Genomic DNA, 54179 nt, shown 5'->3' on the forward strand with positions numbered 1-54179 from the left:
TGTTCGGCGGCGGCGGTCGAGGCGGCCAGCAGCGCGGCGGCAACGGCGGTGGCGGCGGCGCGGCGTCCGGCGCGATGCGCCAGCGCATGGCCGAGCGCTTCAACCAGCAGTTTGCCGCGTTCCGCGACAGCCTCGACGAGGCCCAGCGCGCGCGCTGGGACAGCGAGCTGACGGCGCTGCTGTCGGCGCGTCGCGCACCGCTGTACCGGCTCGTCGACGGCCGGCCGCAGCCGACCACGGTCCGCGTCGGCGCGAGCGACGGCAGCTGGACCGAGGTCACCGGCGGCATTGCCGAGGGCGACGAGGTGGTCACCGGCGGCGGGCGCGCGGCGCCATGACGCGGCCGTCCGTCATCGAGACCCGGCGCCTGCGCAAGGTGTACTCGCCGGGCACCGAGGCCGAGGTCATCGCGCTCGACGACGTCGACATGCGCATCGCCCACGGCGAGTTCGTCGCGATCATGGGGCCGTCCGGTTCCGGTAAGTCGACGTTGATGAACCTGCTCGGCTGCCTCGACGGGCCCAGCGCGGGGACCTACCTGTGCGACGGCGTCGACGTCGCCACGCTCGACGCCGAGGCGCGCGCGGTGCTGCGCCGGGACAAGATCGGCTTCGTGTTCCAGGGCTTCAACCTGCTGTCGCGCATGACCGCGCTGGAGAACGTCGCGATGCCGATGGGCTACGCCAACGTGCCGCGCGACGAGCGCGAGCGGCGCGCGCACGAGGCGCTGGCGGCGGTCGGTCTGGCCGCGCGCGAAGGCCACCGGCCCAGCGAGCTGTCCGGCGGGCAGCAGCAGCGCGTGGCAATTGCCCGCGCGCTGATCAACCGCCCGCCGATCCTGCTGGCCGACGAGCCCACCGGCGCGCTCGACAGCAAGACCGGCGAGGAGATCCTCGCGCTGTTCAAGCGGCTGCAGGCCGACGGCCACACGGTCGTGCTGATCACCCATGACCCGGAAGTAGCCCAGCACTGCGACCGCACGTTCGTGATGCGCGACGGCCGGCTGCACGAGCAGGGCCAGCCTGACCTGGAGCCGGCGGCATGAACGCGATGGAAGTCCTGCGCACGGCGATCTTCGCGCTGCGCGGCAACTGGATGCGCAGCGCGCTGACCTCGCTCGGCGTGATCATCGGCATCGCCGCGGTGATCGTGATGGTGTCGGTCGGGCAGGGCACCCAGGCCGAGATCGACAAGCTCGTGTCGGGCCTGGGCTCGAACCGGCTCGACATCAGCGCCGGCGGCGGCGGGCGCGGCTTCGGCGGCGTGCGCGTCAGCGCCAGCTCGCTGTACACGCTGACCCAGGACGATGCCGAGGCGATCCGCGAGGAAGTCCCCGAGGTGCAGTTCGTCGCGGCGTCGATCCGCGGCGGCACCCAGATCGTGTTCGCCGAGAACAACTGGTCGACCTCGTGGCAGGGCGTGCAGCCGGACTTCTTCGAGATCAACGGCTGGACGGTCGCGGCCGGCACCGGCTTCGAGCCGGGCGACTACAGCGGCGGCGGCAAGTCGGTGATCCTCGGCGAGACCGTCAGGCGCGAACTGTTCGGCGACGAGGAGGCCGTCGGCCAGACGGTGCGGCTGGGCCGGGTGCCGTTCACCGTGGTCGGCACGCTCAAGCCGAAGGGGCAGGGCGGCTGGGGCCAGGACCAGGACGACGTGATCCTGGTGCCGCTGGAAACCGGCCGGCGTCGCCTGATGGGCGCGATGGGGCTGCCGGCCGGCGCGGTGATGCAGGTCGCCGTCGGTGTCGCGCGCGCCGAGGACGTGACCTACGCGCAGGGCGAGATCGAAGCGCTGCTGCGCCAGCGCCACCGGATCCAGCCGGGCGAGGACGACGACTTCACCGTGCGCAACATCGCCGAGATCGTCGCCACGCGCACCCAGACCACGCGGCTGATGTCGCTGCTGCTCGGCGCGGTCGCGACGATCTCGCTGGTGGTCGGCGGCATCGGCATCATGAACATCATGCTGGTGTCGGTGACCGAGCGGATCCGCGAGATCGGGCTGCGCATGGCGGTCGGTGCGGGGCCGCGCGACATCCAGCGGCAGTTCCTCGCCGAGGCGATGCTGATCTCGCTGATCGGCGGCGCGCTCGGCATCGCGATCGGCGTCGCCGGCGCACTGCTGGTGTCGAAGTTCGGATCGCTGCCGGTCGCGGTCAACGGACAGGTGGTCGGGCTGGCGGCAGGCTTCTCGATCGCCACCGGCCTGTTCTTCGGCTTCTACCCGGCGCGCAAGGCTTCGCAGCTGGACCCGATCGAGGCGCTGCGCCAGCAGTAGCCCCTGAAACGACGGCGGGCGGCCCGAGGGCCGCCCGCCGTTGGTCGCCGCGCCCGACTCAGCGCGTGTAGAGCAGCCGGTTCGGCGAACCGGTGCCGATGCTGGTCAGCCGGTTGAGCGTGGCGTTGTTGATCAGCCAGCTGGTCACCGTGGTGCGCGATGCGGTCGGGAAGCGCTGCAGGTACAGCGCCGCCGCGCCGGCGACGTGCGGAGACGCCATCGACGTGCCGCTGATCGTGTTGGTCGCCGTGGTGCTGGTGTACCAGGCCGAACGGATCGAACTGCCGGGAGCGAAGATGTCGACGCAGCTGCCGTAGTTCGAGAACGACGAGCGCACGTCGGTCGACGTCGTCGAGCCGACGGTGAACGCGCCCGACGCGCGCGCCGGCGAGTAGTTGCAGGCGTTGGCGTTCGAGTTGCCCGCCGCGACGACGACCACCACGCCGCTGTTGGCGAGGTTGTTGGTCGCCGTGTCGGTCGCCGACGACGCGCCGCCGCCGAGGCTCATGTTCGCCACGGCCGGCAGCACGCGGTTGGCGCGCACCCAGTCGATGCCGGCGATGATCGTCGAGTTGGCGCTGCCGCCGGTGCAGCCGAACACGCGCACCGGCACCAGCCGCACGGACTTCGCCACGCCCCAGGTCGCGCCGCCGATCGTGCCGGCGACGTGCGTGCCGTGGCCGTTGCAGTCGCTGGTGCCGCGGCCGTCGTTGATCGCGCTGTAGCCGCCGCTGACGCGCCCGCCGAAGTCGCTGTGGCTGGCGAGGATGCCGCTGTCGATCACGTACGCGCGCACGTTGGAGCCGGTGTAGTCGTAGACGTAGGTACCGTTGAGCGGGCGGTCGCGCTGGTCGCTGCGGTCCAGGCCCCAGGTCGCGCCGGACTGGGTGGCATCGAGGGTGACTTCGCCGTCCTCCTCGATGAACGCCACGCGCGGGTCCTTCAGCATGCGCGCCATCGCGCGCTCGTCTCCGCGTGCGACGAAGCCCTGCAGCGCGTGGCGGTACACGCCGGCCACGCCGACGTCGAACCGTGCGGCGAGGTCGACCGCCGCGTTTTCCGCGGCGACGGCCAGGCCGGGCGCGCGTTCCAGCCCGGGCGGCGTCTGCAGGCGTTCGGGGTCGAGCACGACGATGTACTGGCCCTCGATGGGCTTTTCCGCGCGGAGCAGTTCGCCGGCGTAGGCCGACGTGCCGAGGGCGAGCATTACGCTTGCAGCGAGAAGTCGCTTGATCATCTTGATGTTCCTGGCAGTGGTTGGGTGTGGGCCTGCGCGTCCCCTGCGGGCCCGGACGCCACATCCCCTGCGCGAACATCCGCCGGATCCGTGGCCCGGCGAGCAATCGCACCGGCGACGCCGGCTGTCAACGGCGTGCCGACGCGCGTCGATGTTTCGATCTGAACGATCGATCGGCGCGCCTGCCGGGCCATGCAAGAAATCCGTGAAACGCAGCGCTGGCCGGCCTTTCCGCACGATGCGCTAACGCACGGAGCGCGCGTGGGTGGTCAGCGAGGTGAAGGCGCGTCCGCGCGTATTGTTGCGTTGCACCGACGCGCTGCGACGGCGCGCGCGTGCTGCAACCGCTTACATACCCACGCCAGTCCGGCGTCGGGCCGCGCGCGTGGCGGGACCCGCGCGCGGCCGCGTATGCTCGGCGCGATGACTTCCGGACTTCGCCATGCGCCGACTGCTCGTATGCCTGCTTGCCCTGTTCCCCGTCATGGCGGTTGACGCCGCCGGCACGGCGCCGCCCGCCGCTCCGAGGACCGCGCTGGTGATCCACGGCGGCGCGGGCTTCGTGCCGAAGGACAGCATCAGCGAGGCGCAGCGCGTCGCGTACCACGCCGCGCTCAACCGCGCGCTCGACGCCGGCCACGCGGTCCTGGCCAAGGGCGGCACCGCGCTCGATGCGGTGACCGCCGCGGTCGTGGTGCTCGAGGAAGCGCCGGAATTCAACGCTGGCAAGGGCGCCGTGTTCAACGCCGCGGGCAAGCACGAACTCGACGCGGCGATCATGGAAGGCCACACCCGCCGCGCCGGGGCGGTGGCGGGCGTCACCACGGTGCGCAATCCGATCCGGCTGGCGCGCGCGGTGATGGAGCACAGCCCGCACGTGATGCTCGCCGGCGACGGCGCCGAGGCGTTCGCCGACACGCGCCCCGAGCTCGAGCGCGTGCCGAACACGTGGTTCGACACCGAGCGCCGCCGCGAGCAGCTCGAGAAGGCGCAGCGCGCCGAACGCGACAAGCGCGCGGCCGTGCGCGACAGCGACAGCGACGCCGCGCCGTACTTCGGCACCGTCGGCGCGGTGGCGCTCGACGCCCGCGGCCACATCGCCGCGGCCACCAGCACCGGCGGCATGACCAACAAGCGCTACGGCCGCGTCGGCGACGCGCCGATCATCGGCGCCGGCACGTGGGCCGACGACCGCTGTGGCGTCTCCGGCACCGGCTGGGGCGAGTTCTACATCCGCGCCGCGGCCGCGCACGACATCTGCGCGCGCGTGGCGTACCGCGGCGACAGCCTGCAGACTGCAGCGGACGAGGTCATCAACCGGTTGATCCCCGCCGCCGGCGGCGACGGCGGCGCCATCGCGCTCGACCGCGACGGCAACATCGCGATGCCGTTCAACAGCGGCAGCATGTTCCGCGGGTGGGTGCACCCCGACGGCCGCCGCGGCACCGCCATCCACGAGGCCGAGCCCGAGCGCTGACCCGCGGCAGGCGCGGCGCCGGGGACGGCCGGCCACGGCAGGGCGCCGGTCGCCGGCCAACGCCGCTTCAGGGGCGGCCGCCGGGCTTGTGGCAAAATCGCGGGTCCGCCGCGGCCCCGGCCGCGCTGTCCACCGTCTCCGGAGCCCGTTCCCGATGCCGGCTACCGCCGCTTTGCGCCGCGTTGCGCATTTCGCCGCCGTGCCCGCCGTTGTCCGGCGCGGGCGGGGCTGAGGCATGGCCGACGAGTTCGGGCACCTGCCGCGCGGTCCGGCGCGGATCCTGAAGGCGACCCGCTGGTCGTTCCAGGGCCTGCGCGCGGCGTGGCTGCACGAGTCGTCGTTCCGGCTCGAGGTCTATCTGTTCGCGCTGCTCGGTCCGCTGGGCTGGGTGCTCGGCCAGACCCCGGTCGAGCGCGTGCTGCTGATCGGCAGCTGCCTGCTGGTGCTGAGCATCGAGCTGCTCAATTCGGCGGTCGAGGCGGTGATCGAGCGCTACGGCGCGGAGTTCCACGAGCTCGCCGGTCGCGCCAAGGACATGGGCTCGGCCGCGGTGTTCGTGCTGATGTTGAACGTGCTGTTGACCTGGGGCGCGATCGTCGGCCCCCGGCTGCTGTAACCCGCCCGCGCCTGCGCTGCGCCGTCGCGCGCGCACCGCACCATTTTCCGCCATTGCCGTAGACAGGAATGCCCCGTGCTTGAACAGCTGCTCGATCCGCAGGTCTGGATCACCCTCATCACCCTCAGCGCGATCGAGATCGTGCTGGGCATCGACAACCTGGTGTTCATCTCGATCGCGGTCAGCAAGCTGCCGTACGGGCAGCGCGAGAAGGCGCGCAAGTTCGGCATCGCGGTCGCGTGCATCACCCGCATCCTGCTGCTGCTGACGCTGGCCTGGCTGGCCGGGCTGACGTCCGACCTGTTCCACCTGTTCGGCCAGGGCCTGTCGGTGCGCGACCTGGTGCTGATCCTCGGCGGCGCGTTCCTGCTGGTGAAGGGCACGATGGAGATCCGCGACCTGGTCGTCGGCGAGTCCGAGTCGGAGGACGTCCACACCCGGCCGGCCGCGTCGTTCATGGCGGTCATCGCGCAGATCGCGGTCATCGACATCGTGTTCTCGCTCGACTCGGTGATCGCCGCGGTCGGCATGGCCAACCAGACCTGGATCATGGTGTGCGCGATCCTGCTGGCGGTGGCGGTGATGCTGCTGGCCTCGCGCCCGCTGGGGCAGTTCATCGACCGCAACCCGTCGATCAAGATGCTGGCGCTGGCCTTCATCGTGCTGATCGGCGTGTACCTGGTCGCCGACGGCTTCGAGGCGCACATCCCGAAGGGCTACATCTACGGCGCGATGGGCTTCTCCGCGCTGGTCGAGTGCCTGAACCTGTGGGTGCGGCGCAACCAGGGACGCCGGCTGGAGGCCGAATAACGCGTCGCGACGCCGCGGCCGGACGCCCCTCCGCCCCGGCGTCCTGCCGTCACGCCGCGTCCATTGCGTGTCGACGGGGCCGGTGTTGGAATGCCGGCCACGTTCCCCCGCTGGAGTTGCGTCATGCGTAGGCTTGCGATGTCGTGGGTCCTGGTCGTACTCGTCGCGCTGCTCAGCGGCTGCGGCTACAACACGATCCAGTCGAAGGACGAGGCCGTGACCGCCGCCTGGTCGCAGGTGCTGAACGTCTACAAGCGCCGCGCGGACCTGGTGCCCAACCTGGTCGCGACGGTGCGCGGCTACGCCAGCCACGAGCAGCAGGTGCTGACCCAGGTCACCGAAGCGCGCTCAAAGGTCGGCAGCATCAACGTCAACGCCGACGACCCGGCATCGCTGCAGCAGTTCCAGCAGGCGCAGGGCGAGCTGCAGAGCGCGATCGGCCGGCTGCTGGTGGTCAGCGAGGCCTACCCGCAGCTCAAGGCCGACCAGAACTTCCTGCAGCTGCAGGCGCAGCTGGAAGGCACCGAGAACCGGATCACCGTCGAGCGCCAGCGCTACATCCAGACGGTGCAGGACTACAACACCTACATCCGCCAGTTCCCGACCAACCTCACCGCGATGATGTTCGGCTACAAGCCCAAGCCGAACTTCACCGTCGACAATGTCGAGCAGATCCAGGAAGCGCCGCAGGTCGACTTCGGCACCCCGTCGCAGCAGAGCCAGCCGCAGCCCGCGCAACCGCCGGCGCCGGTGGGCGGCTGATCGACGCGGCCCCGGCGACGGCCTCGGGTTGAACCGCATGCCTGCCCGCCGCACCGGCGGCTACCGCGCTGCGCTGGTGCGCGCCTGCGCGATCGTGGTCCTGCTGGGCGCCAGCCTCGCCGCGTTCGCGCAGGCGCTGGCGCCGATCCCGCCGCTCGATGCGCCGGTGGTCGACACCACCGGCACGCTCGACGCGGCGACGCGGCAGCGGCTGGAGGCGCAGGCGCTCGCGCTGCAGCAGCGCAAGGGCAGCCAGCTGCAGGTGCTGGTGGTGCCGACGACTCAGCCGGAGGACATCGCCCAGTACGCGGTGCGCGCGTTCGAGCAGTGGAAGCTCGGGCGCGCGGGCGTCGACGACGGCGTGCTGCTGCTGGTCGCCAAGGACGACCGCCGCGTGCGAATCGAAGTCGGCTACGGGCTGGAAGGCCCGATTCCCGACGCGACGTCCGCGCGGGTGATCCAGGAATACCTGGTGCCGAAGTTCCGCGCAGGCGACTACGCCGGCGGGATCGAGGATGCGACCGCCGCGCTGGTCAAGCTCATCGACGGCGAGCCGCTGCCGGCGCCGATGGCCGATCACCGCAGCAGTGGAGGCGGTGGCGGGAGCGGCTGGCTGTTCGCGCTGTTCGTCGCGTTCATCGTCGCCCAGGTCGCGCGCGGGGTGCTGGCGCGGACTCCGCGGATCGTGCGCGGCACCGTCGCGGCGGCCGCGGCCGGCGGGATCGCCTGGCTGCTGTCGTCGCTGCTGCTGGTCGGCGGCCTCGGCGCGCTGATCGGGTTCTTCCTCGGCCTGGCCAGCGCGCCGCGCGGCCGCTTCGCCCGCGATGCGGGGTGGGGCGGGTTCGGCGGCGGGGGCTGGGGCGGTGGGGGCGGCGGCTGGGGCGGCGGCGGTGGCGGTGGCTGGTCCGGCGGCGGCGGCATGAGCGGGGGCGGTGGCGCCTCCGGTAGCTGGTGAGGAGCCGTCGATGCGCCTGCTGAAGCACCTGTTCGCACCGTCGTCCGGAACGCTGTTCCCCGAACAGACGCTGCATGCGATCACCGACGCGATCGCGGCCGGCGAGCGCGCGCACACCGGCGAGCTGTGCTTCGCGGTTGAGCCGGCGCTGCACTGGCGCGCGGTCGTCGCCGGGGTCGATGCGCGCACCCGCGCCCACGAAGTCTTCGCCCAGCTGCGCGTGTGGGACACGGCGGCCAACAACGGCGTGCTGATCTACCTGCTGCTGGCCGACCACCGCATCGAGATCGTCGCCGACCGCGGCTTCGCCGGTCGCGTCAGCGACGCGCAATGGCGCGGCGTGTGCCAGCTGATCGAGGAAGGCCTGCGCGGCGGCCGGCCGGACGCCGCGGTGCTGCGCGGCGTCGAAGCCGCCTCGGCGCTGCTCGCCGAGCACTTCCCGCGCGACGGCGCGATCGACGACGCCAACGAGCTGCCCGACCGGCCGCACCTGCTGTAGCCCGCACGACCCTGGGGCGGCGCGCAGGACGGCCTCGCGCGCTGGCCGTGGCCGCCAAGGCCGCGCGGCCGACTCCGCTCGGCGGCGGCACGCGGCACAATAGGGCCAGACCGCTGTCCGGAACCGCTTACGCATGACGACCCTGCACCAGATCGATCCGATCGCCTTCGGCCTCGGACCGCTGCAAGTCCACTGGTACGGGATCATGTACCTGCTCGGGTTCGGCGTGGCCTGGTGGCTCGGCACGCGGCGGGTGCGCCAGGGGCGGCTGCCAGGCGTCAACGAGCAGGCGTTCGGCGACCTGCTGTTCTACGGCATGCTCGGCGTCGTGCTCGGCGGGCGGCTCGGCTACGTGCTGTTCTACAGCTTCGACGCGCTGCGCCAGGACCCGCTGATGCTGGTGCGGATCTGGGAAGGCGGCATGAGCTTCCACGGCGGGCTGATCGGCGTCGTCGTCGCCGCCTGGTGGTGGTCGCGCAGGCACGGGCTGCACCTGTTCGACACGATCGACTTCGTCGCCCCGATCGTGCCGCCGGGCCTCGGCTTCGGCCGCATCGGCAACTACATCGGCGCCGAGTTGTGGGGCAAGCCGACCGGCGGCGGCTGGGGCGTGGTGTTCCCCAACAGCGACCTCGGCCCGTACACCGGCGCGCCGATCGAGCAGCTGCGCGCGCTGCATGCGTCGGGCGCGCTCGACGCCTACGCGCGCCATCCGTCGCAGCTGTACCAGGCGACGCTCGAGGGCCTGGTCCTGTTCATCGCGCTGTGGTGGTTCTCGCGCCGGCCGCGTCCGCGCTACGCGGTGGCCGGCCTGTTCGCGCTGCTGTACGGCGTGTTCCGGTTCGCGATCGAGTTCGTGCGCGTGCCCGATGCGGACATCGGCTACCTGGCGTTCGGCTGGTTCACGATGGGCCAGCTGCTGAGCCTGCCGCTGATCGTGCTCGGCCTGTTCTGGCTGTGGTATTCGCGCCGCCAGCCGACGCTGGCGCCGGCCAAGGCGGGCTGAGCCATGCACGCCTACCTCGACCTGCTGCGCCACGTGCTCGAGCACGGCACCGAGAAGTCCGACCGCACCGGCACCGGCACCCGCAGCGTGTTCGGCTGGCAAATGCGCTTCGACCTCGGCGCCGGCTTCCCGCTGGTGACCACCAAGAAGCTGCACCTGCGCTCGATCGTGCACGAGCTGCTGTGGTTCCTGCAGGGCGAGACCAACATCGCGTACCTGAAGGCCAACAAGGTCAGCATCTGGGACGAGTGGGCCGACGCGGACGGCGAGCTCGGCCCGGTGTACGGCAAGCAGTGGCGGCGGTGGGCCGGCGCGGACGGCATCGAGATCGACCAGATCCGCTGGGTCGTCGACGAGATCAGGCGCAATCCCGATTCGCGCCGGCTGATCGTGTCGGCGTGGAACGTCGCCGACCTCCCGCGCATGGCGCTGATGCCGTGCCACACGATGTTCCAGTTCTACGTCGCCGACGGAAAGCTCAGCTGCCAGCTGTACCAGCGCAGCGGCGACATCTTCCTCGGCGTGCCGTTCAACATCGCCAGCTACGCGCTGCTGACCCACATGGTTGCGCAGGTGTGCGGGCTCGGCGTCGGCGACTTCGTGCACACGCTCGGCGATGCGCACCTGTACTCGAACCATTTCGAGCAGGCGCGCGAGCAGCTGTCCCGCACGCCGCGCGCGCTGCCGACGCTGCGGCTCAATCCCGGCGTCACCGACCTGTTCGCGTTCGGCTACGACGACATAGCGATCGAAGGCTACGACCCGCTGCCGGCGATCAAGGCGCCGGTCGCGGTCTGACTGGCGCATGGTCGACCTGGTCCTCGTCGCGGCGCTCGATCGCCGACGCGCCATCGGCCGCGACAATGCGATGCCGTGGCACCTGCCGGACGACCTGAAGCGCTTCAAGGCGCTCACGCTGGGCCAACCGGTGCTGATGGGGCGCAAGACCGCGCAGTCGCTCGGGCGCGCGCTTCCGGGGCGGCTCAACCTCGTGCTGACGCGCTCGGGCCGCGTGCCGTTCGACGGCATGCAGGCGGTTGGCACGGTGGCCGATGCCGAGCGCATCGCCGGCGAGCACGGCGCCAGTGCGCTGTTCGTGATCGGCGGCGGCGAGGTCTACGCGCTGTGCCTGCCGCGCGCCGCGCGCCTGTACCTGACCCACGTCGACACCGCGATCGACGGGGCCGACGCGCACTTCCCGGCGTTCGACCCCGCGGACTGGCGCGTCACGGCGCGCGAAGCGCACGCGGCCGATGCGCGCCACGCGCACGCGTTCGAGTTCGCCGATTACGAGCGCGCCGCCAACCGCTAGCGCGGCGGATCAATCCGGATCTTGTTCGTACTCGACCGGCGCCGGCCGCGACGGCGGCTGATCGCCGCTTCGCGCCGGCTGGGGACCCCGTCCGTTGCGTTCGTGCCGCTGTGGCGAGCGATCCCCGCGCGGCGGGTTCGGCGCGCCGTTGCGCGGGCGCGGCCCCCGCGCGTCGCCCGGGTGGTGCGGCGGACGCGGGCGCGGCGGCTGCGCGGGCACGTCGCGGCCCGGCACCTGCACCAGCCGCAGCTCGTCGGTGTCGAGCTGCAGCGCGGTGAGCTTGCCGCCCCACACCGCCCCGGTGTCGATCGCGTGCACGCCGTGGCCGATGAACAGCCCCAGCGTCGACCAGTGGCCGCAGACGATCTTGAGGTCGCGTTCGGCCTGGCCGGGCACGGCATACCACGGGTACAGGCCGACCGGCTGCGTGCCGGGGCTGCCCTTGTCCTCGAACGAAATCCGCCCGCGCGGCGTGCAATAACGAAGCCGGGTGAACACGTTGATGATCGCGCGCTGGCGGTCGAGGCCGGCGAGCTTGGGGTGCCATGCCGGCTTGTCGCCGTACATGTTCTTCAGCAGCCGGCGGTACTGGTCGCCGTGCAGCTTCTCCTCGATCTCGCGCGCGTAGCGCTCGGCCAGCCGCGTGGTCCACGCCGGTGCGAGGCCGGCATGCACCATCATCCAGCCCAGCTCGCGGTCGGCGTGCACAAGCTTCTGCATGCGCAGCCAGTCGAGCAGGACGTCGCGGTCCTCGGCCAGCACGATCCGCTGCAGGTCGGCGTTGACCTTGCGCTGGTCCTCGAGCGAGCGCTCGCCGATGGCGAGCAGCGACAGGTCGTGGTTGCCGAGCACGACCACGCTGTGCTCGCGCAGCGAATGCACGAGGCGCAGCGTTTCCAGCGACTGGCCGCCGCGGTTGACCAGGTCGCCGCAGAACCACAGGCGGTCGCGCGCCGGGTCGAACGCGATGCACTCGAGCAGGCGCTGGGTGGCGTCGTAGCAGCCCTGCAGGTCGCCGATGGCCCAGGTCGTCATCCGCGCCTCAGTGCAGCGTGCGCGGCACGGACAGGGTGAACGCGGGGATCGGCGCGTCGAAGTGCGTGCCGTCGTCGGCGACCATGCCGTAGCGGCCCTGCATCGTGCCGAGCGCGGTTTCGAGCACCGCGCCCGACGTGTACTCGAAGTCCTCGCCGGGCTCCAGCCGCGGCTGTTCGCCGACCACGCCGTCGCCGTCGACTTCCTGGACCTGGCCGTTGGCGTCGGTAATCCGCCAGTGGCGCGTCATCAGGCGCGCGGGCACGTCGCCGCGGTTGCGGATGCGGATCGTGTAGGCGAAGACGAATCGGTCCTGCTCGGGTTCGGACTGGTCGTCCAGGTAGCGGGTGGCGACTTCGACGTCGACGGCGTAGGCACGGCGTTCCATGCCCGACAGTGTAAGCAATGCGGCGTCAGCGCGGGCTCACGTCGCGCCGATGCGATTGCTCAGGCGCACGAAGTCGGCCACCGGCAGCTGCTCGGCGCGCGCATCCGGGCGGACGCCCGCCGCTTCGATCATCGCCGCGTCGCAGACCTGCGACAGCGCGTTGCGCAGCGTCTTGCGCCGCTGGCCGAACGCATCGCGGACGACGCGTGCGAACAGGTCGCGGTCGTCGATGCCGATCGTCGCCGGATCGCGCGGCACCAGCCGGACGACGGCCGAGTCGACCTTCGGCGGCGGGCGGAACGCGGCGGGCGGCACGTCGAACTGCGGGATCACGTCGCAGTACGCCTGCAGCATCACGCTCAGGCGGCCGTAGACCTTGCTGCCGGGCTCGGCCGCCATGCGGTCGACGACCTCCTTCTGCAGCATGAAGGTCATGTCGGTGATGGCGGGCGCGTGGTCGAGCGCGTGGAACAGGATCGGCGACGACAGGTTGTACGGCAGGTTGCCGACCAGCCGGATCACGCCCTCGTTGGCGAGCGCGGTGAAGTCCACGTCGAGCACGTCGCGGTGCAGGATCTCCAGCGTGCCGTGCGCGCGCGCGGCCTCGGTCAGCGGGAAGATCAGGTCGCGGTCGAACTCGATGACGGTGAGTTCGTGGTGGACGTCGAGCAGCGGGAACGTGATCGCGCCCTGGCCCGGGCCGATCTCGACCAGCCGGTCGCCCGGCTTCGGGTCGACCGCGCGGACGATCGACGCGATGATCCCGCGATCGACCAGGAAGTGCTGGCCCAGGCTCTTCTTGGCCGGCTCGGTGAAAGCGGTCTTGCGCGTGCTCATGCGCGCATTGTCCCGCGAACGCGCGCGATGCGCGCGCAGGTGCGCGCGGCGGCGATCAGGCTCGCCGGGTCGGCGACGCCGCGTCCGGCCAGCTCGAGCGCGGTGCCATGGTCGACCGCGACCCGCGGGTACGGCAGGCCCAGGGTCAGGTTCACTGCGTGCTCGAAGCCGCTGTACTTCAGCACCGGCAGGCCCTGGTCGTGGTACATCGCGACGATCGCGTCGAACCCGCGCAACTTCGCCGGCAGGAACGCCGTGTCGGCCGGCAGCGGTCCGACCAGTTGGAGCCCTTCGCCGCGCAGGCGGGCGAGCACCGGCTCGATGACGTCGATCTCCTCGCGCCCCAGGTGGCCGGCCTCGCCGGCGTGCGGGTTGAGCCCGAGCACGGCGATCGTCGGGCGTTCGATACCGAAGTCGCCGCGCAGCGCCGCGGCGGTGATCCGCAGCGTCCGCTCGAGCGAGTGCGGAGTGATCGCGTCGGCGACCGCGCGCAGCGGCAGATGGGTCGTCGCCAGCGCGACGCGGACCACGTCGTTGGCCAGCATCATCACGACCTCGCAGCCCGCGTGCGCGGCGAGCAGCTCGGTCGTCCCGGTGTAGGCGATGCCGCCGTCGTTGATCGTGGCCTTGTGCACCGGCCCGGTGACCAGTCCGTCGAAGCGGCCGGCGATGCAGCCGTCGGCGGCGGCGTGGAGCGCCGCGATGACCGCAGGCGCGTTGCGCGGGTCCGGCTGGCCGAATGGTGGCGGGTCACCCGCGCCGGGCATGTCCACCAGCTCCAGCGCACCGGGTCGCGCGCCGGGCGCGTCGGCCAGCGTCAGCGGCAGTCCGATGGCGCGTGCCGCGGCCTGCAGCACGCGGGCGTCGGCGAAGGCGACGAGGTCGAAGTCACGGGGCGCGTGCGCGAGGCGAACGCACAGCTCGGGCCCGATGCCGGCGGGCTCGCCCGGAACGAGCGCGAGCCGCGGGCGGTGCACGTCAGCCGCCGTTGGCGGGGGCGGGCGTCGCGGCCTGCGTGTCGGCCTGGCCGCGGACGTCGACGAACGCCTCGCCGCGCATCTCGCGCAGGAAGCGGTTCCACTCGTCCTCGAGCTTGCGCCGGCCGATCGTCTCGCTGATCTGTGCGCGGCGGGTCTGGTCGGTGGCGTTGACCTGTCGCGTGCCGATCCGCTGCACGATGTGCCAGCCGGCTTCGGTGCGGAACGGCGCCGAGACCTGGCCGTCCTGCAGGCCGGCGACCTGGCCGCCGAACTGCGGGCCGAACGCGTCCGCGGCGAACCAGCCGAGGTCGCCGCCGTTGGCCTGGGTGTTCAGGTCCTGCGACTCTTCGCGCGCGAGCTGGGCGAAGTCCGCGCCGCCGGCGATCCGCGCCGCCAGCGTGTCGGCCTTGGCCTTCGCCGCGGCGTCCTGCGAGGCATCGGCCGCGCGCACGAGGATGTGGCGGGCCTGGAACTGGGTGACCATGTTCGCCGCGCCGTCGGCAGCCGCGTCGCGCACTTCGACCAGCTTCAGCAGCTGGAAGCCGCTGGGGCCACGCAGCGGCGCGCTGACGTCGCCGGGCGACATGCGCCGGACCATCTCAGCGAACGCGTTGGGAATCTCGTCATTCGAGCGCCAGCCCAGGTCGCCGCCTTCCAGTGCGTTCGGGCTGTCGGAATAGCGCACGGCCGCGGCGGCGAAGTCCATCTCGCCGCGGTCCAGCAGCGACTTCACGCCGTCGATCTTCTTCTGCGCGGTGGCGATCTGCTCGGCGGTGGCGCCCTCGGGCAGCGCGACGAGGATGTGCGCCAGACGGTACTGGCTCCCGGTCGCTGCCTGCACGGCCATCGCGGCGTCGATCTCGGCCTCGGTGACCTGGATGCGGCCCTGCGCAAAGCGCTGGCGAAGGCGCTGGATCAGCAGCTCGTCGCGGATCGAATTGCGGAATTCGCCGAACGTGGTGCCGTCGCTGGTGACCTGCGCGCGCAGCTGGTCCAGGGTCAGCCGGTTCTGCTGGGCGACCGCGCCGATGGCCTGGTCGATTTCCTGGTCGGTGACCCGCACGCCGGTTTCCTGGGCGCGGCTGACCTGCAGCTTGATCAGCACGAGGCGCTCGAGCACCTGGCGCTCGAGCACGTCGCGCGGCGGCAGCTGGCCTTCGCGCCCGCGGTACTGCTGGGTGATGTTCGCCACCGCGCGGTCGAGCTCGCTGCGCAGGATGACGTCTTCATTGACCACCGCGGCAATGCGGTCGATCGGCTGCAGCTCCTGCGCGACGGCAAGGCTGCCGGCGCCGGTGAGGGGAGCGCCGGCCAGCAGGGCGGCCGCGAGGGCACACGCGAGTACGTTCTTCATGGATTCGAGTCGAGAGTGGGGTCGACGGTGTCGCGCCTCAGCGGGGAGGGCGGCACGAGGTAGAGGTCGTCGCGGTCGTATCCGAGGATAGCACGGCGCAAAACGCGCTCCGTCTTCTGGCCGGCCGAGCCCAGGCCCTTCAGTTCGACCTCGAGCTGGATGGAATTGTTCAGGTCGCCGGTGCGGTTGCGCAGGTACCGGCGGCCGACCAGTCGCACCGCGATGCAGCAGCTTTCCCACTGCACGCCGGCGATGGTTTCCAGCTCTTTCTTGTCCAGCAGCGAGTAGTAGTAGCGGCCGACCACGCTCCAGTTCGGGTTGATCGGGTAAAGGAAGGAGAAGTCCGCCTGCTCGAGCAGGTCGCGGCGGTAGCGGTAGCCGACGTTGACCACGCCTGCGTCGCCGATCAGGTAGCGGGCACGCAGCGCGGCCAGGTCCTCGCGGCGGAACTTCGGGTCCCACTGGTACGACGCGTTGATCTGCCAGCGGTCGCTCGGGGCCACGGACACGTCGGCGATCCACGCGGACTTGCCGCGTTCGACCGGCGTCTCGCCCGGCACGATCACCCGCGTGTCGTCGAAATAGCGGATCTGTCCGATGCTCGCCGCCAGCCGCTCGCGGCCGTCGTCCTCGTTGATGAGGCGCGTGGTCAGCGCCGTCGTCAGCTGGTTCGCGTCGCTCTGGCGATCCGGGCCGGTGTAGCGGTTGTCGCGGAACAGCTGGCCCCAGCTGAACGTCATCGGCGCCGTGTCGAACAGCGGCAGGCCGTCCTGGTTCTCGTACGGCACGCGCAGGTAGAACAGTCGCGGTTCGAGCGTCTGAAGGTAGTTGTCGCCGCGGATCTGCGTGTGCCGGTCGAAGAACAGTCCGGCGTCGATCGAGCTGATCGGCAGGCTGCGGGTTGGCCCTGCGTTTGTCAGCTGCGCGATGAGTTCGGGAGTCGGCGTCGTCCCACTGGTAGCCGCGTACCTTTGAGCGAGCGAGTTTCCAATTGAAGTGGCAAGACCATCTTCCAGCTTGTAAGCGGTGTACCGATACGCCAGACGCGGGCGCAGGAACCAACTGCCTCCCTCGAGCGGCATCTCGACGAATGGCTTGACGTCAAGACGGCTGCCAGCGTCGAAGACGTCGTGCCGGAATCTCACCGCCTCCGCGTCGATTCCGGCGTGCAACCAATCGTTCAGCGGTCGGTTCCACTGTGCGAAAAGACGTGGGAGTCGGTCGAACGGCAGGCTCGCTTCGGTCAGGGTGTAGTCGGTGAGCTGATACCGATCGGCGGTAAAGCTCGCCGACCAGTGGCGTCCTTGTCCATATACGCCGAGCGTGCTGCCGATGCTATACGTCGACACGCCATAGAGGCTGTTGCTGAAGTCCTCCAGATAGTGGGTGTCGCTCACCCAGCCCAGACTGGCGCGAGCACGCCAGAACTTGTTGAAGTAGTGAGTGGCTCCAAGCGAAAACTGCCCGCGGTTATCCGTCGGCAGCGTCGCCCCGGGAATTGGCAGACCGGTGATCGGGTTGTTGAGGTACCGGAAGGGCTCGTTCTCCGGCAGCTTGTCCTTGGGCATCCATGTCCCCGAAACCGTGCCCTCTCCCTTGGGGTACAGCCAGCGGAATTCGCCGCCGATACTGGCGCCGCGCTCGGTCATGATCCGCGGCGTGACCGTGGCGTCGTAGTTCGGCGCGAGGTTGAGGTAGATCGGCTGCTTCCAGTCGAAGCCGTTGCGGCCGGACAGCGACACGGCCGGGTACAGCAGGCCCGTGCGGCGGCGGTCGTCGATCGGGAACATGAACCACGGCACGTACAGCACCGGCACCTTGCCGATCCGCAGCGTCGCGTTGCGCGCCACGCCCATGCCCTTCTCGGTGTCGATGTCGATGCGATTCGCGCGCAGCTCCCACGCGCGCTCGGACGGCGCGCAGGTGGAATACGTGGAGCCGACCAGCGCGCCCTGCTCGCCCTTGAGTTCGATCCGTTCGGCGCCGCCGTTGCCGCGCCGCTCGGTCAGCTGGTAGCGCAGGTCGGTGATCGTGTGGCTGTCGTCCTGCTGGTTGCCTTCGGCGCGTTCGGCGACGATGCGCATGCCCGAGTCCGAGTAGCGCACGCTGCCTTCGGCGACATACTGGCCGGTCTCGCTGTTGAACGTCAGTCGGTCGGTGCCGAGGAACTGGTCGCCGCGGCTCAGCGCGACGTTGCCCTGCACGATGGTGTTTTCGTCCTGCTGGCCCTCGAGCTGGTCGCCTTCGATGTCGGTCGGCTGCTCGATGCGCTGCTGCGGGGTGCCGGTGGGCGCGGGTGCATCGGCGAACGCGGGGACCGCATCGCCGACCGGGCACAGCGCCCAGTCGTCGTCGCCGTAGCCGTCATCCTGGCCGTACGCGGGAAGGGCGAGCGCGATGCACAGCGAGAGCGGAAGCAGGCGGAAACTCGTGCGCACGCGGCCATCCGGGACACGGAAAACGGCCGCTAGCTTGCCCCATCCCCTGCAGGGCGGCAACGCGGGTGCGGCGCGGGGGAAGGTTGGGTTCATCTTGCTGGGCCCGGCGGATGGCACGGAGCATTCCCCTTGGATCGTTCGGAGGTGGGTGTTCGGTTCGGGGCGCAGGCGATAGGGCAGACGGGCCCGCTGCATTCGGGCCGCGAGCCGCGGCTCCCCCTCCCGATGCCTGCACGCGCGCCAAGGCGACCTTGGCCGCGCCGCCGCCATCCATCGCATGCGCGGTGTCGACAGCGCGTGCAGCCGGCGATTGCGTTGGCGTGCACAGCGTCGGCGCAAGACGGTCGGGGCGCGACGCCCGGCGTGCAGAGGGCCTTCCGGCTCAGGCGGCGAGCAGGGCGCCGACGTGGGCTACGCTGCTCATGCGCAGCGCGTCGAGGTCGTAGCCGCCCTCGAGCATCGACACCACGCGTCCGTGCGCGTGGCGTCCGGCGATCGCGCACAGCTCGGTGGTGAGCCAGGCGAAGTCGTCGGCCTCGACCTCGAGCTGCGCGAGCGGGTCGAGACGGTGCGCGTCGAATCCCGCCGAAATGAAGACCAGCTGCGGCCGGAACGCGTCGATCGCCGGGAGCAGGCGATCCCGCCACGCGTACCGGAACGCATCCCCGCCGCTGCGAGGCGGCAGCGGCGCGTTGACGACGTTGCCGACGCCGCGCTCGTCCGCGTAGCCGGTGTCGGGATACAGCGGCAGCTGGTGCGAACTGGCGTACATGACGCGGGGGTCGGTGTCGAAGATCGCCTGGGTGCCGTTGCCGTGGTGGACGTCGAAATCGACCACCGCGACGCGCGACAGGCCGTGCTTGTCGCAGGCGTGTGCGGCGGCCACGGCGATCGAGTTGAACAGGCAGAAGCCCATCACACACGAGCCGGTGGCGTGGTGTCCGGGCGGACGCACCGCGCAGAACGCACGTCGGGTGTCGCCGTGCATGACGTCGTCGACCGCGGCGACGCCCGCGCCTGCGGCGCGCAACGCGGCTTCGGCCGAGCCGGGCGCGAGGACCGTGTCCGGGTCGAGCGCGATCGGTCCGTCGACCTTGGTGTCGAGCACCAGCGCCAGCAGCGCGTCGTCGTGGACGCGCAGCAGCTGGCCGCGGCTGGCGCGAGGCGCCTCGCGCCAGTCGAGCCTGGGGTAGGCCGCCTTCAGCGCGTCGGTCACCGCGGAGAGGCGGGCCGGTCGTTCGGCGTGCTGGGCGCCGGGGTTGTGGTCGAGGCAGGCGGGGTGGGTGTAGACGCGCATGCCGGGTCGCTCAGCCTTGGCGGCGCTCGTGCTGCCACAGGATCTCGCCGTGTCCGCTGGCGCGTGCGAGCACGCGCGCGAGCACGAACAGGAGGTCCGACAGGCGGTTGAGGTAGCGGATCGCCTCCGGCCGCACCGAATCGTGGTGCGACAGGGTCACGGTCTCGCGCTCGGCGCGACGGACGACGGTGCGCGCGACGTGGCAGCGCGCCGCCGCTTCGCCGCCGCCGGGCAGGATGAAATCCTTCAGCGGCGGCAGGGCGTCGTTGTAGTGGTCGAGCTGCTGCTCGAGCCGCGCGATGTCGGCATCGAACACCGCCGCGTGGCCAGGGATGCACAGCTCGCCGCCGAGGTCGAACAGCTGGTGCTGGATCGTCGTCAGCAGCGCGTGGATGTCGTCGGGCACGCCAGCCGCGAGCAGCAGGCCGATGCACGAGTTGGCCTCGTCAACGGTGCCGTAGGCGGTGACGCGGGCCGAGTCCTTCGCGACGCGGCTGCCGTCGCCCAGCCCGGTGCTGCCGTCGTCGCCGGTCTTCGTGTAGATCTTGCTGAGGCGGTTGCCCACGCCCGGACTCAGGCGGTCTGGGCCCGCAGCGCCGGCACCCGGGCGCGCAGCAGCGCGAAGCCGCCGAACAGCAGCGCCGAGTAGAACAGCGTGCCGAGCACGGTCCACTGGAAGAACGGGATGCCGGCGGCGTAGGTGGCCATCAGGCCGGCAGCGGTCTTCGGGATGGCCGCACTCGACGCGAACACGCCGAAGTTGGTCACGACGAAGAACAGCACCGAACCGACCAGCGAGTAGCCGAGCACGCGCCCGCCGCTGACGCGGCCGCGCAGGTTCAGGCCGATCGCGGTGATCGCGACGATGCACGCGTACACCAGCGCCATGCCGGTGCTGCCGAAATAGCCGGCGTAGTCGCCGCCGAGCGTCGCGGCCAAGGCCAGGTCAGACAGCAGCATCGCGGCGAGCGGAACCGCGAAGGCCCATGCGCGCGAGGCGAAGTACGCGCCGCCGAACAGGGCGACGGCCTCGACCGGGGAGAAGTTCGGCGGGTGCGGCAGCAGCCGGCTCATCGCCGCCAGCACGATCAGACCGGCGAGCACGAGCGGGCCGGCGGACAGGCGCAGGCCGGAGGGAGCGGGGGTCGTCGGGATGCGGTTCATCGAGCCAGTTGCGTGCCGGTGGAAGCCGTTAGCATAGCGCAATGGCCCCGCTCCCCCCTTCATCCGCGGCGCCCCGCGACCGTGTCGCCCACGACGTGCTGATCGTCGGCGGCGGACTCGTCGGCGCCAGCCTCGCGATCGCGCTCGACCGCCTCGGGCTCGATGTCGCGCTCGTCGACGCCGCGCCTGCGGGCGCGATCCCGGCCGTGTTCGACGAGCGCAACCTCAGCTTCGCCGAGGCCACCGTCAACGCGCTCGAGGCGCTCGGGGTGTTGGCGCGGCTGCGCGCACCTGCCGGCTCGATCGAACGCATCCACGTGACGCGCCGCGGCGACTTCGGCCGCATGCTGCTGCGCGCCGCAGACCACGGGCGGCGCGAGTTCGGCCGGGTCGTGGTCGCCCGCGACTTCGGCGAGGCGCTGGAGTCGCGGCTGTCGGAGCTGCGTGGGCTGACCCGCTATCGCCCGGCGCGGTTCCTCGGCCTGGTCGACGACAGTGCCGGCGACCGCCGCGGCGTGCGCATCGACGCCGGGGACGGGGAGCGGGTGATCGACACGCGGCTGCTGGTCGGCGCCGACGGCGCTCGCAGCGCGGTGCGCGATGCGCTGGGGATCGGCGCGGACGAACACGACTACGCGCAGACGCTGTTCGTCGCGCGGCTGCGTGCCGAGCGTGCGCCGGACGGAACCGCGTACGAACGCTTCGGCGACGACGGCCCGACCGCGCTGCTTCCGCGCGGCGATCGTCACTTCGGACTGATCCACGCCGTCGCCGCCGGCGAGGCCGACGTGGTGGCGGCGATGGACGAGGCGGCGTTCCTCGCGCGCATCCAGGACGCATTCGGCTGGCGCGTCGGCCGGCTGCTGGCCTGTGGCCCGCGCAGCGCGTACCCGGTCAGCCGGATCGTCGCGCAGCGGACGACGGCGCCGCGCGCGGTGCTGGTGGGCAATGCCGCGCAGACGATCCATCCGATCGGCGCACAGGGCTTCAACCTCGGCCTGCGCGATGCGCTGACGCTGGTGGAGCAGATCGGCGATGCGGTGGCCGACCCGGGAAGCGGCGCGCTGCTGCGCGGCTACGACACGCGGCGCAGCGACGACCGCGCACAGACCCTGGCGTTCTCCGACGGACTGGCCCGGCTGACCGCCAACGACGCGCAGTGGCTGCGCCCCGTGCGCAGCGCCGGCCTGTTCGCGGCCGATCGCCTGCCGTCGGTGCAGGCGCGCCTGGTCGCCGGCGCGATGGGCTACCGCGGCGACGTGCCGGCGCTGTGCCGGGGCACCACCGCATGAGCCGGCGGGAACCGCGGCGCGACGGCACCCTCGACGCGGTGGTCGTCGGTGCCGGCGTGGTCGGCACCGCGGCCGCGCTCGCGCTGGCGGCCGAAGGTGCGTCGGTCGCGCTCGTCGAGTCGCGCGAGCCGCCGCGCTGGCAGGCGCACGGAACCGACCTGCGCGTTTTCGCGTTCGCCCCGGACAGTGCTGCGCTGCTCGACCGGCTGGGCGTCTGGGCGTCGATCCGCAGCGCGCGCGCGCAGCCGTACCGGGCGATGCGGGTGTGGGACGCCGCCGGCGGTGCGCCGCTGGTGTTCGACGCCGATGCGCTCGCGCGGCCCGAACTGGGCTGGATCGTCGAACACGCGCTGCTGGTCGACCGGCTGTGGGCGGCGCTGCCGCTGGCCGGCGTGCAGGTGCTGTGCCCGGAGCAGGTGGTCGCGATCGCGCAGGACGACGACGCGGCCACGCTGACGCTGGGGTCCGGGACGCGACTGCGCGCGCGGCTGGTGGTCGCCGCCGACGGCGCGGACTCGCCGCTGCGCGCGATGGCGGGGATCGACAGCTTTGCGCGCGACTACGGCCAGAGTGGCGTCGTCGCCTTCGTGCAGACCGAACGCCCGCACGACTCGACGTGCCGCCAGCGGTTCCTGCCGGGCGGGCCGCTGGCGCTGCTGCCGTTCGTCGATTCGCCGGACGCGCCGGTCGATGCGCGCGGTCGCCGCAGTTCGATCGTCTGGTCCGTCGCCGAGGCCGAGGCCGCGCGGCTGCTGGCGCTGGACGAGGCCGACTTCCGGCGCGAACTCGGCCAGGCCTCCGAGGGCGTGCTGGGCGACGTCACCCACGTCTCCGCACGCGTCGCGTTTCCGCTGCGTCGACAGCTCGCCGAGCGCTACGCGGAGGGGCGGGTCGTGCTGGTCGGCGATGCTGCCCACGTGGTCCATCCGCTGGCGGGCCAGGGCGTCAACCTCGGCCTGCGCGACGTCGCAGCGCTGCAGGCGATGGCGCACGCGCGCCGCGGTCGCGACCTCGGCGCGCCGGTGCCGCTCGCGCGCTGGGCGCGTGCCCGCCGCAGCGAGAACGCGGTCGCCGCGTACGCGTTCGACGGGCTGAACCGCCTGTTCTCCAACGACGCGCTGCTGCCGACGCTGATGCGCGGCCCGCTGCTCGGCACGGTCGGCCGTCTGCCACCGCTGAACCACGCGTTCTGGCGCCACGCCGCCGGGCTCTAAAAAAAAGGCCCCGCCGAAGCGGGGCCGTGTCGATCACCGCAGGCCCGCAGCGCGGGCCCGTTCAACGGCTTACAGCCAGTTCTTCATCTCGTCGGTGCTGAGGCTGCCGTCGGCGTTGACGTCGAGCATGCGGAACTGCGCCTTCAGCACGGTGTGGGTGCGGACCTCGTCCTCGGTCAGGCCGCCATTGCGGTTGGCATCGAAGGCGTTGAAGTCGATCTTGAAGTTCGGGTTCGTCGACTGGAACGCGACCTGCGCATTCGCCGCGCCCATCGGCGACGGATTGCCCTGCGGCGTCGCGGGCGGCGTGTTCACCGCTTCGACGGTGGCGTCGGCGGACAGTTCGGCGCGGGCCGCGGCGTTGGCGGTCGCGGCGCTGGCGGCGCGGGCCTGGGCGGCAGCCTGCTGCGCCTCGGCCGCGGCGGCGACCGGATTCACGCCCGACTGGGCGACGGTGCCGGCCGCCTGCGCTTCCTTGGCGGCTTCGACGGCCGCTCCGGCCGCGGCCTGGGCATCGACCGACGAATGGTGGGCGGAATGCGCGGTCGCGGCGGCGGTCGCGGCACCGGCCTCCGTCATAGCGCCAGCACGCTTGGCGGCGCCGGCGGCCTTGGCGGCTTCCTGCGCAGCCTCGGCGTTCTCGCGCGCGGCCTTCGCTTCCTCGGTGGCGGCTTCCGCCTCCACGGCGGCCTGCTGTTTCGCGGCGACTTCGGTCTGCTGTGCGAACGCGCTGCCCGAGCCGATCGCGGCAATCAGTGCGGCCGCCAGCAGGTGGCGGTTGGTGCGGGTGGTGATGGCCATGGCCATGACTCCTGTTAGTGGGGGTGGGGGGACCCTAGGCGCGGTCCCATCAACCTCGCGTAAACCGATGCGCTGCGGGCGGGCCGCGGTTCACGCTGATGACGATGCGGTGAGGCGACGCGCCCCGTGCCCTTCGTATGCGAGTGGCACGTGCACTCGCGCTTCGCTCAGTTGATGACGCCCTCGGTTTCGGCGCGCGACAGCACGCGGTCGCGGTCGCGGTCGAGCGCGACGAACTGCGCGACCACCGTCGGATGCTTCGCCGCCTCGGCGCGGGACAGCACGCCATCTTGGTCGGTGTCGAGCGCGCGGAACGCGGGTCGGTAGCCGGCCGCGATCGGATCGTTCGGCCGCGAGCTCACCGACACGCTGGCGCCCCGGGTGGCGGTTTCCTGCGTGAGCACGACGGCGCGGTTCGGCGTGTCGAGCGCAGCGGAGCGGGGCGCCTGCGTAGCCGGAGCCGCCGGAGTCGCCGGCGTTGCAGCGGTAGCGGGCGTTGCAGGGCCGGCGGGCGTCGCGGGAACGGCCGGCGTCGCCGGCACGGCACGCGGCGGAATGGGCGCCACGGTCGGCGACTGCGCCAGCGCGGGGCCGGCGAGGGCACACAGCATCAGGGTCAGTGCGTGGGATTTCATGGGGCGGCCTCCAAGAGGGGGACGCCCGGACCGTACGCCCGCGGCGATCAATCGCCCGTCAATCCGCGAAACCACGGCTGAACGCCGCGCGGACGGCCCCGATCAGGTTCGTGGCGTGGCGAAAACGGTGATCTCTTCGCGGTCGTGGTACAGCTGCCGCGCGCGGATCGTCATCGGCCGGTGGGTCTGCTGCTCGAACCCTTCGAGGCAGATCCGGGTCTCCTCCCAGCGCTTCTTCATCGGCAGCTTGAGGTTGAAGATCGCCTGCCGGCACCAGTTGTTGTGGAACCACGCGGCCATGCGGTCGGCCACCTTGCGCGGGCTCTCGACCATGTCGCAGACGAGCCAGTCGAGCGTGCGTCGCGGCTGCCACTGGAAACCGTCGACGCGCAGGTGATCGACGCGCCCGCTGTCGAGCAGGTTCTGCGCGAGCGGGCCGTTGTCGATCGCGGTGACCTTCATGCCGTTGCGCACCAGCACCCAGGTCCAGCCGCCCGGGGCGGCGCCGAGGTCGGCGGCCTGCATGTTGTCGCGAACCAGCCGCTCGCGCTCGTCGTCGTCGAGCAGCGTCAGCAGCGCTTCCTCGAGCTTCAGCGCCGATCGGCTCGGCGCGTCGGCGTGCATGCGCAGCCGCGGGATGCCCAGCGGCCACGGGGAGCTGTCGCGCGGCTCGCTGGTCGCCAGCACCGCGTGGTCGCCGGCGAGGAACACCACGTGCAGGCGCGGCCGCACCGGGTCGTCGCTGCGGGTGAGCCAGCCGGCCTTGCGCAACGCCGGTCGCAGTGCGTTGCCGAAGCTGCGGGCGAGGCCGGCCAGCGGCTTGGCCGCGTCGGAGTCGGGGTGCTCGACCCACAGCTCGCCGAACGCCGACGGCATGCCGGGGCTGCCGGCCAGGGCGTCGAGCGCGGCCAGGATCGGGGTGATGCGGTCGCGCGGGTCCAGCCCCGGCAGGTCCGCCAGCCGCAGCAGCTTCTGCCGCGCGAAGATCAGCGTGGAGAACGGCAGCGCCCGCGACAGCGCGTCGGCGTCAGCGCCGAGGAACTCGACGACGCCGCTGCCGCGCTCGGTGCGCGCATAGCCGGGGTGGCCGACGGTGGCCGCGCGCTCGTTGAGTTCGGCGGCCAGCTCCGGCTCGAAACCGGCGCGGCAGTAGCACAGCAGGGCGTCGCCGCTCATCGGGCGAGGGACCGCGTCGGCGTCAGCGCGTCAATAGCGCTCACCGCCGCTCTCGCCGTACGCCCGCAGCACGGCCCGCGCCGCGTCGCGGTGCAGGTCGCGCACGACGGCAATGCCGCGACGCTCGAGCTCGCCGACCCAGTCGGCCGGCAGCGGACCCTCGTCGAACTCGGTCAGTTCCTCGACGTCTTCGCTGCGCGCGCCGATCAGCAGGCGGTCGACGCCGGCCCACACGGTCGCGCCGTAGCACTGGCAGCACGGCTGCGACGAGGTGGCCAGCGTGTACGGTCCGATCGGCCGGTCGTCGGCGTCGCGGTTCAGGCGCGCACGCTGGGTGCGCTGCTGCGCGAGCATGTACGCCATCGTCTCGGCGTGCGCGAGCGAGCACGCGTGCGGCAGCACGCGGTTGACGCCGACCGCGACGATGCGGTCGTCGGGACCGAACACCGCCGCGCCGAACGGGCCGCCGCTGCGCGCCTCGAAGTTGCGCCGCGACAGCTCGATCGCCAGCGCGACCTTGGCCGCGTCGCCGACGTGCGCCTGCGCGGTGTCGACGTGCTCGTGGACCCACGCCGGCAGCGTCAGGTGGACCTGCGCGTAGAGCATCACTGGGCCTCGAATTCCATGAGCACGCCTTCGCAGCGACCGGCGCGGCAGTCGCAGCCCTGGATCGGCTGGAAGCCGCAGATCGACATGCGTCCTTCCTTCGCGCACTGGGCCTGCACCGCGGCCGGGTCGGTCGGGCTGTTGACGTTGACGCAGCGCGGCTCCTGGCCGCAGCAGTTGCCGACGTTCTTGACCGCGCAGTCGCTGGCGGTGCGGCAGGCGTAGTCGAGCACCGGCGGCGCATCGGCGACGCGCTGCGGCGGCAGCGGCTTGCTCATCGGCGGTGCCGGCTTGGTCCGCCGGGCCAGCGCCGGGTCGGCCGGCACGGCCGGCGCCTGCGCGTCGGCAACGGGGCCGGCGGCCGGCGCACCCGCGGCGGGGGCGGTCGGCGCGTCGGCGGCGATCGGGCTCGCGGCGCCAGACTGCGCCGCGCTTTCCGACGGCGGCGCCGCGCATGCCGACAGCGCGAACGCGGCCAGCAGCGCGAGGGCGAGCGCGGGGGTGAGCGCGAGAGTGAAACGGAACGACGCGACGAAACGGAGGGCCATGGCGATCACCGGCGGGTCGGGGGCATCAAGCCTTGCCGGCCCAGGTGTCACGCAGCGTGACGCTGCGGTTGAACACCGGGCGCGCGGCCGTGTGGTCGCGGCGGTCGGCGACGAAGTAGCCCAGCCGCTCGAACTGGAACGACTGCTCGGGCGCGGCGGTCGCGGCCGCCGGCTCGACGTAGCCGTTGACGGTGCGGCGCGAATCGGGATTCAGGTGGTCGCGGTAGGTCTTCCCGTCCGAGTCGTCGTCGGGGTCGGCCACGCTGAACAGCCGGTCGTACAGGCGCACCTCGGCTTCGACCGCGTGCGCGGCGCTGACCCAGTGGATCGTGCCCTTGACCTTGCGGTTGGCGCCTTCCATGCCGGCGCGCGAGTCCGGGTCGAGCGTGCCGTGCAGTTCGACCACGCGGCCGTCGGCGTCCTTGACCACCGCGTCGCAGCGGACGATGCCGGCGCCGCGCAGGCGCACGTCGCCGCCGACGGTCAGGCGCTTGAAGCCCTTCGGCGGCACCTCCTCGAAGTCCTCGCGCTCGATCCACAGCGTGCGCGAGAACGGCACCCGGCGCTCGCCGAACGACTCGTCCTTCGGGTGGTTGGCGAACACCAGCTGCTCCTCGTGCGACTCGGGCAGGTTGGTCAGCACCAGCTTGACCGGGTCGATCACCGCCATCCGCCGCGGCGCGGCGCCGTCGAGGTCGTCGCGCAGCGCGCCCTCGAGGATCGAGATGTCGAGCAACGAGTTCTGCTTGCTGATGCCGACGCGGTCGACCATCAGCCGCAGCGCGGACGGCGTGTAGCCGCGGCGGCGGATGCCCTGCAGCGTCGGCATGCGCGGGTCGTCCCAGCCGTCGACGAGGCCGTCCTGCACCAGCGCCATCAGCTTGCGCTTGCTCATCACCAGGTAGTTGAAGTTCAGCCGCGAGAACTCGATCTGGCGCGGCCGGCTGGCCTCGAACGGGAGGCCGCGGTCGGTCAGCGGCTTCACCAGCTCGGGCGAGCCGGCCAGGTCCACGCGCGCCACGCACCAGTCGTACAGCGGGCGGTGGTCCTCGAACTCCAACGTGCACAGCGAGTGCGTGATGCCCTCGACCGCATCGCTGAGCGAGTGCGCGTAGTCGTACATCGGGTAGATCGGCCAGTCGTTGCCGGTGTTCTGGTGCTCGACGTGCTTGATGCGGTACAGCGCCGGGTCGCGCAGGTTGATGTTGCCGCTGGCCATGTCGATCTTCGCGCGCAGCGTGCGTGCGCCGTCCGGGAACTCGCCCGCGCGCATGCGCCGGAACAGGTCGAGGTTCTCGTCGACGCCGCGCTCGCGGTACGGCGAGTTGCGTCCCGGCTCGGTCAGCGTGCCGCGGTACGCGCGCACCTCGTCGGCGCTGAGGTCGCAGACGAACGCGTCGCCCTGCCGGATCAGCTTCTCCGCGGCGAGGTACAGCACCTCGAAGTAATCCGAGGCGTGGCGCAGGTCGTGCCAGTCGAAGCCGAGCCAGCGCACGTCGTCCTGGATCGCCTGCACGTACTCCGGGTCTTCCTTGGCGGGGTTGGTGTCGTCCAGCCGCAGGTTGCACGTGCCGCCGAACTCGCGGGCGATGCCGAAGTCCAGGCAGATCGCCTTCGCGTGGCCGATGTGCAGGTAGCCGTTGGGTTCCGGCGGAAAGCGGGTGCGGATCGCCGCGTGCTTGCCGCTGGCCAGGTCGTCGCGGACGATCTGGCGGATGAAGTCCTGCTTGCCGGCCGCGGGCGCGCCGTCGGCAGACGCATCCGGCGGGGCGGTGGGGGCGGCGGTGGGATCGGACGGTGCGGACATGCGGCGGGACACGGCAGGGGAGACCGCGCAGTTTAGCCGCTGGGGCCGGCAGGCGCCGTCCGCGTCGGAGCGGCTCCGCGGCCACGCGGTCGCGACGGCTGCCCGGCGTATGCTGACCCCATCGTTGCAGCCGCCGCACAGGAGTGCCGCATGAAAGTCGTCTACGAAGCGGCAAACGTCATCGACGCCCATCTGGTCAAGCATGCGCTGGAGGACGCGGGCATCCCCGTGTTCCTGCGCGGCGAGGCGCTGGTCGGCGGCATGGGCGAGCTGCCGGTGTTTGGCGTCGTCGGCGTGTGCGTGCCCGAAGCGGCGTGGCCGGAAGCGCAGGCGATCGTCGCGGCGCTCGCGCTCGGCGAATCGTCCGGCGACGACACGGCGCCGGACGCCGACGCGTTCGAGCCGCCCGCGTTCCCCGCCTGAGCGGCCGCGCAACCGGACGTTCCCTTGCCGCCGTCCCCGCTGCGCGCGAGCATGGCCGCCCCTCGATCCGGACCGCGCCCATGCCGCTGCTGGTGATCGGCAACAAGAACTACTCGTCGTGGTCGCTGCGCCCGTGGCTGCTGCTGCGTCACTTCGGCGTCGCCTTCGACGAGCTCAAGCTGTCGCTCGACACCCCCGAATTCTTCGCCGAGATCGAGCGCTGGTCGCCGACGCGGCGGGTGCCGGTCCTGCACGACGGCGACCTGGTGGTCGCCGACTCGCTGGCGATCTGCGAGTTCGCGAACGAGCGCTGGCTCGACGGCCGCGGCTGGCCGGCCGACCTGCGCGACCGCGCGGTGGCGCGCGCCGCCGCGGCGGAGATGCACTCCGGGTTCGCCGCGCTGCGCGGACAGCTGCCGATGAATGCGCGGCGCGTGCCGGACGGCTACCGCTGGAATGCGCAGGCGCAGGCCGACATCGAGCGCGTCCAGGCGCTGTGGCGAGGATTGCGCGCACGGGCCGCCGGGCGCGGTGCGCCGGCATCGGGTCCGTTCCTGTGCGGCGGCTTCGGCATCGTCGATGCGATGTTCGCCCCGGTCGTGCTGCGCTTCCGCGGCTACGGCGTGGCGATGGACGACGTCGCGGCGGCGTACTGCGACGCCGTGCTGGCGCTTCCGGCGATGCAGGCGTGGCTGGCCGAGGCGGTCGCCGAGCCCGAGCGGCTCGCCGCGACCGACGGGCTGGCCGCGCCGTGAGCACGGCGCAGCCTGCGGCCGCCTCGCCCGCGTTCGCCGCGCTGATCCGCGACGTCGCCGACTTCCCGAAGCCGGGGATCGTGTTCAAGGACATCACGCCGCTGCTGGCCGACGCACGCGGCTTCGCCGCCGCGGTCGCCGCGATGGCCGAGCCGTGGGGCGACGCCGGCGTCGGCGTCGTGGCGGGCGTCGAGGCGCGCGGCTTCATCGTCGGTGCGGCCCTGGCGCGCGAACTCGGCGTCGGCTTCGTGCCGATCCGCAAGCCCGGCAAGCTGCCGGCGCGCGTGGTCTGGCAGGAGTACGCGCTCGAGTACGGCCACGACCGCATCGAAATCCACGCCGACGCGATCGCCCCCGGCACGCGCACGCTGCTGGTCGACGACGTGCTCGCGACCGGCGGCACGCTGCTGGCGGCGCGCGCGCTGCTCGACCGCATCGGCGCCACGACGGTCGGCGCGGGCGTGCTGGTGGAGATCGCCGCGCTCGGCGGGCGCGCGCGGTGGCCGGACGCGACGCCGCTGCCGGCCACGCTGCGCTACTAGGCCGGATCGCTGCGGCCCGCCCCGGCCGGGCCCCGGCCGGTTGAATCCGCCTCGGCGCGCCCCACGTTGTTGCAGTACCCACGACGGAGTCACCGCGATGCTCGGGATCGGAGCCTTCAAGCAGCGCATGCCGCGCCCCGAGGACGCGCCCCGCGGCCGCGACGTCGAGATGCCGCTGCGCAACGCCCACCACGTGCACGGCCGGCCGCTGCGCGACGCGTTCGAAGGGCTCGCGTCGGTGCAGTTCGGAATGGGCTGCTTCTGGGGCGCCGAGCGCAAGTTCTGGACGCTGCCGGGCGTGGTCACGACCGCGGTCGGCTACGCCGGCGGCTACACGCCGAACCCGACCTACGACGAGGTCTGCAGCGGCCAGACCGGGCACACCGAGGTGGTGCGGGTGGTCTACGACCCGGAACAGATCGGCTTCGACGACCTGCTGCGCGTGTTCTGGGAAAACCACGATCCGACCCAGGGCATGCGCCAGGGCAACGACACCGGCACCCAGTACCGCTCGGCGATCTACGCCGACACGCCGGAGCAGTACGCCGCGGCCGCGAACAGCCGCGAGGCGTTCCAGCAGCGGCTCAACGCCGCGGGCTTCGGGCCCATCACCACCGCGATCGTCCACCCGGCGCCGACGTTCTATTACGCCGAGGACGTCCACCAGCAGTACCTGGCGAAGAATCCGAACGGCTACTGCGGGCTCGGCGGCACCGGCGTCAGCTGTCCGATCGGACTCGGCGCGGCGGCCGCCGGCGCGGGCTGATCGCGTCGGCGCGGCGGTTGGCGCTCAGCCTTCCGCTTCGAGATCGTTGAGGGTTTTCTGGAACCGGTTGGCGTGCGAGCGCTCGGCGCGGGCCAGCGTCTCGAACCAGTCGGCGATCTCGTCGAAGCCCTCGTCGCGCGCGGCCTGGGCGTAGGCCGGGTACATCTGCGCGAACTCCTGCGTCTCGCTGGCGATCGCCGCCCGGAGGTTGTCGACCGTGGCGCCGATCGGCAGGCCGGTCAGCGGGTCGCCGCAGGCCTCGAGGTATTCGAGGTGGCCGAGCGCGTGGCCGGTCTCGCCCTCGGCGGTGGAGCGGAATACCGCGGCGACGTCGCTGCGCCCTTCGATATCGGCCTTCTGGGCGAAGTACAGGTAGCGGCGGTTGGCCTGGGCCTCGGCGGCGAACGCCTGCATCAGGTTCGCTTCGGTCTTGCTGCCTTTCAGGGCCATCGCAGTGCACTCGTCATGGGAACCACGGCGCGGTCGCGCCGACCGCACGCTAGACCACGCCGTCGGTGGCGCGCAATTGCGCCCGTTCGACTCAGGCGCCGGCGATCGCCGCCGACCGGGCCCGGCGTGCCGGCGCAGCCGGCGCCGCGGCGGCGCTGAGCGTCGGCTCGAACAGCGCCGGCGGCAGGCCGCGGAACACCTCGGCCAGCTGGCTCAGGAAGCCCGACATCGCCGAGCTCTTGCGCCACACCATCGCGATGCGCCGGCTCGGGCGGACGCCGTCGAAGCCGAGCAGGCGGATGTCGTGCGACGGCGCGACCGGCGGCTTCACGGCGAGCACCGGCAGCAGGGTCAGGCCGACGTTGGCGGCGACCATCTGCCGCAGCGTCTCCAGGCTGGTCGCCTGGAAGCCGGACATTTCGTTCGCGCCGGCCAGCTGGCACACGTCGAGCGCCTGGTCGCGCAGGCAGTGGCCGTCTTCGAGCAGCAGCAGACGCTCGTGCGCCAGCTCGTCCATCGTCAGCGAGCCGCGCTCGGCCAGCGGGTGGCCTTCCGGCACGGCCAGCACGAACGGCTCCTCGAACAGGTACTCGACGTGCAGCTGGTCGTCGTGGATCGGCAGCGCCAGCAGCCCGGCGTCGATCTTGCCGCTGCGCAGGCGCTCGAGGATCTCCGGGCTCTTCTCCTCGATCAGCAGCAGCTCCAGCCGCGGGAAGCGCTTGCGGATCTGCGGCACGACGTGCGGCAGCAGGTACGGGCCGAGCGTCGGGAACATCGCCAGCCGGACGGTGCCGGCTTCGGGGTCGCGGCTGCGGCGCGCGGCTTCGCGCATCTGTTCGACCTCGGCGACGATGCGGCGGGCGCGGTCGACGATCTCACGCCCGGCCGGGGTCAGCATGACCTTGCGCGGCGCCCGTTCGACCAGCGCCACGCCGAGTTCGTCCTCGAGCTTGCGGATCTGCGTCGACAGCGTCGGCTGGCTGACGAAGCACGCATCCGCCGCGCGGCCGAAATGCTTCAGGTCGGCCAGCGCCACGAGGTATTTCAGGTCACGAAGGTTCACGCGTCGCTCCCACGGTGGCGGCCGCCGCACGGCGGCGGCGACGGTGGTGGAACGCGGCGCCGTGGGGGGCGACCGCCGCGTCCGGGATGTACCGGTGTGTACGCGGCTCAGGCCGCGACGGCTTCAACCGTCGCGGTCGGGGCCGACGCCGCTGCCGGCGCGGAGGTGCGGATCAGGTGGTCGAACGCGGCCAGCGCGGCGGTCGAGCCGGCGCCCATCGCGATGACGATCTGCTTGAACGGGACGGTCGTGGCGTCGCCGGCGGCGAAGACGCCCGGCGCGGACGTCTGGCCGCGGTCGTCGATCAGGATCTCGCCGCGGTTGCTGAGCTCGACCGCGCCCTTGAGCCACTCGGTGTTCGGCAGCAGGCCGATCTGCACGAAGATGCCCTCGAGCGCGACCGTGTGCGTATCGCCGCTGGTGCGGTCGCGGTAGACCAGGCCGTTGACCTTGTGGCCGTCGCCGAGCACCTCGGTGGTCTGCGCGCTGGTCAGGACGGTCACGTTCGGCAGGCTGCGCAGCTTGCGCTGCAGCACTTCGTCGGCGCGCAGCCGCACGTCGAACTCGATCAGCGTCACGTGGCCGACGATGCCGGCCAGGTCGATCGCCGCCTCGACGCCGGAGTTGCCGCCGCCGATGACGGCCACGCGCTTGCCCTTGAACAGCGGGCCGTCGCAGTGCGGGCAGTAGGCGACGCCCTTGTTGCGGTACTGGTCTTCGCCGGGGACGTTCATCTGCCGCCAGCGCGCGCCGGTGGCGAGGATCACGGTCCGCGCCTTCAGCGCGGCGCCGTTGGCCAGCTGCACCTCGTGCAGGCCGCCGGGCTGGCGCGACGGCACCAGCTTCTCGGCGCGCTGCAGGTGCATCACGTCGACGTCGTATTCGAGCACGTGCTGCTCGAGCGCCGCCGCCAGCTGCGGGCCCTCGGTGTGGCGCACCGAGATGAAGTTCTCGATGCCGAGGGTGTCGAGCACCTGGCCGCCGAACCGCTCGCTCGCCACGCCGGTGCGGATGCCCTTGCGCGCGGCGTAGATGGCCGCCGCGGCGCCGGCGGGGCCGCCGCCGACGATCAGCACGTCGAACGGCTCCTTGGCCGCGATCTTCGCCGCATCGCGCTGGGCCGAGCCGGTGTCGATCTTCGCGACGATCTGCTCCAGGCTCATGCGCCCCTGGCCGAACACCTGGCCGTTGAGGTAGATCGTCGGCACGGCCATCACCTGGCGCGCCTCGACCTCGTCCTGGAACAGCGCGCCGTCGATCGCGACGTGGCGGATGCGAGGATTGACCACGCTCATCAGGTTCAGCGCCTGCACCACGTCGGGGCAGTTCTGGCACGACTGCGAGAAATACGTCTCGAACGACAGCTCTCCGCCGTGCGACGCGGCGTCGAGCGCGCGCACCTGCTCTAGCGTTTCCTGCGCGGCCTTCGACGGGTGGCCGCCGACCTGCAGCAGCGCGAGCACCAGCGAGGTGAACTCGTGGCCCATCGGGATGCCGGCGAAGCGCACGCCGACGTCGGTGCCGGTGCGGCGGATCTCGAACGAGGGGCGGCGCGCATCGTCGTCGCGGCGCACGTACGTAATGCGGTCGGACAGCGCGGCGATCTGGCGCAGCAGCGCCTCGAGCTCGCGCGACTTCTCGCCGTCGTCGAGCGAGGCCGCCAGCTCGATCGGCTGCGTGACCTTCTCGAGGTAGGCCTTCAACTGGGTCTGCAGGTCGTCGGTCAGCATGGCAACTCCGGAAAGGGTGAGCGGCGCGTCGCCCGGGGCCGGGAGAGGGCGGCCGAGGGCGCCGCGACGCTCGCAACAGGGGCCGGAACCGCCCGGGGAGTGGCGGCTCCGGCGACGACGGGTGAGGGAACCCGTCGGGTCCTGGCGCGCGGCGCGCGCCAGTTCGGTGCGGCCGGACCCCCAGGGCCCGGCCCGTGCAGCGGTTTAGATCTTGCCGACCAGGTCCAGCGACGGCGCCAGGGTCTTCTCGCCTTCCTTCCACTTGGCCGGGCACACCTCGCCCGGGTGGGCGGCGACGTACTGGGCGGCCTTGAGCTTGCGCAGCGTCTCGGTGATGTCGCGGGCGATCGCGTTGTCGTGGATCTCGAGCGTCTTGATCACGCCATCCGGGTTGACGACGAAGGTGCCGCGCAGGGCCAGGCCCTCCTCGTCGATGTGCACGCCGAACGCGCGCGTCAGGCGGTGGGTCGGGTCGCCGACCAGCGGGAACTGGGCCTTGCCGACGGCCGGCGAGGTCTCGTGCCACACCTTGTGCGAGAAGTGGGTGTCGGTGGTGACGATGTAGACCTCGGCGCCGAGCTTCTGGAACTCCGCGTAGTTGTTGGCGGCGTCCTCGACCTCGGTCGGGCAGTTGAAGGTGAAGGCCGCGGGCATGAAGACCACGACCGACCACTTGCCGCGCAGGTCGGCCTCGGTCACTTCGATGAATTCGCCGGCACGGTAGGCGGTGGCCTTGAACGGCGGGACCGGGGTGTTGATCAGGGACATGCGTTTCCTCGAGAGGAGTGGAAGAAGGGGTTGGATCGATACGGAGCGGATGTCCGCACCCGTCGATCACTTGGGACGGAATGGTAGGCCCAGACTATCGATCCATCAAGGTGATCTATGTGATCGATACGATAGTTGGAGGCTATCGTAATGCCCGAACGACGGTGCGGATCCGTGCAGGCCAGATCCAGACCGATCCCGCCTCAGCGGCGCACGAAGTCCAGCACCGCGGGCAGCACCGCCGGCGCGAGGCGGGGGTCGAAAAGGCCCGCCACCGTCGCGGCGTGGCCGGCCCCGGGCAGCAGCAGCGCTTCGGCGTCGCCGCCGGCCGCCCGCAGCTTCGCGGCCAGCTCGGTGCTGTCGCGCGCTTCGACGACCCGGTCGTCGGCCCCATGGACGAGCAGGAACGGCGGCTCGTCGCCATCGACGAAATTGATCGCCTGCGCCCGCGGCCACTGCTCCTGCGGGCCGAACACCGCGCGGTAGCGCCCGGTGATCGCGAAGTCGTACGGGCCGGACAGCCCGATCACCCCGGCGAGCGCGGCCGGGTCCAGCCCGTGGGCGCGCAGGTAGCGTCGGTCGGTCGCCAGCAGCGCCGCGATCTGCGCACCGGCCGAGTGGCCGGCCAGGTACAGCCTCGACGGGTCGCCGCCGTGCCGGCCGGCGTGGGCGCGGGCCCACGCCACCGCGCGCGCGGCGTCGTCCATGAAGCCTGGGAACGCGGCCTGCGGGTAGGTGCGGTAGTCGGCGACGATCGCCAGCACGCCGCGCTCGGCCAGGGCGCGTCCGACGAACCGGTACTGCGCCCGCGCGCCGTCGCGCCAGCCACCGCCGTAGAAGAACACCACTGTCGGCGCGGGCCCGTTGGCGCCGCGCGGTTCGAACACGTCGAGGGCGAGGGCGTGCTCCGGCGCGTAGACGACGCTCGCCTCGGGCGGCGCGGCGCCGGCGTTGGCGACCGCAAAGGCGAGCGTGCCGCAGCCCCCGAGCGACGCCGCGAGCGCGAGGGCAGTGAGGGCGCGCGCGAGGTGGGTGGCCGCGCGTCGCGTACGATGTCGACAGGTTTTGATCATTTATCAGTCACTTACGACGCCATGACGCGACTGGATGCACTGCTGCGCGACGCCCGGCCGCGGCTCGACGCCGGCGAGGCCGAGGCCCTGCTCGCGCACGCGCTCGGTCGCACCCCGGCGTGGCTGTACGCGCACGGCGACGCCGCGCTCGATGCCGACACGGTCCAGCGCTTCGGCGCGCTTGTCGCGCGGCGCGAGGCCGGCGAGCCGGTGGCCTACCTCACCGGCGAGCGCGGCTTCTGGCGCTTCGGCCTGCGCGTCACCGCGGACACGCTGATCCCGCGCCCGGAAACCGAACGCCTGGTCGAGCTGGCGCTTGACCGGCTGCCGCCCGCCGCGCCCGCGCGCGTTGCCGACCTCGGCACCGGCAGCGGCGCGATCGCGCTGGCGATCGCCTCCGAGCGACCCGTGGCGCAGGTCGTCGCGACCGACCTCAGCGACGCCGCGCTGGACGTCGCCCGCGACAACGCGCAGCGGCTCGGCGTCGGCAACGTGACCTTCCGCGCGGGTCGCTGGTACGCGGCGCTGGACGGCGAGCGCTTCGACCTGATCGCCAGCAACCCGCCCTACATCGCCGACGGCGATGCCCACCTCGGGCAGGGCGACCTGCGCTTCGAACCGCGCGGCGCGCTCGCATCCGGCGCGGACGGGCTGGACGACCTGCGTCAGATCGCCGCCGGCGCACGCGACCACCTGCGGTCCGGCGGGTGGCTGCTGGTCGAACACGGCTGGGACCAGGGCGACGCCGTGCGCGCGCTGTTCGCGGCCGCGGGACTGGTCGACGTCGCGACCGCGCCCGATCTCGAGCACCGCGACCGCGTGACGCTCGGGCGCGCGCCGTAGCGCGATCGGCATCGCGCGTCGCGTGACGGGGATCGCGTGGCCGCCGCTACACTCGCCGCCTGCCCACCGCGAGGCCCCGCCATGCGCACGCTCTACCCCGAGATCCAGCCGTTCGACGTCGGCACGCTGCAGGTCGACGACCGTCACACGCTGTACTACGAGCAGTGCGGCAACCCCGACGGCGAGCCGGTGGTGATCCTCCACGGCGGTCCCGGCGGCGGCTGCAGCGACAAGATGCGGCGCTTCCACGACCCGGCCCACTACCGGATCGTGCTGTTCGACCAGCGCGGCAGCGGGCGCTCGACGCCGCACGCGGATCTCGTCGACAACACCACGTGGCACCTGGTCGCCGACATCGAGACGCTGCGCGAGAAGCTCGACATCGACCGCTGGCAGGTGTTCGGCGGCTCGTGGGGCTCGACGCTCGCGCTGGCCTACGCGCAGACGCACCCCGAGCGCGTCGCGTCGCTGGTCCTGCGCGGCATCTTCATGCTGCGCCGCTGGGAGCTGGAGTGGTTCTACCAGGAAGGTGCGTCGCGGCTGTTCCCCGATGCGTGGGAGCACTACCTCGCCGCGATCCCGCCGGTCGAGCGCCACGACCTGATCAGCGCGTTCCACCGGCGCCTGACCAGCGACGACGAGGCCACGCGGCTGGCCGCGGCCAAGGCGTGGAGCGTGTGGGAAGGCGCGACCAGCTTCCTCCACATGGACGCCGACTTCGCCAAGAGCCACGAGGACCCGCGCTTCGCGCTGGCGTTCGCGCGGATCGAGAACCACTACTTCGTCAACGCCGGCTTCTTCGACGCCGACGACCAGTTGCTGCGCGACGCGCATCGCATCGCGCACATCCCCGGGGTGATCGTGCACGGCCGCTATGACGTGGTCTGCCCGGTGGCCAACGCCTGGGACCTCCACAAGGCGTGGCCGAAGGCCGAGCTGGTGATCACGCCGGCGTCGGGGCACTCCGCGTTCGAGCCGGAGAACGTCGACGCGCTGGTCAGCGCGACCGACCGCTTCCGCGCCGCCTGACGGCGCATGACGATCGCGCGGCTGCACGCGGCCGCGCGATCGGACACCTGCCGGGCAACGACCGGCGGCCCCGCCTGCGATTTATCGTGCGCTGCAGCACCGTCGCGCGCCGCGCGGCGTGCACACTGCATACGTATTCACGCCGCGCCGCGTGGGAGCGGCCCGCAGAATCGGGCGCTTCGAGGGCCGGCGCATCCGTCGCCGGCAAGGGGAGAACGCAATGAGTCCAGTGGACGCGTCCAGCGCCATCGAACAGCACACCACCACGCGCGTCGTGTTGATCGCCTGCGCCGCCGCGCTCGGCGGATTCCTGTTCGGCTTCGACACTGCGGTGATCAACGGCGCGGTCGAGGCGATCCGCAGCGACTTCAAGCTGGATGCGACGCTGATCGGCTTCGCGGTCTCGTGCGCGCTGCTGGGTTCGGCGCTCGGTGCGTGGTACGCCGGGCCGGTCGCCGACCGCTACGGTCGCGTGCGGACGATGCAGATCGCCGCGGTGATGCTGGCCGTCAGCGCGCTCGGTTCCGGCCTCGTCATCGGGGTGTGGGACCTGATCGCGTGGCGGTTCATCGGCGGCATGGGCGTGGGCGTCGCGTCGGTCATCGCGCCGGCGTACATCGCCGAGGTCTCGCCGGCGCACGTGCGCGGGCGGCTGGGTTCGCTGCAGCAGCTGGCGATCGTGATCGGCATCTTCGTCGCGCTCGCGTCCGACGCGTGGCTGGCCGGCGCAGCCGGCGGCGCCGCGGAGCCGCTGTGGGGCGGGCTTGCCGCGTGGCGCTGGATGTTCCTGGTGGCCGTGGTGCCGGCGGTGATCTACGGCCTGCTGGTGCTCGGCGTGCCCGAGTCGCCGCGCTACCTGGTGGCGAAGGGCGCGCATGCGGCAGCCGCTGGCGTGCTGCGCCAGGTGCTCGGCCTGCGCGACGACGCATCGGCGCAGCGCAAGGTCGCGGAGATCGAGGCCAGCCTGCAGACGGAGACCCGTCCGCGCCTGCGCGACCTGCGCGCGCCGGGTGGCGGCCTGCTGCCGGTCGTGTGGATCGGCATCCTGCTGTCGGTGTTCCAGCAGTTCGTCGGCATCAACGTGATCTTCTACTACTCGTCGACGCTGTGGCAGTCGGTCGGCTTCAGCGAGGCCGACTCGTTCACCATCACCGTCGCGACGTCGATCGTGAACGTGCTGGTGACGCTGGTCGCGATCGCGCTGGTCGACCGCATCGGCCGCAAGCCGCTGCTGGTCATCGGTTCGGCCGGCATGGCGGTGACGCTCGCGGTGATGGCGTGGTGTTTCTCGCAGGCCACCGGCACCGGGGCCGACGTGCAGCTGCCGGAAAGCATCGGCCCGGTCGCGCTGATCGCCGCGAACCTCTACGTCGTGTTCTTCGGCGTCAGCTGGGGTCCGGTGGTGTGGGTGCTGCTGGGCGAGATGTTTCCGAACCGGATCCGCGCGATCGCGCTCGCGGTGGCCGCCGCGGCGCAGTGGCTGGCGAATTTCGCCATCACCGCGACGTTCCCGAAACTCGCCGAGATCGGCCTGACCTTCGCCTACGGCCTGTACGCGGCGTTCGCGGCCGTGTCGCTGTGGTTCGTGGTCGTCGCCGTGCGCGAGACGCGCGGCGTCGAACTCGAGGACATGCGCAACTGACGCCGCCGTGCCGCGCCGGCCCGGGAACGGGGCGGGGCCGAATGCGACACCGGCGAAGGCGGCCCAGGCCGCAGCGTGCTGGATGAAGGCGGCCTAGGCCGCCTTTGTTCCGTCCGGGTTGTGGTCGACCATCCACAGCCCGGCCCAGAGCTTGAGGTCGAGCTCGTAGCCCTCGGCGTGCTTGCGCATCAGCCAGGCCGGCGCATGGGCGCGCGGTACGCGGTGAACGGTGATGTCCTCGCCGTCGACGCCGCCGCCGTCGCCGACCCGGACCAGGCCGGTGGCGCGGACGAACGCGATGCGCTCGCTGCTCATGCCCGACGAGGTCGGCCCGACCAGCAGCACCTCGGCCCGCGCCGGGCGCCATCCGGTTTCCTCGGCCAGCTCGCGCGTGGCCGCGCTTTCGAGCGTGTCGGCATCGTGGTCGTCGCCGACCAGCCCGGCCGGCATCTCGATCGTGCGGCGGCCCAGCGGCACGCGGTACTGCTCGACGAACAGCACCTCGTCGTCCGGCGTCACCGCGATGATGATCACCGCCATGCCGTTGCCGTGGGTGCGCTCGGCGTACTCCCAGCGGCCGTTGCGGACCAGCCGCAGCCACTGGCCTTCGTAAAGGGTCTCGATCGTGTCGGCGGCGGGCGTGGGTTCGGTCGGCACGGGCGCGCTCCTGCAGGGAGCGCCGATGCTACGCGCTGGCTGCGGCCGCCGCGAAGTCCAGCCCGGCCGCGTCGAACAGGCGGCGCCGGGTCATTGGCCCGAAGCGGATCGCCTCGCACAGCCGCATCAACGCCGACGCTTCGGGTCGCGCGCGGACCAGCCGTGCGTCGATGTCGACCGGCGCATCGAGCGCGATCAGCGTCAGCCGCCGGCACAGCAGCGCCTGCTCGCGATGCTCGCGCAGCCGGGCCGCCGCGCTGGCGGCGCCGCGCAGGCGCAGGTACGGCACCTCGTCGATCCGCGCGAGCAGCGCGTCGAGCGTGCCGAAGTGCGCCAGCAGCGCCGCCGCGGTCTTCGCGCCGATGCCGGGCACGCCGGGGATGTTGTCGACCGCGTCACCGCACAGCGCCAGGTAGTCGGCGATCTGGTGCGCGTGCACGCCGTGGCGGTCCGCCACGCCGGCCGCGCCCCAGCGCTGGTTGCGCGCGTAGTCCCATTGCTCGTCGTGGTCGCCGAGCAGCTGCGACAGGTCCTTGTCCGCCGACACGATCACGCCGCGGAAGCCGTGCGCGCGCATCGCCGCCAGCGCGCTGCCGATCAGGTCGTCGGCCTCGAAGCGCGCGTCGGCCAGCACCGGCAGGCCGAGCGCCGCGCACAGCGCCTTGCAGTGGGCGAACTGGCGGCGAAGTTCGTCCGGCGCCGGCTCCCGGTTGGCCTTGTAGGCCGGGTAGATCTCGTTGCGGAAGCACGAGTCCAGCGCCTCGTCGAACGCGACGGCGACGTGCTGCGGCCGGGCGCGGTCGAGCAGTTCGAGCAGGAAGCGGGCGAAGCCGTGCACGGCATTGACCGGCCAGCCGTCGGCATCGCTGAACTCGTTCGGCATCGAGTGCCAGGCCCGGAACACGTACAGGCTGGCATCGACGAGGTAGACCGGGGTCGGCGCCGGTCCGGTCACGGCGCCCACGCCGTCAGCAGGTCGGCCGGATCGGGTCGCTCGCGCTCGGGCGGATCGAGCCGCGGCGTGCCCAGGTGGACGAAGCCGACCACGCGTTCGTGCTCGCCCAGCCCGAGCCAGCCGGCGACGACCGGGTCGTACGCGGCCCAGCCGGTCAGCCAGCAGCCGCGGAAGCCCGCCGCCTGCGCAGCCTGAAGCAGCGCGAAGCAGACGCAGCCGGCGGTCAGCAGGCGTTCCTGCTCGGGGATCTTCTCGTCCGGCCCGAGCCGCGCGACGACGGTGACCACCAGCGGGGCGTGGGTGAAGCGCAGGCGGTCCTTCTCGACCGCCGCATCGCCGGCATCGGGCACGCGCTCGCGGCTGCGACGCGCCAGCCGCTCGCCGAAGGCGTGGCGCGCGTCCCCGCTCAGGGTCACGAACCGGAACGGCACCCGCTTGCCGTGGTCGGGCACCCGCACCGCCGTGCGCAGCAGGCGCAGCAGGGTCGCCTCGTCCGGGCCCGGCGCCTCGAGCTGCACGTTCGGCACGGAACGGCGCCGGTCCAGCGCCGCCAGTGCGCGGTCGAGCGGGGTGGCGGGCAGGGGAGCAGCGTCAGCAGAAACGGGCATGAATCACATTTTCGAACGTAGGGTCACGACCTGACGTATCTTGCCACTATGCTGCGGACAGCCGGCCAAATGCGCGAAAACGCGTCACCTCGCCGGGCGTCACTTGACTGGGGAATTCACCGTGGCCGTCCAACCGCTCGGCGCAGAGCAGCCCATGCGTACTGATCCCGTCCGCGTGCTCGAGGAAATCAAGCGGCTCGCGGTCGAGCAGCTCGGTGCCGTGCCGGCAGGTCTGTACGCGCCGATCGCCGAGATGCTGCACGAGTCGTCGATGCGCTCCGGCCTGCCGGGTGGCCGCCGGCTCGACGAGCAGGCCCTGATGTTGATGCGTCAGCACAGCGCCACGTACACGATGCGCTTCCGCCAGCTGATCGCGCAGGGCTTCGACGATTTCCGCGCGCTGCGCATCCGTCACGCCGGCGACCTGCCGCTGGGCCTGGTCGCCGAGAACCAGCTGCAGTTCCACCTGGCGGGCCAGCGCCTGGCCGAGGCGATCGAGCAGCGCTACGCCAAGCCGCTCGAGCAGATGACCCAGAGCCTCGAGCTGCTGTCGGGCGCCCTCGACGTGCCGCAGGCGAGCAACCCGATCGGCGCAAACCGACTCGCCGCGGCGTTCATCGAGACGTTCCGCGACGTCAACATGCCCGACACCCTGCAGCCGCTCGTGTTCCGCCAGTACGAGCAGGAACTGGCGCGGGTGCTCGGCGACCTCTACAACCGCGCCACCGCGCTGCTGGCCAGCTGCGGCTACGGAGCCGCGCCGACGGCGCCGAAGAAGCCGCTGCCGCCGCAGCCGCGCTTCGACGCCGACGTGCCGCGCTACGATCCGTCGAACGAGCTGGTCCCGACGATCCAGCGCCCGCCGCGCACCGATCCGGCCGCAGCGGCCGCGATGCAGGACCTGCGCCACCAGCTGCACGCGTGGCGCACGAGCCTGGCCCCCGAGGATGGGAAGCACGCCCCGCAGCAGCGACTGGCCCCGCGCCGCGAAATGCGCAACGACGAGGTGGTCACGATCACCTCGCTGTTGCAGCCCGAACCGCCGGACGCGTATGCCCGCGCGCTGGCCGGCACCGGCGTGCTGGCCGACGCGATCCGCGACCACCTGGTCGACGGCGCGCGCCGGCTCGGATTGAACCCCGACCAGACCCGGCTGAGCACCGACCAGGAAGACGCGATCGACCTGGTCGCGCTGATGTTCGAATCCCTGTTCAAGAGCTACGCCCTGCTGGAGCGCGCCCGCAGGCTGTACGCGCGGCTGGTGCTGCCGTACGTCAAGGCGGCGATGCTCGACACCAGCCTGTTCGTGCAGCGCGAGCACCCCGCGCGCAAGCTGCTCGACGCGATCACCGAAGCCTGCGAGGGCAACGCGGCGGCGACCCCGCAGGACCGCGAGCTTCTCGAGCGGGCCGCCGCGGTGTCGCAGCGCGTGGTCGCCGACTTCAACCAGGACCTGGCCGTCTTCACCCTCGCGCACGCCGAGCTCGAGGACCTGCTCGCGCAGCAGCGCAAGCGGGTCGAGCTGCAGGAAGCGCGCGCGGCCAAGGCGACGTTCGGCCGCGAGCGCCTCGGCGAGGCGCGCGAGCGCGCCGACCAGGTGCTCGAGCCGCTGTTCGAGGCGCCGCTGGCGCCCGAAGTCGGCGACTTCCTCGCCGGCTCGTGGCGCCACCACGTCGTGCAGACGCTGCTGCGCGAAGGCGCCGATGCGGGCCGTCAGGCCGACGTCGTGTCGCTCGGCGCGGCGCTGGCCGAGGCTGACCGCATCTCCCGCAGCGGCCGCGGCGCCGAGCTCGCCGACCGCCTGCTCGCGCTCGAGCCGGCCATCACCGAATGCCTGGTCAGCTCCGGCCTCGACCACAACGCGGCGATGCAGGGCTTCACCACGCTGGTGCGCGCGCTCGCGTTCCCGGACACGCCGCGCGAAGTGCATCCGATGCCGCCGGCCGCCGCCAGCGACGCCGGCCCCGAGGACGCCACGCTGTGGCTGGCCGGCGGGACCGCGACCATCGACCACGACCCCGAGCTGGCCGCGCGCATGCGCCGCCTGCTGCCGGGCGACTGGCTGCGGCTGATGGACCCGAACGGCGAGTCGCTCGCGGCGAAGGTGGCGTGGATCAGCCCGCTGACGTCGCGCTTCCTGCTGGTCAACCGCCGCGGCATGCGCGTGCTGGTGGCCTCGGCCGAGGAGCTCGCGGCGCTCGCGCAGGCCGGTCGGCTGGTGGTCGGCGCCGAAAGCACGCCGTGCGACGAGGCGATGCGCCAAGTGCGCAACCGGCTCGACCGCGTCGCTGGCCAGTCCTGATCGCCCCGGCGTCTCCCGCCACCTGACGCCGCGCGCCGCCATCGCCGCGGCGCACCCCTTTGGTTACGATGCCCGCAACTCGGTGGGAGCGTGGGCATGACAGACAACGCGGCGGCGCCAGTCACGATCACCGTCGCCCGCGAGCACGCGCCCGGAGAGCGGCGCGTGGCCGCCACCCCGGAAACCTGCCGCAAGCTGATCGCGCTCGGCGCCGATGTGCGCGTAGCGCGCGGTGCAGGGCTCGGCGCCGGCTTCGTCGACGACGCCTACGCGCAGGCCGGTGCGCGACTGGTCGACGACGATGCGCAGGCGCTGCGCGACGCCGACATCGTGCTGTGCGTGCAGCCGCCCGCGGCGGATGTACTTGCGACGCTGAAGCTCGGCGCCACCCTGGTCGGCGTGCTCGCGCCGCACGCGGACGCGGCCCGCGCCGATGCGATCCGTGCGCGCGGCCTGGTGGCGTTTCCGCTCGAGCGCCTGCCGCGGACGACCCGTGCGCAGGCGATGGACGTGCTCAGCTCGCAGGCCGGCATGGCCGGCTACAAGGCGGTGCTGATCGCGGCGACGCGCGCGCCGCGCTTCTTCCCGATGCTCACCACGGCGGCCGGCACGATTCGCCCGTCGCGCGTGCTGATCGTCGGCGCGGGCGTGGCCGGCCTGCAGGCGGTGGCCACCGCCAAGCGCCTGGGCGCACAGGTCGAGGGCTTCGACGTGCGACCGGAAACGCGCGAGCAGATCGAATCGCTCGGCGGCAAGTTCGTCGACCTGGGCGTCAGCGCCGCGGGCGAGGGCGGCTACGCGCGCGCGCTGACCGACGAGGAGCGCGCCGAACAGCAGCGCCGGCTCGGCGAGCACGTGCGCAACATCGACGTGATCGTGTGCACCGCCGCAGTGCCGGGGCGTCCCGCGCCGAAGATCATCACCGCGTCGATGGTGGCCGGCATGAAGCCCGGCAGCGTGATCGTCGACCTGGCCGCGGAAACCGGCGGCAACTGCGAACTGACCCGGCCGGGCGAAACGATCGAGCACGGCGGCGTCGTGATCGACGGGCCGTTGAACCTCGCCAGCAGCGGCGCAGTGCACGCCAGCGAGATGTACGCCCGCAACGTGCTCAATTTCGTCAGCCTGTTCGTCAAGGACGGGGCGCTGGCGTTCGACTGGAACGACGAACTGCTCGCCCGCACCGTCTGGCCGGAGCGCGAGGCCGCGGCGGCCTGATGCGAGCGCGGCGCCGGCGGCGCCGCGTTTCTCCCCCTGGCGATTACCTTGCCGCGTCCGCGGTCGGCGGATGCCGGCGCACCCACTCGCGGCGCTGCTCCGGCGTCATCGCGCGGAACTCCTTGCGCAGCGCGTCGCGCTCGGCCGGCGGCATCTGCCGCATCCGCTGGAACAGCGCCCGCATCTGCTCGCGCTGCTCCGGATTCATCGACTCCCAGCGCTTCATGCCGTGGCGCGCGCGCTTGCGCTGGTCCGGGCTCAGCTCGCGCCAGCGCTGCGCGTGGTTGAGCATCCGCGCGCGCTGCTCCGGCTGTGCATTCCAGCGTTCGCGCAGCGGCGCGATCAGCTGATCGCGCTGGGCCGGGGTCAGCTGCTCCCACGCCGGCAGCGTGGTCGGAGTCGTCGGCGTGGACGCGGGCGCGGCCGCGACGGGGGAGGCGGCCGCCGCCGGCAGCGCCAGCGACGCCGCGGCCAGCAACGCGGCCGTCAGCAGCGGCCGAAGCGCCGTCCGCATCGACGGATGGATCCGGTGGACTCGCATGGATCAGTTCTCCAGGGCAACGAGGTCGGCATCGCTCGATGCCAGCCACAGGTAGAGATCGGGGTTTTCGTCGAGCGTGGCGACATCGCCTGCGTCCGTGACTGGCGTCGATGGCGCGGCGCCACGCGCCGCGGTCGCGCCCGGGGGCGTCGCCGTGGCCGGCCCGCGCTCCGGCAGGCGCCCGAGCTGCAGGGCGATCGCCAGCGCGGCGACCGCGGCGACGCTCGCGCCGAGCGCCCATGCGCCGCCGTGGCGCGGCCGCGCGGCGCCGCTGCGCGCGGCGCGCAGGCGCTGTCGTGTGGCGGGCGACACGGCGCCGAGCGCCTGCCGGTGCAGGTCGCGCATCGCCTCGTCGAATCGGGTGTCTTGCTCGTTCATTGCCAGTCGTCCAGGTGCTTCTTCAGTGCGTCGCGTGCGCGCGACAGGTGGGTCTTGACCGCGCCTTCGCTGCAGCCCATCGCGCGTGCGGTCGTCGCGACGTCGAGCTCTTCCAGCACGCGCAGGCTGAACGCCTCGCGCTGGCGCCGCGGCAGCGTGCCCAGCGCGTCGGCGAGGCGGCCGTAGGCTTCGCGGCCGTCGTGCGTGCGCGACGGGTCCGGGCCATCGTCGGCCCAGTCGATCGCGCTGCCGTCGTCGTGCGCGGGCTCGGGCACCAGCCAGCGCAGGCGGAACATGCGGCGCCGCTGCGCGTCGACGATGCGGCTGCGCAGGATGCTCCAGAACAGCGGCGTCCACTCTGCGGACGGCCGCTCGCGGTAGGCGAGCATGCGGATCATCGCGTCCTGGACGACATCGAGCGCGTCCTCGCGCTGGCGCAGGCCGAGCTCGGCGAAGCGGAACGCGCGCGTGCCGATGCCGGCGAGGAATTCGTCCAGCGACGCCGGCGCGCGAGCCGCCACGGCCGCAGCGGACGCGGCAGGCGCGGCTTCCAGTTCGGGCAGGGCGCTCACGTCGCGCAGCATACGGCCGCCGGATCAGTGCCGCCGGTCCCAGCGTCGCTCGTAGCGATCGCCGCGCCGGTCCAGGTGCGCGTCGATGCGATCGCCGCGGCGGTCGTACTTCGCGGCGATGCGGTCCCCCTTGCGGTCCAGCCGCGCAGCGCGGCGGTAGTCGCCACGCGCGGCCCACAAGGCGGCGCGGTGGTCGAGGCGGTGGTCGATGCGCTCGCCCCGGCGGTCGAGCTGGCGGTCGATGCGGTCGCCGCGATGGTCGAGCCGGCGTTCGACACGGTCGCCGCGGTCGGCGGCCGTGGCGGTGGCGCTGGCCGCTAGCAGGGCGGCGGCCAGGATCAGTCGATGCTTCATGGATGCTCCTCGCTGGGCGGGGCGCCGCGTGGCGCGCCGTGCGAGTGGGTCAACGCCGGCGTGGCACCCGGGTTGACAGCGCCTCGGTCGCGTTCAGGGATGGTTATGATGCGGACGACACCGCACGGGGACGCAGGCGATGCAGGACGGGTTCGTGGCGCTGTACATCTTCATGCTGGCGGCCATCGCCGGGAACGTGATCATTTCGCGGGTGCCGGTGATCCTGCACACGCCGCTGATGTCCGGCTCCAACTTCATCCACGGCATCGTGCTGATCGGCGCGATGATCGTGCTCGGCCATGCCGACAGCACGCTCGAGAAGGCGATCGGCTTCGTCGCCGTGCTCCTGGGCGCCGGCAATGCCGCCGGCGGCTACGTCGTGACCGAGCGCATGCTCGACATGTTCAAGAGCAGCAAGCCGCCGGGTGGCGCGTGAGCCGCGGCGCATCGGGCGTGGCCGTGCGTCCGAGGGCGTCGCTCCGCGATGTCTTCCAGTGGGTCAGCTACCTGCAGTACCCGGCCATGCTGGCGGCGCTGGGCTACGCTGCGAAATCGGCGTGGTCGTGGTCCGCGCTCGAGGCCACGGGCTGGTCTCCGGTCCATGACGACTGGAACTACCTGCTGCTGTACGCCGGCATCGGCATCGGCCTGTCGTCGCTGCAGGACCCGACCCGCACCCAGAACGAGGTATCGCGCCGGGTGTGGCAGGACCCGCGCAAGGGCCGCTGGATGCTGGCGCTGCTGGGCATCTACGCGCTGGGCGCGCTGGCGGTCGGGCTGGCAGGCGCGTACATGGCTGGCAGCACGGTCGTGAACCAGCTGTCGCTCGGGCTGGTGGCGCTGGGGCTCGGCATGATCGGCCTGCTGAAGACCGCCATCGAGATGCGCGAACACCATCGACTGGACAGGGGCGCCGACGAGGCGTCGGCAGGGAGCCGCGCATGACCGCGCTGACGCTGGTTAAGCTGAGTTACTTCGTGGCGGCGACGCTGTTCCTGCTGGGCCTGCAGCGCATGGCCAGCCCGCGGACCGCGCGCAGCGGCATCCAGTGGGCCGGCGTCGGCATGCTGATCGCCACGGCGGCGACGTTCTTCCTGCCGGGCCTGCACAACCTCGGATTGATGGTCGCGGCGATCGTCATCGGCGTGGGACTGAACTGGTTCTGGGGCAAGAAGGTCGCGATCACCGACATGCCGCAGATGGTCGCGCTGTTCAACGGCATGGGCGGCGGCTCGGCGGCGGCTATCGGCGCAGTGGAGCTGGTGCGGCTGTCGACGGGCACGGCTTCGGCGAACGAGCCGCAGATGTCGACGTTCACGCTGTCGCTGGCCGTCGTCGGCGCGCTGATCGGCGCCGTGTCGCTGACCGGCTCGGTGATCGCCTGGGCGAAGCTCGACGGGCGCATGGACAAGCGCTACGCGTTCCCGGGGCAGCAGTGGTTCAACGCGCTGGTGGCACTGGCGGCGGTCGCTTGCGGCGTGATGGCGCTGACCACGCTGGCGATGCCGTGGATCATCGCGTTCTTCGTGCTGTCGCTGGCGCTGGGCGTGCTGATGACGCTGCCGATCGGCGGCGCCGACATGCCGGTGGTGATCTCGCTGTACAACGCATTCACCGGCCTGGCGGTCGCGTTCGAGGGCTACGTGCTCGGCAACGAGGCGCTGATCATCGCCGGCACAATGGTCGGCGCGGCCGGCACGCTGCTGACCCAGCTGATGGCCAAGGCGATGAACCGGCGGATCAGCAGCGTGCTGTTCTCCAGCTTCGGCGGCGGCAGCGCGGCGATGCAGGAGATCGGCGGGTCGCAGAAGCCGATCGAGGCCGGCGACGTCGCGGCGATGATGGCCTACGCCGAGCGCGTGGTGATCGTGCCCGGCTACGGCCTGGCGGTGGCGCAGGCGCAGCACAAGGTCTGGGAGCTGACCCAGAAGCTGATGGAGCGCGGGGTCAAGGTGAAGTTCGCGATCCACCCGGTCGCCGGGCGCATGCCGGGCCACATGAACGTGCTGCTGGCCGAGGCCGGCGTGCCGTATGACCTGATCGCCGACATGGACGACATCAACCCCGAGTTCCCGAACACCGACGTGTCGCTGGTGATCGGCGCCAACGACGTGGTCAATCCGGTCGCCAAGACCGATCCGGCCTCGCCGATCTACGGCATGCCGATCCTCGACGTGGTCGCCTCGCGCAACACCGTGGTGATCAAGCGCGGCAAGGGCACGGGCTTCGCCGGCATCGAGAATGCGCTGTTCTACGCCGACAACACCCGGATGCTGTACGGCGACGCGGCCAACGCGGTGGCGTCGCTGGTCAGCGAACTGAAGGCGCTCGACGGCGGCCACTGAGCCCTCCGCCACCGCGGCGTCGACTCAGTCGGGGTAGCAGAACTCGCCGTCGACGCGGGTGGTGATCACGCCGCTCGCGCGCGTGCCGCTGACGAACAGGTGGCCGCTCACGCCGGCGAATTCGCCGCTGCCTTCCACGACGCGCTGGTGCGCGGTCACCGCGCCGGGGACGGTCACGCCGGTCTCGCGCATCAGCAGGTTCCCGCGGTCGGTGCGGTACTCGAACGGGCCGCTGTACGGCACCGAGCCGGGCGAACCGGACGCGGCGGTGCCGACGCTGTCGGCACGAAAGTGGGTCACGCCGACCAGGCCGTGGTTGCCGGTGACCTCGCCGAGGAAGCACGAAGCCAGGCCCGGGTTGCAGCCGGTGGTCGATGCGACTTCCACCAGGCTGGCGTGGACGGGCTTGCAGTCGGTCGCCTGCGCGGCGCCGCCGGCGGCGAGCAGGGCGATGGCGATGCGTATCGGGGTGCGCATGGGTCGGGTCCTCGTGGGTTGTCCTCGTGGGTGGAGGCGGCGCGCGGCGGCAGGCGGCTGGCGAGTACCGCGCGCGCGCGGCGGCGCGACGCGATCGGGTTGCCGTCACGCCGCCTCGGCGCACGCCGCCGTCGCGGCGCGGCGCGCCTGCGTCGCGGTGACGCCGAACGACGCCTTGAACGCCCGGCAGAACGCGCTGGCGCTTTCGAAGCCGAGCGCATCGGTGATGGCGGCCACCGGGAGCGCGGTGTCGCGGACGAGCTGCCACGCGCGCTCGTCGCGCAGGCGGGCGGCGTACTCGGCCGGCGTCTCGTCGAACACCTCGCGGTAAAGCCGGATCAGGTGGCACGGCGAGTAGCTCGCGCAGCGGGCCATGCGCGCGGTGTCGAGGCGGCCGTCGCTGTGGCGCCGGATCAGGTGCTGCACGCGCAGCAGCCGCAGCATCGTGTGCTCGCGGCGCTCGGCGGTGCGGCCGGTGCAGCGCGGCAGCCGCGCGCGCAGGTCGAACTGCTGTTCGCGCAGCGCCGCGGCGAAGGCCGCCAGCCGATCGTCGAGCCGGCCGTGCACCGAGGGGTCGCCCGCGGAGCGAGCGAGGCGCAGCGCGGCACGGCGAAGCGCGGGCGAGGCGGGATGTTCGGTGGGCAACACCAGCGGTGGATCGAGGGCTTCGGTTGCGCCTGCGGGCGGGGCGCGCCATGCGGCGTGGGGGCCGGCGACGAGCAGCGCGGCGCGGGCCGCACGGCCGCGCACGGGGCCGTCGCGCCAGACCAGCACCTCGTGCCGCGGCAGCGTCCAGGCATGGCCGCCGGCCTCGACGTCCAGCGCCCCGGCGATCGGCAGCCACGCGGACGTCCAGCCGGCCGGGACCTCGACGCGCCCCTGCGGACCGAGCCGCACCACGTGCAGCGGCCCGTTGGCGCCGGTCGGCAGCGTCGTCGTGCGAGCGCGAGTCGGGCGCGGGCGCGTCGCTGTCGGGTCCGTCACGGCCATGATCGGCTCCTCGCCGGTCGGTGGCCGGCGTTGTCGCCACGCTAGGTGGACGGGCGGCCCGCCGGGAGCGCCAATCCGGCGCGCGTCGATGGAGCCAATCCGGGCCGGGTCCGCGCGGCGAGGGCGCTCGGCACGCCGACGAGGCAGGCGTACGCGGTGGCGCAGGCCAGCCGCCAGTCCAGCGGCAGCGGCGCGGTCGGCGCGGCAGACCCCAGCGGCACGGCGACCTCGAACAGGAGGACGTACGCCGCCAGTCCGTACGCCAGCCCGCCGACCCGCGGGTGGCGGCGCCAGCCGTCGTCGAGCTGCGCGAGGGCCTGGTAGCCGGCGACGACCGCCGCCGTCACCGCGGCGTACACGGCCACGCCGAGCGCCGCGGTGGTGGCGCCGCCGGCGATCGCGGCGTCGCGGCCGAGCACCCAGCCGGCGATCGACTGGGCCACCCGCAGCGGCGGCAGGCCGTCGCGCAGCAGGCCGAACGCCGTCGCGAACGCCAGGTCGAGCGCGCCGAGCAGCAGGCCCAGCGCGAGCCACTGCCGCCACCTCGGACGGCAAAGAGCGTGCGGTGCGGCCCGGGCATGAGAGGCATCGCGCAGCAGGGCGGGGCGGAGCGGGGCGGAGGCAGACATCGGAGTGGCCTCGGTGGGGAAGTCGAGCGGTTGCCGGCGGCCGGCCGGGCCGGCGCTGGGGCGCGGGCTCGGCGATTGGCCCCATGACGCGCCCCGGAATTGGCACTGGCAAGATCCAAATCGACCCGCTCGAATGGAGCCAATCGCCCGCCGCGGCGGACCGGAGCCCACCGATGCACCTGCAGCTCGACGGCAGCGGCCCGCTGCACATCCAGCTGACGCGCGCGCTGAAGGGCGCGGTGTTCGGCGGGCGGATCGGGTGCGGGGCGCGGCTGCCGCCGACCCGATCGCTGGCGCGCGAGCTCGGCGTGTCGCGCAACACCGTGCTGGCCGCGTATGACCAGCTGCGTGCCGAGGGCTTCGTCGACGCCCGGGTCGGCTCGGGCAGCTACGTGGCACCGTCGCTGCAGCTCGCCCGCCCGGCGCCGGCCGGGGGCAGCGAGACGCCGCCGCAGTCGGCGTTCGCCGCGCGGGCGCGGCGCGTCCACGACCACGCCAACATCCCGGGCCGCCGGATCGACGGCGTGCGCCACTCGTTCCAGTACGGCGTGCCGCTGACCAACCCGGCCCTGACGACGGCGTGGGCGCGCGAGCTCGCGCACGCGGCGGCCTACACCCCGCCCGGCTACCCGATGACGCAGGGGCTGCCGGCGCTGCGCGAGGCGGTGTGCGACTACCTCGCGCGCCGCCGCGGCGTGCAGGCGCGGCCGGAGGACGTGGTGATCGTCGCCGGCACCCAGCAGGCGCTCGCGCTGACGGCCCGGGTGCTGCTCGATCCCGGCGAGACGGCGCTGATCGAGCAGCCGCACTACCCGGCGATCCGCGAGATCCTGCAGATCCACGGCTCGCAGGTGTCGACCTGTGCGGTCGACGGCGACGGCCTGCGCGTCGACGAGCTGCCCGTGCGTGCGCCGAAGCTGATCTGCGTGACGCCGTCGCACCAGTTCCCGACCGGCGCGGTGCTGTCGCTGCCGCGCCGGATCGCGCTGCTCGACTACGCGCGCGAGCACGGCAGCTGGATCTTCGAGGACGACTACGACGGCGAATTCCGCTACGACGCGCGCCCGCTGGCGGCGCTGCGCTCGCTCGACGGCGCCGGGCGCGTGGTCTACGTCGGCACGTTCTCGAAGGTGATGCTGCCGTCGCTGCGGCTGGGTTACGTGGTGGTGCCGGCCGGGTTGCGCACCGACTTCGTCAATGCCAAGTGGCAGGACGACTTCGGCAGCCCGGCGATCGAGCAGGCGGCGCTCGCGCGGTTCATGGCCAATGGCGGCTTCGAGCGCCACCTGCGGCGCAGCGGCAAGGCGCTGCGCCAGCGTCGCACGGCGCTGATCGCCGGGCTGCGCGCGTGCGGCGGGGGTCGGCTGGAGATCGCCGACTCCCGCGCCGGCATGCACCTGGTGGTGTGGCTGCGAGACCGCAGCGCGGCCGACGGCGAGGCGCTCATCGCGCGCGCTCGCTCGCTCGGGCTCGGGCTGTATTCGATCGCGCCGCACTACCTCGGCGGGCTTGACCGCGCCGGGCTGCTGCTCGGCTACGGCGGGCTGTCGGTGGCCGAGATCGAGCAGGCGGTGGCGCTGTTCGCCGCGTGCCTCGACGAGGCCTGAGGCTCAGCGCGTGGTGAACACGGCGACGAGCAGCGCCAGCGCGATCCACGCCAGGTCGGCCGCGCTGTTGACCAGCTGCGCCAGCGTCCACGCCAGGTTCGGGCCCAGCCGCAGCGCGGACATCAGCGGGTCGTAGCCGAGCATGCCGCCGAGCTGCGCGGCCGTGATGAACCAGTTCGCCGCGACCACGACCAGCGCCGTGGCCAGCACGCCGATCGCGAGCCGGCCGCGGCCGCGCGGCCACTGGCCCAGCCGCAGCATCCACGCGATGTCCAGCGCGCCGACCACGGCCATCCAGCTGCACTGACGGTTCGTCGCCAGCGCCAGCAGGATCCACACCGCCGCGAAGCCGCCGGCGCCGAGCACCAGCAGCAGCCACGACATCGCGCCGGCGCGGGGCCGGACGGGGGCGGGGGACATCGGAGCGGCAGTCATTGCGCGGGCGGTCGGGCGTCGGCGGGCGGCCGCGCAGGATACCGGCATTCGCGCGACGCACCGTTCCCACGGCCGGCCGGCGCGGCGCGGCCGGTAGAATGGGCGCTTGCGCCGCGCCGGCGTTGCCCCCATCCGAGCCGCATGTACTCCCGAAGCAGTGAACCGGTCCGATTCGAACGCGACTGCGCCGCCGTCCTCGTCCCCCAGGGCGAGGAGGTGACGCTGCCGGCGGGCACCGTCGGCTACATCACCCAGGCGCTGGGCGGCAGCTACACGGTGTTCGTCGAGGGCAACCTGATGCGCATCCACGGCCGCGACGCCGACGCGATCGGCAAGGAGCCGCCGGCGCCGATCGAGCTGCCCGACGGCGCCGACGACGACGCGGTCGAGAAGCTGGTCTGGCAGCAGCTGCGCACGTGCTTCGACCCGGAGATCCCGATCAACGTCGTGGACCTGGGCCTGGTGTACGAGGCGGTGGTCGGCGCGCACGCGGAGCAGCCG

General features: G+C 72.4%; 60 protein-coding genes (2 of these 60 running past the window's edge). 28 read left to right on the forward strand and 32 right to left on the reverse strand.

The window, feature by feature from the left end:
* The 3 genes in view from D3A60_RS04010 to D3A60_RS04020 are tightly spaced (each overlapping or abutting the next) and all read left to right on the forward strand, a layout consistent with a single transcriptional unit that may run on beyond the window.
* Window positions 1–338: the 3' portion of an efflux RND transporter periplasmic adaptor subunit gene (locus tag D3A60_RS04010; protein ID WP_119717381.1), read on the forward strand. Its footprint begins 1186 nt before the window's first position; only the last 338 of its 1524 coding nucleotides appear in the window; its start codon lies beyond the left edge, outside the window; the stop codon is at window positions 336–338.
* Window positions 335–1045, forward strand: a complete 711-nt coding sequence (locus D3A60_RS04015; protein ID WP_119717382.1) for an ABC transporter ATP-binding protein — start codon at window positions 335–337, stop codon at window positions 1043–1045. The genes D3A60_RS04010 and D3A60_RS04015 overlap by 4 nt, the downstream gene beginning before the upstream one ends.
* Entirely contained in the window at window positions 1042–2280 is a 1239-nt protein-coding gene (locus D3A60_RS04020; protein WP_119717383.1) for an ABC transporter permease, read from the forward strand. The genes D3A60_RS04015 and D3A60_RS04020 overlap by 4 nt, the downstream gene beginning before the upstream one ends.
* Window positions 2281–2338: 58 nt before the next feature.
* Here D3A60_RS04020 and D3A60_RS04025 read toward each other — a convergent pair whose 3' ends face one another.
* Window positions 2339–3517: a S8 family peptidase gene (locus D3A60_RS04025; RefSeq protein ID WP_119717384.1), complete on the reverse strand. Its 1179-nt coding sequence runs from the start codon at window positions 3515–3517 to the stop codon at window positions 2339–2341.
* 484 nt (window positions 3518–4001) lie between these two features.
* On the opposite strand from D3A60_RS04025, the gene D3A60_RS04030 reads away from it, so the two are divergent.
* The 9 genes from D3A60_RS04030 to D3A60_RS04070 all read left to right on the forward strand — a co-directional run bounded on the left by D3A60_RS04030 (window position 4002) and on the right by D3A60_RS04070 (window position 10954).
* On the forward strand, window positions 4002–4994 hold the full coding sequence (locus D3A60_RS04030; RefSeq protein WP_196778643.1) for an isoaspartyl peptidase/L-asparaginase family protein: 993 nt from the start codon (window positions 4002–4004) through the stop codon (window positions 4992–4994).
* A gap of 235 nt (window positions 4995–5229) precedes the next feature.
* Window positions 5230–5610, forward strand: a complete 381-nt coding sequence (locus D3A60_RS04035) for a diacylglycerol kinase (protein ID WP_119717386.1) — start codon at window positions 5230–5232, stop codon at window positions 5608–5610.
* Between the two features lie 75 nt (window positions 5611–5685).
* Window positions 5686–6420 carry a TerC family protein gene (locus D3A60_RS04040; protein ID WP_119717387.1) on the forward strand — a complete coding sequence of 245 codons (735 nt, stop codon included), beginning with the start codon at window positions 5686–5688 and terminating at the stop codon, window positions 6418–6420.
* A gap of 123 nt (window positions 6421–6543) precedes the next feature.
* Window positions 6544–7182 (forward strand): LemA family protein, encoded by a 639-nt coding sequence (locus D3A60_RS04045; RefSeq protein WP_119717388.1) that lies wholly within the window; start codon window positions 6544–6546, stop codon window positions 7180–7182.
* A gap of 37 nt (window positions 7183–7219) precedes the next feature.
* On the forward strand, window positions 7220–8137 hold the full coding sequence (locus tag D3A60_RS04050) for a TPM domain-containing protein (RefSeq protein WP_119717389.1): 918 nt from the start codon (window positions 7220–7222) through the stop codon (window positions 8135–8137).
* A 10-nt stretch (window positions 8138–8147) separates the two neighbouring features.
* Complete coding sequence (locus D3A60_RS04055) at window positions 8148–8636, forward strand: TPM domain-containing protein (RefSeq protein ID WP_119717390.1); 489 nt, start codon at window positions 8148–8150, stop codon at window positions 8634–8636.
* Between the two features lie 133 nt (window positions 8637–8769).
* Window positions 8770–9642 (forward strand): prolipoprotein diacylglyceryl transferase, encoded by an 873-nt coding sequence (gene lgt / locus D3A60_RS04060; RefSeq protein WP_119717391.1) that lies wholly within the window; start codon window positions 8770–8772, stop codon window positions 9640–9642.
* A 3-nt stretch (window positions 9643–9645) separates the two neighbouring features.
* On the forward strand, window positions 9646–10440 hold the full coding sequence (locus D3A60_RS04065; RefSeq protein ID WP_119717392.1) for a thymidylate synthase: 795 nt from the start codon (window positions 9646–9648) through the stop codon (window positions 10438–10440).
* Window positions 10441–10447: 7 nt separating this feature from the next.
* The gene (locus D3A60_RS04070) at window positions 10448–10954 is read left to right on the forward strand and encodes a dihydrofolate reductase (RefSeq protein WP_119717393.1); all 507 of its coding nucleotides are present in this window, start codon (window positions 10448–10450) and stop codon (window positions 10952–10954) included.
* Window positions 10955–10963: 9 nt separating this feature from the next.
* Here the strand turns inward: D3A60_RS04070 and D3A60_RS04075 are convergent, their stop codons facing one another.
* From D3A60_RS04075 to D3A60_RS04115, 9 genes are all read right to left on the reverse strand, one after another.
* Entirely contained in the window at window positions 10964–11989 is a 1026-nt protein-coding gene (locus D3A60_RS04075) for a symmetrical bis(5'-nucleosyl)-tetraphosphatase (RefSeq protein WP_119717394.1), read from the reverse strand.
* A gap of 7 nt (window positions 11990–11996) precedes the next feature.
* Window positions 11997–12377 (reverse strand): Co2+/Mg2+ efflux protein ApaG, encoded by a 381-nt coding sequence (apaG, locus tag D3A60_RS04080; protein ID WP_119717395.1) that lies wholly within the window; start codon window positions 12375–12377, stop codon window positions 11997–11999.
* 36 nt (window positions 12378–12413) lie between these two features.
* The gene (rsmA, locus tag D3A60_RS04085; protein ID WP_119717396.1) at window positions 12414–13214 is read right to left on the reverse strand and encodes a 16S rRNA (adenine(1518)-N(6)/adenine(1519)-N(6))-dimethyltransferase RsmA; all 801 of its coding nucleotides are present in this window, start codon (window positions 13212–13214) and stop codon (window positions 12414–12416) included.
* Window positions 13211–14191 carry a 4-hydroxythreonine-4-phosphate dehydrogenase PdxA gene (pdxA, locus tag D3A60_RS04090; RefSeq protein WP_119717397.1) on the reverse strand — a complete coding sequence of 327 codons (981 nt, stop codon included), beginning with the start codon at window positions 14189–14191 and terminating at the stop codon, window positions 13211–13213. Before pdxA ends, rsmA begins: the two co-directional genes overlap by 4 nt.
* A gap of 1 nt (window position 14192) precedes the next feature.
* The gene (locus D3A60_RS04095) at window positions 14193–15548 is read right to left on the reverse strand and encodes a peptidylprolyl isomerase (protein WP_119717398.1); all 1356 of its coding nucleotides are present in this window, start codon (window positions 15546–15548) and stop codon (window positions 14193–14195) included.
* Window positions 15545–17986 (reverse strand): LPS assembly protein LptD, encoded by a 2442-nt coding sequence (lptD, locus tag D3A60_RS04100; protein ID WP_119717399.1) that lies wholly within the window; start codon window positions 17984–17986, stop codon window positions 15545–15547. Before lptD ends, D3A60_RS04095 begins: the two co-directional genes overlap by 4 nt.
* 382 nt (window positions 17987–18368) lie before the next feature.
* The gene (locus tag D3A60_RS04105) at window positions 18369–19283 is read right to left on the reverse strand and encodes a histone deacetylase family protein (protein ID WP_119717400.1); all 915 of its coding nucleotides are present in this window, start codon (window positions 19281–19283) and stop codon (window positions 18369–18371) included.
* 10 nt (window positions 19284–19293) lie between these two features.
* Window positions 19294–19848 carry a cob(I)yrinic acid a,c-diamide adenosyltransferase gene (locus D3A60_RS04110; RefSeq protein WP_119717401.1) on the reverse strand — a complete coding sequence of 185 codons (555 nt, stop codon included), beginning with the start codon at window positions 19846–19848 and terminating at the stop codon, window positions 19294–19296.
* 8 nt (window positions 19849–19856) lie between these two features.
* Window positions 19857–20447, reverse strand: coding sequence for a DUF6580 family putative transport protein (locus tag D3A60_RS04115; protein ID WP_119717402.1), 591 nt, complete (start codon window positions 20445–20447; stop codon window positions 19857–19859).
* A 41-nt stretch (window positions 20448–20488) separates the two neighbouring features.
* Between D3A60_RS04115 and ubiH the strand changes: the two genes are divergently transcribed.
* Together ubiH and D3A60_RS04125 are read left to right on the forward strand one after the other, a co-directional pair.
* Window positions 20489–21739 (forward strand): 2-octaprenyl-6-methoxyphenyl hydroxylase, encoded by a 1251-nt coding sequence (gene ubiH / locus D3A60_RS04120; protein ID WP_119717403.1) that lies wholly within the window; start codon window positions 20489–20491, stop codon window positions 21737–21739.
* Window positions 21736–22953, forward strand: coding sequence for an FAD-dependent oxidoreductase (locus D3A60_RS04125; RefSeq protein ID WP_119717548.1), 1218 nt, complete (start codon window positions 21736–21738; stop codon window positions 22951–22953). The genes ubiH and D3A60_RS04125 overlap by 4 nt, the downstream gene beginning before the upstream one ends.
* Window positions 22954–23022: 69 nt before the next feature.
* On the opposite strand, the gene D3A60_RS04130 is transcribed toward D3A60_RS04125, so the two are convergent.
* The 6 genes from D3A60_RS04130 to D3A60_RS04160 form a co-directional block, all read right to left on the reverse strand.
* Window positions 23023–23754 (reverse strand): EF-hand domain-containing protein, encoded by a 732-nt coding sequence (locus D3A60_RS04130; protein WP_157981395.1) that lies wholly within the window; start codon window positions 23752–23754, stop codon window positions 23023–23025.
* 167 nt (window positions 23755–23921) lie between these two features.
* The gene (locus D3A60_RS04135; RefSeq protein ID WP_119717405.1) at window positions 23922–24389 is read right to left on the reverse strand and encodes an EF-hand domain-containing protein; all 468 of its coding nucleotides are present in this window, start codon (window positions 24387–24389) and stop codon (window positions 23922–23924) included.
* A gap of 102 nt (window positions 24390–24491) precedes the next feature.
* Window positions 24492–25565, reverse strand: coding sequence for a 23S rRNA (cytidine(2498)-2'-O)-methyltransferase RlmM (rlmM, locus tag D3A60_RS04140; protein WP_119717406.1), 1074 nt, complete (start codon window positions 25563–25565; stop codon window positions 24492–24494).
* Between the two features lie 30 nt (window positions 25566–25595).
* A complete protein-coding gene (locus D3A60_RS04145) occupies window positions 25596–26171 on the reverse strand; it encodes a nucleoside deaminase (RefSeq protein ID WP_119717407.1) in 576 nt (191 codons plus the stop codon).
* Window positions 26171–26719, reverse strand: coding sequence for a hypothetical protein (locus D3A60_RS14810; RefSeq protein ID WP_157981396.1), 549 nt, complete (start codon window positions 26717–26719; stop codon window positions 26171–26173). Before D3A60_RS14810 ends, D3A60_RS04145 begins: the two co-directional genes overlap by 1 nt.
* A gap of 25 nt (window positions 26720–26744) precedes the next feature.
* Entirely contained in the window at window positions 26745–28526 is a 1782-nt protein-coding gene (locus D3A60_RS04160; RefSeq protein ID WP_119717410.1) for a glutamine--tRNA ligase/YqeY domain fusion protein, read from the reverse strand.
* 150 nt (window positions 28527–28676) lie between these two features.
* Here D3A60_RS04160 and D3A60_RS04165 point away from each other — a divergent pair, with 150 nt between their 5' ends.
* The 4 genes from D3A60_RS04165 (at window position 28677) to msrA (ending at window position 31012) form a co-directional block, all read left to right on the forward strand.
* On the forward strand, window positions 28677–28949 hold the full coding sequence (locus D3A60_RS04165; RefSeq protein WP_119717411.1) for a putative signal transducing protein: 273 nt from the start codon (window positions 28677–28679) through the stop codon (window positions 28947–28949).
* Between the two features lie 80 nt (window positions 28950–29029).
* On the forward strand, window positions 29030–29704 hold the full coding sequence (locus D3A60_RS04170) for a glutathione S-transferase family protein (RefSeq protein WP_119717412.1): 675 nt from the start codon (window positions 29030–29032) through the stop codon (window positions 29702–29704).
* Window positions 29701–30246, forward strand: coding sequence for an adenine phosphoribosyltransferase (locus D3A60_RS04175; protein ID WP_119717413.1), 546 nt, complete (start codon window positions 29701–29703; stop codon window positions 30244–30246). Before D3A60_RS04170 ends, D3A60_RS04175 begins: the two co-directional genes overlap by 4 nt.
* Window positions 30247–30343: 97 nt before the next feature.
* Window positions 30344–31012 (forward strand): peptide-methionine (S)-S-oxide reductase MsrA, encoded by a 669-nt coding sequence (msrA, locus tag D3A60_RS04180; protein WP_119717414.1) that lies wholly within the window; start codon window positions 30344–30346, stop codon window positions 31010–31012.
* 24 nt (window positions 31013–31036) lie between these two features.
* Here the strand turns inward: msrA and D3A60_RS04185 are convergent, their stop codons facing one another.
* From D3A60_RS04185 to D3A60_RS04205, 5 genes are all read right to left on the reverse strand, one after another.
* On the reverse strand, window positions 31037–31462 hold the full coding sequence (locus D3A60_RS04185) for a rubrerythrin family protein (protein ID WP_119717415.1): 426 nt from the start codon (window positions 31460–31462) through the stop codon (window positions 31037–31039).
* A 91-nt stretch (window positions 31463–31553) separates the two neighbouring features.
* Complete coding sequence (locus D3A60_RS04190) at window positions 31554–32525, reverse strand: LysR substrate-binding domain-containing protein (protein ID WP_119717416.1); 972 nt, start codon at window positions 32523–32525, stop codon at window positions 31554–31556.
* Between the two features lie 107 nt (window positions 32526–32632).
* Window positions 32633–34255: an alkyl hydroperoxide reductase subunit F gene (ahpF, locus tag D3A60_RS04195; RefSeq protein ID WP_119717417.1), complete on the reverse strand. Its 1623-nt coding sequence runs from the start codon at window positions 34253–34255 to the stop codon at window positions 32633–32635.
* 204 nt (window positions 34256–34459) lie between these two features.
* Entirely contained in the window at window positions 34460–35023 is a 564-nt protein-coding gene (gene ahpC / locus D3A60_RS04200; RefSeq protein WP_119717418.1) for an alkyl hydroperoxide reductase subunit C, read from the reverse strand.
* 203 nt (window positions 35024–35226) lie between these two features.
* Window positions 35227–36096 (reverse strand): alpha/beta hydrolase, encoded by an 870-nt coding sequence (locus D3A60_RS04205; protein WP_119717419.1) that lies wholly within the window; start codon window positions 36094–36096, stop codon window positions 35227–35229.
* A 21-nt stretch (window positions 36097–36117) separates the two neighbouring features.
* Between D3A60_RS04205 and prmC the strand changes: the two genes are divergently transcribed.
* The 3 genes from prmC (at window position 36118) to D3A60_RS04220 (ending at window position 39610) form a co-directional block, all read left to right on the forward strand.
* Complete coding sequence (gene prmC, locus D3A60_RS04210; RefSeq protein WP_119717420.1) at window positions 36118–36939, forward strand: peptide chain release factor N(5)-glutamine methyltransferase; 822 nt, start codon at window positions 36118–36120, stop codon at window positions 36937–36939.
* A gap of 81 nt (window positions 36940–37020) precedes the next feature.
* Window positions 37021–37968, forward strand: a complete 948-nt coding sequence (gene pip / locus D3A60_RS04215) for a prolyl aminopeptidase (protein ID WP_119717421.1) — start codon at window positions 37021–37023, stop codon at window positions 37966–37968.
* Window positions 37969–38188: 220 nt separating this feature from the next.
* Window positions 38189–39610 carry a sugar porter family MFS transporter gene (locus D3A60_RS04220; protein ID WP_119717422.1) on the forward strand — a complete coding sequence of 474 codons (1422 nt, stop codon included), beginning with the start codon at window positions 38189–38191 and terminating at the stop codon, window positions 39608–39610.
* 93 nt (window positions 39611–39703) lie between these two features.
* On the opposite strand, the gene D3A60_RS04225 is transcribed toward D3A60_RS04220, so the two are convergent.
* From D3A60_RS04225 to D3A60_RS14680, 3 genes are read right to left on the reverse strand one after another with little or no spacing between them, the layout of a single operon-like run.
* Window positions 39704–40267, reverse strand: a complete 564-nt coding sequence (locus tag D3A60_RS04225) for an NUDIX hydrolase (RefSeq protein ID WP_231120385.1) — start codon at window positions 40265–40267, stop codon at window positions 39704–39706.
* A gap of 28 nt (window positions 40268–40295) precedes the next feature.
* Window positions 40296–41231: a 5'-3' exonuclease gene (locus D3A60_RS04230; RefSeq protein ID WP_231120386.1), complete on the reverse strand. Its 936-nt coding sequence runs from the start codon at window positions 41229–41231 to the stop codon at window positions 40296–40298.
* On the reverse strand, window positions 41219–41830 hold the full coding sequence (locus tag D3A60_RS14680) for a nitroreductase family protein (RefSeq protein ID WP_119717424.1): 612 nt from the start codon (window positions 41828–41830) through the stop codon (window positions 41219–41221). The genes D3A60_RS04230 and D3A60_RS14680 overlap by 13 nt, the downstream gene beginning before the upstream one ends.
* Window positions 41831–41984: 154 nt before the next feature.
* Between D3A60_RS14680 and D3A60_RS04240 the strand changes: the two genes are divergently transcribed.
* Window positions 41985–44132, forward strand: a complete 2148-nt coding sequence (locus tag D3A60_RS04240; RefSeq protein ID WP_119717425.1) for a DUF1631 family protein — start codon at window positions 41985–41987, stop codon at window positions 44130–44132.
* Between the two features lie 96 nt (window positions 44133–44228).
* A complete protein-coding gene (locus D3A60_RS04245) occupies window positions 44229–45350 on the forward strand; it encodes an NAD(P) transhydrogenase subunit alpha (protein ID WP_119717426.1) in 1122 nt (373 codons plus the stop codon).
* 43 nt (window positions 45351–45393) lie between these two features.
* Here the strand turns inward: D3A60_RS04245 and D3A60_RS04250 are convergent, their stop codons facing one another.
* The 4 genes from D3A60_RS04250 to D3A60_RS04265 are packed head-to-tail and all read right to left on the reverse strand — an operon-like array spanning window position 45394 to window position 47195.
* Window positions 45394–45891 (reverse strand): DUF3106 domain-containing protein, encoded by a 498-nt coding sequence (locus D3A60_RS04250; protein ID WP_407062750.1) that lies wholly within the window; start codon window positions 45889–45891, stop codon window positions 45394–45396.
* Between the two features lie 3 nt (window positions 45892–45894).
* A complete protein-coding gene (locus tag D3A60_RS04255; RefSeq protein WP_119717428.1) occupies window positions 45895–46269 on the reverse strand; it encodes a hypothetical protein in 375 nt (124 codons plus the stop codon).
* The gene (locus D3A60_RS04260) at window positions 46266–46832 is read right to left on the reverse strand and encodes an RNA polymerase sigma factor (protein WP_231120410.1); all 567 of its coding nucleotides are present in this window, start codon (window positions 46830–46832) and stop codon (window positions 46266–46268) included. Before D3A60_RS04260 ends, D3A60_RS04255 begins: the two co-directional genes overlap by 4 nt.
* 33 nt (window positions 46833–46865) lie before the next feature.
* Window positions 46866–47195 carry a hypothetical protein gene (locus D3A60_RS04265; RefSeq protein ID WP_119717430.1) on the reverse strand — a complete coding sequence of 110 codons (330 nt, stop codon included), beginning with the start codon at window positions 47193–47195 and terminating at the stop codon, window positions 46866–46868.
* Between the two features lie 139 nt (window positions 47196–47334).
* On the opposite strand from D3A60_RS04265, the gene D3A60_RS04270 reads away from it, so the two are divergent.
* Genes D3A60_RS04270 through D3A60_RS04280 form a run of 3 tightly spaced genes read left to right on the forward strand, consistent with a single transcriptional unit; the run spans window position 47335 to window position 49540 of the window.
* Complete coding sequence (locus tag D3A60_RS04270; protein WP_119717431.1) at window positions 47335–47631, forward strand: NAD(P) transhydrogenase subunit alpha part 2; 297 nt, start codon at window positions 47335–47337, stop codon at window positions 47629–47631.
* Window positions 47628–48140: a hypothetical protein gene (locus D3A60_RS04275; RefSeq protein WP_119717432.1), complete on the forward strand. Its 513-nt coding sequence runs from the start codon at window positions 47628–47630 to the stop codon at window positions 48138–48140. Before D3A60_RS04270 ends, D3A60_RS04275 begins: the two co-directional genes overlap by 4 nt.
* Window positions 48137–49540 carry an NAD(P)(+) transhydrogenase (Re/Si-specific) subunit beta gene (locus D3A60_RS04280; RefSeq protein WP_119717433.1) on the forward strand — a complete coding sequence of 468 codons (1404 nt, stop codon included), beginning with the start codon at window positions 48137–48139 and terminating at the stop codon, window positions 49538–49540. The genes D3A60_RS04275 and D3A60_RS04280 overlap by 4 nt, the downstream gene beginning before the upstream one ends.
* 24 nt (window positions 49541–49564) lie before the next feature.
* Here D3A60_RS04280 and D3A60_RS04285 read toward each other — a convergent pair whose 3' ends face one another.
* The 3 genes from D3A60_RS04285 to D3A60_RS04295 all read right to left on the reverse strand — a co-directional run bounded on the left by D3A60_RS04285 (window position 49565) and on the right by D3A60_RS04295 (window position 51636).
* Window positions 49565–50017 (reverse strand): hypothetical protein, encoded by a 453-nt coding sequence (locus D3A60_RS04285; RefSeq protein ID WP_119717434.1) that lies wholly within the window; start codon window positions 50015–50017, stop codon window positions 49565–49567.
* Window positions 50018–50122: 105 nt separating this feature from the next.
* A complete protein-coding gene (locus D3A60_RS04290) occupies window positions 50123–51007 on the reverse strand; it encodes an AraC family transcriptional regulator (RefSeq protein WP_119717435.1) in 885 nt (294 codons plus the stop codon).
* A 41-nt stretch (window positions 51008–51048) separates the two neighbouring features.
* Window positions 51049–51636 carry a hypothetical protein gene (locus D3A60_RS04295; RefSeq protein ID WP_119717436.1) on the reverse strand — a complete coding sequence of 196 codons (588 nt, stop codon included), beginning with the start codon at window positions 51634–51636 and terminating at the stop codon, window positions 51049–51051.
* A gap of 173 nt (window positions 51637–51809) precedes the next feature.
* On the opposite strand from D3A60_RS04295, the gene pdxR reads away from it, so the two are divergent.
* Entirely contained in the window at window positions 51810–53243 is a 1434-nt protein-coding gene (gene pdxR / locus D3A60_RS04300) for a MocR-like pyridoxine biosynthesis transcription factor PdxR (protein WP_119717437.1), read from the forward strand.
* A 3-nt stretch (window positions 53244–53246) separates the two neighbouring features.
* Here the strand turns inward: pdxR and D3A60_RS04305 are convergent, their stop codons facing one another.
* Complete coding sequence (locus D3A60_RS04305; RefSeq protein WP_231120387.1) at window positions 53247–53663, reverse strand: hypothetical protein; 417 nt, start codon at window positions 53661–53663, stop codon at window positions 53247–53249.
* A 156-nt stretch (window positions 53664–53819) separates the two neighbouring features.
* Here D3A60_RS04305 and sufT point away from each other — a divergent pair, with 156 nt between their 5' ends.
* On the forward strand, window positions 53820–54179 hold the 5' portion of the coding sequence (gene sufT / locus D3A60_RS04310; RefSeq protein WP_119717439.1) for a putative Fe-S cluster assembly protein SufT. Its footprint extends 198 nt past the window's final position; the window shows 360 of its 558 coding nt (coding positions 1–360); its start codon is at window positions 53820–53822; the stop codon falls past the right edge of the window.

This window comes from Cognatilysobacter tabacisoli, assembly GCF_003586305.1.
GTDB classification, from domain to species: Bacteria; Pseudomonadota; Gammaproteobacteria; order Xanthomonadales; family Xanthomonadaceae; genus Cognatilysobacter_A; species Cognatilysobacter_A tabacisoli.

Coding starts and splice junctions, on each gene's coding strand:
- D3A60_RS04015 (WP_119717382.1), top strand. CDS start 335: ATGACGCGGCCGTCCGTCATCGAGACCCGGCGCCTGCGCAAGGTGTAC.
- D3A60_RS04020 (WP_119717383.1), top strand. CDS start 1,042: ATGAACGCGATGGAAGTCCTGCGCACGGCGATCTTCGCGCTGCGCGGC.
- D3A60_RS04025 (WP_119717384.1), bottom strand. CDS start 3,517: ATGATCAAGCGACTTCTCGCTGCAAGCGTAATGCTCGCCCTCGGCACG.
- D3A60_RS04030 (WP_196778643.1), top strand. CDS start 4,002: ATGGCGGTTGACGCCGCCGGCACGGCGCCGCCCGCCGCTCCGAGGACC.
- D3A60_RS04035 (WP_119717386.1), top strand. CDS start 5,230: ATGGCCGACGAGTTCGGGCACCTGCCGCGCGGTCCGGCGCGGATCCTG.
- D3A60_RS04045 (WP_119717388.1), top strand. CDS start 6,544: ATGCGTAGGCTTGCGATGTCGTGGGTCCTGGTCGTACTCGTCGCGCTG.
- D3A60_RS04050 (WP_119717389.1), top strand. CDS start 7,220: ATGCCTGCCCGCCGCACCGGCGGCTACCGCGCTGCGCTGGTGCGCGCC.
- D3A60_RS04055 (WP_119717390.1), top strand. CDS start 8,148: ATGCGCCTGCTGAAGCACCTGTTCGCACCGTCGTCCGGAACGCTGTTC.
- lgt (WP_119717391.1), top strand. CDS start 8,770: ATGACGACCCTGCACCAGATCGATCCGATCGCCTTCGGCCTCGGACCG.
- D3A60_RS04065 (WP_119717392.1), top strand. CDS start 9,646: ATGCACGCCTACCTCGACCTGCTGCGCCACGTGCTCGAGCACGGCACC.
- D3A60_RS04070 (WP_119717393.1), top strand. CDS start 10,448: ATGGTCGACCTGGTCCTCGTCGCGGCGCTCGATCGCCGACGCGCCATC.
- D3A60_RS04075 (WP_119717394.1), bottom strand. CDS start 11,989: ATGACGACCTGGGCCATCGGCGACCTGCAGGGCTGCTACGACGCCACC.
- apaG (WP_119717395.1), bottom strand. CDS start 12,377: ATGGAACGCCGTGCCTACGCCGTCGACGTCGAAGTCGCCACCCGCTAC.
- rsmA (WP_119717396.1), bottom strand. CDS start 13,214: ATGAGCACGCGCAAGACCGCTTTCACCGAGCCGGCCAAGAAGAGCCTG.
- D3A60_RS04095 (WP_119717398.1), bottom strand. CDS start 15,548: ATGAAGAACGTACTCGCGTGTGCCCTCGCGGCCGCCCTGCTGGCCGGC.
- D3A60_RS04105 (WP_119717400.1), bottom strand. CDS start 19,283: ATGCGCGTCTACACCCACCCCGCCTGCCTCGACCACAACCCCGGCGCC.
- D3A60_RS04115 (WP_119717402.1), bottom strand. CDS start 20,447: ATGAACCGCATCCCGACGACCCCCGCTCCCTCCGGCCTGCGCCTGTCC.
- ubiH (WP_119717403.1), top strand. CDS start 20,489: ATGGCCCCGCTCCCCCCTTCATCCGCGGCGCCCCGCGACCGTGTCGCC.
- D3A60_RS04125 (WP_119717548.1), top strand. CDS start 21,736: ATGAGCCGGCGGGAACCGCGGCGCGACGGCACCCTCGACGCGGTGGTC.
- D3A60_RS04130 (WP_157981395.1), bottom strand. CDS start 23,754: ATGGCCATCACCACCCGCACCAACCGCCACCTGCTGGCGGCCGCACTG.
- D3A60_RS04135 (WP_119717405.1), bottom strand. CDS start 24,389: ATGAAATCCCACGCACTGACCCTGATGCTGTGTGCCCTCGCCGGCCCC.
- rlmM (WP_119717406.1), bottom strand. CDS start 25,565: ATGAGCGGCGACGCCCTGCTGTGCTACTGCCGCGCCGGTTTCGAGCCG.
- D3A60_RS04145 (WP_119717407.1), bottom strand. CDS start 26,171: ATGCTCTACGCGCAGGTCCACCTGACGCTGCCGGCGTGGGTCCACGAG.
- D3A60_RS14810 (WP_157981396.1), bottom strand. CDS start 26,719: ATGGCCCTCCGTTTCGTCGCGTCGTTCCGTTTCACTCTCGCGCTCACC.
- D3A60_RS04160 (WP_119717410.1), bottom strand. CDS start 28,526: ATGTCCGCACCGTCCGATCCCACCGCCGCCCCCACCGCCCCGCCGGAT.
- D3A60_RS04165 (WP_119717411.1), top strand. CDS start 28,677: ATGAAAGTCGTCTACGAAGCGGCAAACGTCATCGACGCCCATCTGGTC.
- D3A60_RS04170 (WP_119717412.1), top strand. CDS start 29,030: ATGCCGCTGCTGGTGATCGGCAACAAGAACTACTCGTCGTGGTCGCTG.
- msrA (WP_119717414.1), top strand. CDS start 30,344: ATGCTCGGGATCGGAGCCTTCAAGCAGCGCATGCCGCGCCCCGAGGAC.
- D3A60_RS04185 (WP_119717415.1), bottom strand. CDS start 31,462: ATGGCCCTGAAAGGCAGCAAGACCGAAGCGAACCTGATGCAGGCGTTC.
- ahpF (WP_119717417.1), bottom strand. CDS start 34,255: ATGCTGACCGACGACCTGCAGACCCAGTTGAAGGCCTACCTCGAGAAG.
- ahpC (WP_119717418.1), bottom strand. CDS start 35,023: ATGTCCCTGATCAACACCCCGGTCCCGCCGTTCAAGGCCACCGCCTAC.
- D3A60_RS04205 (WP_119717419.1), bottom strand. CDS start 36,096: ATGATCAAAACCTGTCGACATCGTACGCGACGCGCGGCCACCCACCTC.
- prmC (WP_119717420.1), top strand. CDS start 36,118: ATGACGCGACTGGATGCACTGCTGCGCGACGCCCGGCCGCGGCTCGAC.
- pip (WP_119717421.1), top strand. CDS start 37,021: ATGCGCACGCTCTACCCCGAGATCCAGCCGTTCGACGTCGGCACGCTG.
- D3A60_RS04220 (WP_119717422.1), top strand. CDS start 38,189: ATGAGTCCAGTGGACGCGTCCAGCGCCATCGAACAGCACACCACCACG.
- D3A60_RS14680 (WP_119717424.1), bottom strand. CDS start 41,830: ATGCCCGTTTCTGCTGACGCTGCTCCCCTGCCCGCCACCCCGCTCGAC.
- D3A60_RS04240 (WP_119717425.1), top strand. CDS start 41,985: ATGCGTACTGATCCCGTCCGCGTGCTCGAGGAAATCAAGCGGCTCGCG.
- D3A60_RS04245 (WP_119717426.1), top strand. CDS start 44,229: ATGACAGACAACGCGGCGGCGCCAGTCACGATCACCGTCGCCCGCGAG.
- D3A60_RS04250 (WP_407062750.1), bottom strand. CDS start 45,891: ATGCGAGTCCACCGGATCCATCCGTCGATGCGGACGGCGCTTCGGCCG.
- D3A60_RS04255 (WP_119717428.1), bottom strand. CDS start 46,269: ATGAACGAGCAAGACACCCGATTCGACGAGGCGATGCGCGACCTGCAC.
- D3A60_RS04265 (WP_119717430.1), bottom strand. CDS start 47,195: ATGAAGCATCGACTGATCCTGGCCGCCGCCCTGCTAGCGGCCAGCGCC.
- D3A60_RS04270 (WP_119717431.1), top strand. CDS start 47,335: ATGCAGGACGGGTTCGTGGCGCTGTACATCTTCATGCTGGCGGCCATC.
- D3A60_RS04280 (WP_119717433.1), top strand. CDS start 48,137: ATGACCGCGCTGACGCTGGTTAAGCTGAGTTACTTCGTGGCGGCGACG.
- D3A60_RS04285 (WP_119717434.1), bottom strand. CDS start 50,017: ATGCGCACCCCGATACGCATCGCCATCGCCCTGCTCGCCGCCGGCGGC.
- D3A60_RS04290 (WP_119717435.1), bottom strand. CDS start 51,007: ATGGCCGTGACGGACCCGACAGCGACGCGCCCGCGCCCGACTCGCGCT.
- D3A60_RS04295 (WP_119717436.1), bottom strand. CDS start 51,636: ATGTCTGCCTCCGCCCCGCTCCGCCCCGCCCTGCTGCGCGATGCCTCT.
- pdxR (WP_119717437.1), top strand. CDS start 51,810: ATGCACCTGCAGCTCGACGGCAGCGGCCCGCTGCACATCCAGCTGACG.
- D3A60_RS04305 (WP_231120387.1), bottom strand. CDS start 53,663: ATGTCCCCCGCCCCCGTCCGGCCCCGCGCCGGCGCGATGTCGTGGCTG.